Annotated in this window: 48 protein-coding genes; 15 read left to right on the top strand and 33 right to left on the bottom strand. The window is 67.5% G+C overall.

Annotation, left to right across the window (positions count from 1 at the left end; translation table 11 throughout):
• Positions 1-316 precede the first annotated feature (316 nt).
• Positions 317-1,549, bottom strand: a complete 1,233-nt coding sequence (locus tag C7I84_RS26540) for a 3-methyl-2-oxobutanoate dehydrogenase (2-methylpropanoyl-transferring) subunit alpha (protein ID WP_106775233.1) — start codon at positions 1,547-1,549, stop codon at positions 317-319.
• Between the two features lie 657 nt (positions 1,550-2,206).
• On the opposite strand from C7I84_RS26540, the gene C7I84_RS26530 reads away from it, so the two are divergent.
• On the top strand, positions 2,207-3,958 hold the full coding sequence (locus C7I84_RS26530) for an adenylate/guanylate cyclase domain-containing protein (protein ID WP_165816236.1): 1,752 nt from the start codon (positions 2,207-2,209) through the stop codon (positions 3,956-3,958).
• A gap of 292 nt (positions 3,959-4,250) precedes the next feature.
• Here the strand turns inward: C7I84_RS26530 and C7I84_RS26520 are convergent, their stop codons facing one another.
• The 8 genes from C7I84_RS26520 to C7I84_RS26485 all read right to left on the bottom strand — a co-directional run bounded on the left by C7I84_RS26520 (position 4,251) and on the right by C7I84_RS26485 (position 11,808).
• Positions 4,251-4,658, bottom strand: a complete 408-nt coding sequence (locus tag C7I84_RS26520; protein WP_106775230.1) for a F0F1 ATP synthase subunit epsilon — start codon at positions 4,656-4,658, stop codon at positions 4,251-4,253.
• A 100-nt stretch (positions 4,659-4,758) separates the two neighbouring features.
• Positions 4,759-6,336, bottom strand: coding sequence for a F0F1 ATP synthase subunit beta (atpD, locus tag C7I84_RS26515; RefSeq protein ID WP_165816235.1), 1,578 nt, complete (start codon positions 6,334-6,336; stop codon positions 4,759-4,761).
• A 60-nt stretch (positions 6,337-6,396) separates the two neighbouring features.
• Positions 6,397-7,275, bottom strand: a complete 879-nt coding sequence (locus C7I84_RS26510) for a F0F1 ATP synthase subunit gamma (RefSeq protein ID WP_106775229.1) — start codon at positions 7,273-7,275, stop codon at positions 6,397-6,399.
• 24 nt (positions 7,276-7,299) lie between these two features.
• Entirely contained in the window at positions 7,300-8,829 is a 1,530-nt protein-coding gene (gene atpA, locus C7I84_RS26505; RefSeq protein WP_106775228.1) for a F0F1 ATP synthase subunit alpha, read from the bottom strand.
• Complete coding sequence (locus C7I84_RS26500) at positions 8,829-9,389, bottom strand: F0F1 ATP synthase subunit delta (protein WP_106775227.1); 561 nt, start codon at positions 9,387-9,389, stop codon at positions 8,829-8,831. The genes atpA and C7I84_RS26500 overlap by 1 nt, the downstream gene beginning before the upstream one ends.
• Before the next feature lie 229 nt (positions 9,390-9,618).
• On the bottom strand, positions 9,619-10,014 hold the full coding sequence (locus C7I84_RS26495; protein ID WP_106775226.1) for an AGROH133_08824 family phage infection protein: 396 nt from the start codon (positions 10,012-10,014) through the stop codon (positions 9,619-9,621).
• Between the two features lie 147 nt (positions 10,015-10,161).
• Positions 10,162-10,767: a methyltransferase family protein gene (locus C7I84_RS26490; protein ID WP_106775225.1), complete on the bottom strand. Its 606-nt coding sequence runs from the start codon at positions 10,765-10,767 to the stop codon at positions 10,162-10,164.
• A 177-nt stretch (positions 10,768-10,944) separates the two neighbouring features.
• The gene (locus C7I84_RS26485) at positions 10,945-11,808 is read right to left on the bottom strand and encodes an SDR family NAD(P)-dependent oxidoreductase (RefSeq protein ID WP_165816234.1); all 864 of its coding nucleotides are present in this window, start codon (positions 11,806-11,808) and stop codon (positions 10,945-10,947) included.
• A 297-nt stretch (positions 11,809-12,105) separates the two neighbouring features.
• Here C7I84_RS26485 and C7I84_RS26480 point away from each other — a divergent pair, with 297 nt between their 5' ends.
• A complete protein-coding gene (locus C7I84_RS26480) occupies positions 12,106-13,023 on the top strand; it encodes a LysR family transcriptional regulator (protein ID WP_106775223.1) in 918 nt (305 codons plus the stop codon).
• 15 nt (positions 13,024-13,038) lie between these two features.
• On the opposite strand, the gene C7I84_RS26475 is transcribed toward C7I84_RS26480, so the two are convergent.
• Positions 13,039-14,667, bottom strand: a complete 1,629-nt coding sequence (locus C7I84_RS26475; RefSeq protein WP_280954237.1) for an MFS transporter — start codon at positions 14,665-14,667, stop codon at positions 13,039-13,041.
• Positions 14,668-14,887: 220 nt separating this feature from the next.
• Between C7I84_RS26475 and C7I84_RS26470 the strand changes: the two genes are divergently transcribed.
• Both C7I84_RS26470 and C7I84_RS26465 read left to right on the top strand, forming a co-directional pair.
• Positions 14,888-15,682 (top strand): 3-hydroxybutyrate dehydrogenase, encoded by a 795-nt coding sequence (locus C7I84_RS26470; RefSeq protein ID WP_106775221.1) that lies wholly within the window; start codon positions 14,888-14,890, stop codon positions 15,680-15,682.
• Between the two features lie 292 nt (positions 15,683-15,974).
• Positions 15,975-17,102, top strand: coding sequence for a patatin-like phospholipase family protein (locus C7I84_RS26465; protein ID WP_106775220.1), 1,128 nt, complete (start codon positions 15,975-15,977; stop codon positions 17,100-17,102).
• Between the two features lie 259 nt (positions 17,103-17,361).
• Here the strand turns inward: C7I84_RS26465 and C7I84_RS26460 are convergent, their stop codons facing one another.
• Positions 17,362-17,988 carry a TetR/AcrR family transcriptional regulator gene (locus C7I84_RS26460; RefSeq protein WP_106775219.1) on the bottom strand — a complete coding sequence of 209 codons (627 nt, stop codon included), beginning with the start codon at positions 17,986-17,988 and terminating at the stop codon, positions 17,362-17,364.
• 73 nt (positions 17,989-18,061) lie between these two features.
• On the opposite strand from C7I84_RS26460, the gene C7I84_RS26455 reads away from it, so the two are divergent.
• From C7I84_RS26455 to C7I84_RS26435, 5 genes are all read left to right on the top strand, one after another.
• The gene (locus C7I84_RS26455; protein ID WP_106775218.1) at positions 18,062-18,523 is read left to right on the top strand and encodes a (2Fe-2S)-binding protein; all 462 of its coding nucleotides are present in this window, start codon (positions 18,062-18,064) and stop codon (positions 18,521-18,523) included.
• Positions 18,524-18,525: 2 nt separating this feature from the next.
• A complete protein-coding gene (locus C7I84_RS26450) occupies positions 18,526-20,802 on the top strand; it encodes a xanthine dehydrogenase family protein molybdopterin-binding subunit (protein WP_106775217.1) in 2,277 nt (758 codons plus the stop codon).
• Positions 20,803-21,066: 264 nt separating this feature from the next.
• Positions 21,067-22,197 carry an efflux RND transporter periplasmic adaptor subunit gene (locus C7I84_RS26445; protein WP_106775238.1) on the top strand — a complete coding sequence of 377 codons (1,131 nt, stop codon included), beginning with the start codon at positions 21,067-21,069 and terminating at the stop codon, positions 22,195-22,197.
• 27 nt (positions 22,198-22,224) lie between these two features.
• Complete coding sequence (locus C7I84_RS26440; protein WP_106775216.1) at positions 22,225-25,389, top strand: efflux RND transporter permease subunit; 3,165 nt, start codon at positions 22,225-22,227, stop codon at positions 25,387-25,389.
• Between the two features lie 147 nt (positions 25,390-25,536).
• Positions 25,537-25,695: a DUF3309 family protein gene (locus tag C7I84_RS26435; RefSeq protein WP_106775215.1), complete on the top strand. Its 159-nt coding sequence runs from the start codon at positions 25,537-25,539 to the stop codon at positions 25,693-25,695.
• Between the two features lie 58 nt (positions 25,696-25,753).
• On the opposite strand, the gene C7I84_RS26430 is transcribed toward C7I84_RS26435, so the two are convergent.
• From C7I84_RS26430 to C7I84_RS26415, 4 genes are all read right to left on the bottom strand, one after another.
• Positions 25,754-26,929: an MFS transporter gene (locus tag C7I84_RS26430; RefSeq protein ID WP_106775214.1), complete on the bottom strand. Its 1,176-nt coding sequence runs from the start codon at positions 26,927-26,929 to the stop codon at positions 25,754-25,756.
• Between the two features lie 291 nt (positions 26,930-27,220).
• Entirely contained in the window at positions 27,221-28,600 is a 1,380-nt protein-coding gene (locus C7I84_RS26425) for an ammonium transporter (protein WP_106775213.1), read from the bottom strand.
• 29 nt (positions 28,601-28,629) lie between these two features.
• Positions 28,630-28,968, bottom strand: coding sequence for a P-II family nitrogen regulator (locus C7I84_RS26420; protein WP_106775212.1), 339 nt, complete (start codon positions 28,966-28,968; stop codon positions 28,630-28,632).
• A gap of 221 nt (positions 28,969-29,189) precedes the next feature.
• Positions 29,190-30,065: an acyl-CoA thioesterase gene (locus C7I84_RS26415; protein WP_106775211.1), complete on the bottom strand. Its 876-nt coding sequence runs from the start codon at positions 30,063-30,065 to the stop codon at positions 29,190-29,192.
• A 94-nt stretch (positions 30,066-30,159) separates the two neighbouring features.
• On the opposite strand from C7I84_RS26415, the gene C7I84_RS26410 reads away from it, so the two are divergent.
• Positions 30,160-31,401: a ubiquinone biosynthesis hydroxylase gene (locus C7I84_RS26410; RefSeq protein WP_106775210.1), complete on the top strand. Its 1,242-nt coding sequence runs from the start codon at positions 30,160-30,162 to the stop codon at positions 31,399-31,401.
• A gap of 12 nt (positions 31,402-31,413) precedes the next feature.
• Here the strand turns inward: C7I84_RS26410 and C7I84_RS26405 are convergent, their stop codons facing one another.
• Positions 31,414-33,591 carry a calcium-binding protein gene (locus tag C7I84_RS26405; protein ID WP_106775209.1) on the bottom strand — a complete coding sequence of 726 codons (2,178 nt, stop codon included), beginning with the start codon at positions 33,589-33,591 and terminating at the stop codon, positions 31,414-31,416.
• Positions 33,592-33,749: 158 nt separating this feature from the next.
• Between C7I84_RS26405 and C7I84_RS26400 the strand changes: the two genes are divergently transcribed.
• Positions 33,750-34,208: a YbaK/EbsC family protein gene (locus tag C7I84_RS26400; protein WP_106775237.1), complete on the top strand. Its 459-nt coding sequence runs from the start codon at positions 33,750-33,752 to the stop codon at positions 34,206-34,208.
• Positions 34,209-34,390: 182 nt separating this feature from the next.
• Here the strand turns inward: C7I84_RS26400 and C7I84_RS26395 are convergent, their stop codons facing one another.
• Together C7I84_RS26395 and C7I84_RS26390 are read right to left on the bottom strand one after the other, a co-directional pair.
• Positions 34,391-34,747: a YciI family protein gene (locus tag C7I84_RS26395; protein ID WP_106775208.1), complete on the bottom strand. Its 357-nt coding sequence runs from the start codon at positions 34,745-34,747 to the stop codon at positions 34,391-34,393.
• Positions 34,744-34,992 carry a hypothetical protein gene (locus tag C7I84_RS26390; protein ID WP_133170163.1) on the bottom strand — a complete coding sequence of 83 codons (249 nt, stop codon included), beginning with the start codon at positions 34,990-34,992 and terminating at the stop codon, positions 34,744-34,746. The genes C7I84_RS26395 and C7I84_RS26390 overlap by 4 nt, the downstream gene beginning before the upstream one ends.
• Before the next feature lie 247 nt (positions 34,993-35,239).
• Here C7I84_RS26390 and C7I84_RS26385 point away from each other — a divergent pair, with 247 nt between their 5' ends.
• Positions 35,240-35,665, top strand: a complete 426-nt coding sequence (locus tag C7I84_RS26385) for an OsmC family protein (protein ID WP_106775206.1) — start codon at positions 35,240-35,242, stop codon at positions 35,663-35,665.
• Positions 35,666-35,719: 54 nt separating this feature from the next.
• Here C7I84_RS26385 and C7I84_RS26380 read toward each other — a convergent pair whose 3' ends face one another.
• The 11 genes from C7I84_RS26380 to sdhC all read right to left on the bottom strand — a co-directional run bounded on the left by C7I84_RS26380 (position 35,720) and on the right by sdhC (position 44,141).
• Entirely contained in the window at positions 35,720-37,282 is a 1,563-nt protein-coding gene (locus C7I84_RS26380) for an MFS transporter (protein ID WP_106775205.1), read from the bottom strand.
• Positions 37,283-37,531: 249 nt separating this feature from the next.
• A complete protein-coding gene (locus C7I84_RS26375) occupies positions 37,532-38,173 on the bottom strand; it encodes a YceH family protein (protein WP_106775204.1) in 642 nt (213 codons plus the stop codon).
• A gap of 58 nt (positions 38,174-38,231) precedes the next feature.
• Entirely contained in the window at positions 38,232-38,822 is a 591-nt protein-coding gene (locus C7I84_RS26370; protein ID WP_106775203.1) for a hypothetical protein, read from the bottom strand.
• A 185-nt stretch (positions 38,823-39,007) separates the two neighbouring features.
• Positions 39,008-39,787, bottom strand: a complete 780-nt coding sequence (locus C7I84_RS26365) for a succinate dehydrogenase iron-sulfur subunit (protein ID WP_106775202.1) — start codon at positions 39,785-39,787, stop codon at positions 39,008-39,010.
• Positions 39,788-39,790: 3 nt separating this feature from the next.
• Positions 39,791-40,228: a type II toxin-antitoxin system VapC family toxin gene (locus C7I84_RS26360; protein WP_106775201.1), complete on the bottom strand. Its 438-nt coding sequence runs from the start codon at positions 40,226-40,228 to the stop codon at positions 39,791-39,793.
• Complete coding sequence (locus C7I84_RS26355; protein ID WP_106775200.1) at positions 40,225-40,467, bottom strand: hypothetical protein; 243 nt, start codon at positions 40,465-40,467, stop codon at positions 40,225-40,227. Before C7I84_RS26355 ends, C7I84_RS26360 begins: the two co-directional genes overlap by 4 nt.
• On the bottom strand, positions 40,464-40,637 hold the full coding sequence (locus C7I84_RS30220; protein WP_165816233.1) for a hypothetical protein: 174 nt from the start codon (positions 40,635-40,637) through the stop codon (positions 40,464-40,466). The genes C7I84_RS26355 and C7I84_RS30220 overlap by 4 nt, the downstream gene beginning before the upstream one ends.
• Complete coding sequence (locus C7I84_RS26350; protein ID WP_106775199.1) at positions 40,630-41,499, bottom strand: glycosyltransferase family 25 protein; 870 nt, start codon at positions 41,497-41,499, stop codon at positions 40,630-40,632. Before C7I84_RS26350 ends, C7I84_RS30220 begins: the two co-directional genes overlap by 8 nt.
• Before the next feature lie 6 nt (positions 41,500-41,505).
• Entirely contained in the window at positions 41,506-43,338 is a 1,833-nt protein-coding gene (gene sdhA / locus C7I84_RS26345) for a succinate dehydrogenase flavoprotein subunit (protein ID WP_106775198.1), read from the bottom strand.
• Between the two features lie 3 nt (positions 43,339-43,341).
• Entirely contained in the window at positions 43,342-43,725 is a 384-nt protein-coding gene (gene sdhD / locus C7I84_RS26340) for a succinate dehydrogenase, hydrophobic membrane anchor protein (RefSeq protein WP_106775236.1), read from the bottom strand.
• Positions 43,726-43,730: 5 nt separating this feature from the next.
• Complete coding sequence (sdhC, locus tag C7I84_RS26335) at positions 43,731-44,141, bottom strand: succinate dehydrogenase, cytochrome b556 subunit (protein WP_106775197.1); 411 nt, start codon at positions 44,139-44,141, stop codon at positions 43,731-43,733.
• Positions 44,142-44,465: 324 nt separating this feature from the next.
• Between sdhC and C7I84_RS26330 the strand changes: the two genes are divergently transcribed.
• The 3 genes from C7I84_RS26330 (at position 44,466) to C7I84_RS26320 (ending at position 47,126) form a co-directional block, all read left to right on the top strand.
• Positions 44,466-44,840, top strand: coding sequence for a hypothetical protein (locus C7I84_RS26330; protein ID WP_245428618.1), 375 nt, complete (start codon positions 44,466-44,468; stop codon positions 44,838-44,840).
• A 79-nt stretch (positions 44,841-44,919) separates the two neighbouring features.
• Positions 44,920-46,284, top strand: a complete 1,365-nt coding sequence (locus tag C7I84_RS26325; RefSeq protein ID WP_106775195.1) for a hypothetical protein — start codon at positions 44,920-44,922, stop codon at positions 46,282-46,284.
• Positions 46,281-47,126 (top strand): COG3904 family protein, encoded by an 846-nt coding sequence (locus C7I84_RS26320; protein WP_245428617.1) that lies wholly within the window; start codon positions 46,281-46,283, stop codon positions 47,124-47,126. Before C7I84_RS26325 ends, C7I84_RS26320 begins: the two co-directional genes overlap by 4 nt.
• Positions 47,127-47,133: 7 nt before the next feature.
• Here C7I84_RS26320 and C7I84_RS26315 read toward each other — a convergent pair whose 3' ends face one another.
• From C7I84_RS26315 to C7I84_RS26295, 4 genes are all read right to left on the bottom strand, one after another.
• Positions 47,134-48,327 (bottom strand): GGDEF domain-containing protein, encoded by a 1,194-nt coding sequence (locus C7I84_RS26315; protein ID WP_106775194.1) that lies wholly within the window; start codon positions 48,325-48,327, stop codon positions 47,134-47,136.
• Between the two features lie 150 nt (positions 48,328-48,477).
• Positions 48,478-49,689 carry a GGDEF domain-containing protein gene (locus C7I84_RS26310; protein ID WP_106775193.1) on the bottom strand — a complete coding sequence of 404 codons (1,212 nt, stop codon included), beginning with the start codon at positions 49,687-49,689 and terminating at the stop codon, positions 48,478-48,480.
• Positions 49,690-49,839: 150 nt separating this feature from the next.
• Complete coding sequence (leuC, locus tag C7I84_RS26305) at positions 49,840-51,249, bottom strand: 3-isopropylmalate dehydratase large subunit (protein ID WP_106775192.1); 1,410 nt, start codon at positions 51,247-51,249, stop codon at positions 49,840-49,842.
• Positions 51,250-51,498: 249 nt separating this feature from the next.
• Positions 51,499-52,098 (bottom strand): MgtC/SapB family protein, encoded by a 600-nt coding sequence (locus C7I84_RS26295; RefSeq protein WP_106775191.1) that lies wholly within the window; start codon positions 52,096-52,098, stop codon positions 51,499-51,501.
• Between the last annotated feature and the right edge of the window lie 326 nt (positions 52,099-52,424).

Here is a 52,424-nt window from a genome sequence, read left to right as displayed (position 1 = left end):
CGTCCATGGCGTCGCGGATCGCCTCGATCATGGTTTTGCGGGGCATCAGAAAGCCTCCGCGCGAGGTGAAGAGACTGTTGCCATGTGTCGAGAGACGGCGCCTCTTCGCACCCCCCTCTGTCCTGCCGGACATCTCCCCCGCAAGGGGGGAGATCGGCTGTCATCGACGGCTTCGCCAATTGCCAGCGTTGCAGAACAAGCGCCGACAGGCGCGGCCAGCCAATCTCCCCCCTTGCGGGGGAGATGTCCGGCAGGACAGAGGGGGGTGCGAAGAGGCGCTGCCCTGCCCACGATTCCGCAAATGCCGACCATGCCCCTAAACTCCCGCCTGCTGGCGCTGGCGCCTCAGATGCGGCGGCATCTCGGCGTAGACGCCCTCGAACATGTCGCGCACCGACGGCTTTCCGCCCGCATGCAGCGTGCCGTGGCTTTCCGCCTCCTTCTGCGCCGATATCACCGCGTCCAGAATCTCGGCCTCCGCCTGCTTGTGGCGCTCCTCCGACCAGGCGCCGAGCTTGATCAGATGCGCCTTCAATCTCAGCACCGGATCGCCGAGCGGCCAGACGGACGACTCCTCCTTCGGCCGGTAGGCGGAAGGGTCGTCGGAGGTCGAATGCGCGCCGACGCGGTAGGTGACGTATTCGACCAGCGTCGGCCCGAGATTTTTGCGCGCCCGCTCCGTTGCCCATTTGGCGACCGCGTGCACGGCGAGATAGTCGTTGCCGTCGACGCGCAGCGCCGGGATGCCGAAACCCAGGCCGCGCGCGGCAAAAGTGCCGGAGCCGCCCCGCGCAATGCCCTGGAAGGTCGAGATCGCCCACTGATTGTTGACGATGTTGAGCACCACCGGTGCGCGGTAGGTCGAGGCGAACACCAGCGCGGCATGGAAATCGCTCTCGGCGGTCGAGCCGTCGCCGACCCATCCCACCGCGATCTTCGTGTCGTTGCGGATGGCAGACGCCATCGCCCAGCCGACCGCCTGGATGAACTGCGTGGCGAGATTGCCGGAGATCGAGAAGAAGCCGAAATCCTTGGCCGAATACATGATCGGCAGCTGCCGGCCCTTCAGCGGATCGCGCTCGTTGGAATAGATCTGGTTCATCATCTCGACCATCGGGTAGCCGCCGGCGATCAGCAGGCCGGCCTGGCGGTAGGTCGGGAAGTTCATGTCGCCGGGCGAAAGCGCCTTGCGGAAGGCGCAGCTCACCGCCTCCTCGCCCATGTGCTGCATGTAGAACGAGGTCTTGCCCTGGCGCTGCGCCATCTGCATGCGCGCGTCGAAGGTGCGCAGCGTCATCATGTGGCGCAGGCCTTCCAGCAGCTCGGCATCGGTCAGCGTGCCCGCCCACGGGCCGACCGCCTCGCCCTCGCGGTTGAGCACCCGGATGATCGAATAGGCGAGCTCGCGGATGTCCTTCGGGTCGACGTCGACTGGCGGCAGCGGCACGGAACCGGCCTTGGGGATGGGCACGTTGGAGAAATCGGGCGTGCCGCCGGGCCGGACCTCCGGCTCGGGCACATGCAGGCTGAGCGGCGCGCCTTGCGTCATAAACACATCCTCCCGCTGCGAACAGGCCGTAAGCCGCAGCCTGCCCCCAAAACGCCCGCAATTGCAACGCACCTCGCGCAATTGCGATTGCGCCGGGCGAGCGAGCCGTTATCTCATCGGGAGCGTAGTCGATGGCGGCCGAAAGTTCTTTGCGATGATGAGCTTGCACGAGCAATTTGCGGTCGGCGACGGCTTTCGGGAGTTTAGGGAAGTTACGCGCGCGCGCTCCCTCCCCCTCGAGGGGAGGGTGGCCGCGAAGCGGCCGGGTGGGGTCGCGGGCAAAGTGCTCGGCAGCAAAGGAACGTCGAGCACTGCCGCGGCAACCCCTCCCCGTCTCACCAACTCCACTTCGTTTCGTTGGTTCGCCACCCCTGCCCTCATGGGCAGGGCTATCGCATATGAGTTTACCCCCACCCCTAACCCCTCCCCACAAGGGGGAGGGGGACCGGCTGGCCTCTCCGCTATGTACCAACCGTCAACGGTTTCGCATGGCACGGCGGCCTCAAAATCCCCCTCCCCCTTGTGGGGAGGGGTAAGGGGTGGGGGTACGAAGCAGCGAAGTTCATCGCCGTTTGCCATATGCGATTGCCCGGCCCTCAAGGGGGAGGGTCGGCCGGCGGCTCCGCCCCGCCACTCCGTTGGACCGGGAGCCTCCACGTGAGCGCCCCCGGCACCGCCTCCTCCACCCGCGAGCGAGCCTCCTCGCAGCGCGGCTTCCTGCGCACGCTGCGCCTGTGGAGCGGGCTGGTGCTGTTCTTCTACGCCACCATGCACTTTCTGAACCACGCCTTCGGCATCCGCTCGCTGGAGGCGATGGAACGGGCGGGCAAGGTGCTGCTCGATCCGTGGCAGAGCGTACCAGGCCTCGTCCTGCTCTACGGCGCGATGATCGTCCACGCGGGGCTCGGGCTCAGGGCGCTCTACCGCCGCCGGCACCTGCGCATCCCCGCGACCGACGCCGTGCAGATCGCGCTCGGCCTGGCGATCCCGCTGCTGCTGATGGCGCATGCCGCCGCCATCCGCACCGCCGAGATCGTCTACGGCGCGCAAATCGACTTCGACCGGGTGGTCTACCAGCTCTGGGTGGCCAGCGAGTTCGGCCTGCCCAGGCAGTTGCTGCTGATGCTGGTGGTGTGGGTGCATGGCTGCATCGGCGTGCGCGCCTGGCTGCGCAGCAAGAGCTGGTATCCGCGTGCCGTACCGCTGCTGGCGGCGCTCGCCACGCTGGTGCCGGCGCTGGCACTGCTGGGTTTCGTCAATGCCGGGCTCGACATGCGCGAGCTGGCGGCGGCCGGCGGGATGGCGCTGCCGCCAGGCGTCTCCGATCCCCCGGGCAGCCCGCAGGCCGCGGCGACGGCGGCGGTGAACCGCGCCGTGGACTGGATGACTGTCGCCTATGTCGCGCTGGTCGCCGGCGTATTCGCGGCACGCGCTATCCGCGACTGGCACGCCGCGCGGTTCCGGGCGGTGCGGCTCACCTATCCCGGCGGCCGCGTCGTAACCGTACCTGTCGGCTTCAGCGTGCTGGAGGCGAGCCGCTGGGCCGGCATTCCGCACGCTTCCGTCTGCGGCGGCCGCGGCCGCTGCTCGACCTGCCGCGTCGACGTGGTGGCCGGCGGCGACACGCTGTCGCCGCCGACGCCGGAGGAGGCCCGGCTCCTGTCGCGCATCGGCGCGCCGTCCTCGGTGCGGCTCGCCTGCCAGATCCGCCCGGAGAGCGACGTCGCCGTGGTGCCGCTGGTGCATTCGGCCGCACCCGCAAGACCGCGCGAGGGCGGCCTCGGCGGCGGCGCGGGAGGGCGCCGCGAGACCGAGGTGGCGGCACTGTTCGTCGACCTGCGCCAGTCGACGCAGCTCGCCGACGACCGCCTGCCCTACGACACGCTGTTCATCGTCGAGCGCTACATCAAGACCGTCGCCGCGGCGGTGCGCGACTGCGGCGGCCATGTCATCAACATCGCCGGCGACGGCGTGATGAGCGTGTTCGGCACCGACGGCCCCGCCCACAACGCCGCGCGCGACGCCTTCCGCGCCGCGCTGAAGCTGTGGGAAGACATCGACGCGCTCAGCGATGACCTGCGGATGGAGCTCAGCGAACCGCTGCGCGTCGGCATCGGCCTGCATGTCGGCGTCGCCGTGGTCGGCATCGAATGGGCCGGCGGGCTGGAGGGCACCCCCTTCCTCGGCGACACCGGCAACGTCGCGGCGCGCCTGGAGGCGCAGACCAAGCGGCTCGACGCCACGCTGGTGGCTTCGAAGGAGGCGGTGCTGCTGGTGGCCGACGACGGCGACCTGCCCGACTTCTCCGCCGTCATGCTGCCCGGCAAGCAGGAGCCGGTGGAGGCGGCGAGTTTCAGGGAGAGCGGGGAGTTGCGGGCGCTGCTCAAGGAGCGGGCGGCGGTTGGATAAGGTCCGCATTGGCGGGAGGTCATCTTCCAACTTGGAGCGTCGAGCTCTTTCGCACCCCCCTCTGTCCTGCCGGACATCTCCCCCGCAAGGGGGGAGATTGGCCGGCCGCTTTGCTTTCGCCAATCTCCAACGCCGCAGAATGCGGGCGGACAGCGAAGCTGCCAATCTCCCCCCTTGCGGGGGAGATGTCCGGCAGGACAGAGGGGGGTGCGAAAGAGCGCGACGCGACCTGGCGACAACAAAAAAGCGGAGCAAATTGCCCCGCTTTTGAGATGATCCGTCAGCCGACGGCTTACGCCGGCAGGATCGCCCCCTCCAGCGTGGTGAGCTGCTGCAGGAATTCTTCAGCCTTGGTACGCGAGGCGTGGTCCTTGGCGTCGGCAAGGTCCTCGCGCGCCTCCTGGATGCGGCGGGCGATGTCGGCCTTGTCGATGTCCTTCACCGGCACCGCCGATTCCGCAAGCAGCGTGCAGCCGGAGGGCAGGATGTCGGCGAAGCCGCCGAACACGACGTAGCGCTCCGGCGAACCGGAGACCGGGTTCACGGTAACCACGCCGGGCTTGATGGTCGACATCACCGGCGCGTGGTTGGCCATGACGGTCATCTCGCCTTCGGTGCCCGGGATGACGACGGATTCGACGTCCTCCGAAACCAGAAGGCGTTCGGGGGAAACGAGTTCGAATTTGAATGCTTCAGCCATGGCAAATTAGCGAATAGCGAATAGCGAATAGCGAATAAAGTTCGCACTCGGCTGCCGCTTAGATCTCTATTCGCTACTCCCTATTCGCTATTCGCTCAGATCACGCCGCTTCCGCCGCCAGCCGCTGCGCCTTCTCGACCGCCTCCTCGATGGAGCCGACCATGTAGAAGGCGGCTTCCGGCAGGTGGTCGTATTCGCCGTTCACCAGGCCCTTGAAGCCCTTGATGGTGTCGGCGAGGTCGACCAGCTTGCCCGGCGCGCCGGTGAACACCTCGGCCACGAAGAAGGGCTGCGACAGGAAGCGCTCGATCTTGCGGGCGCGCGCCACCGTCAGCTTGTCCTCTTCCGACAGCTCGTCCATGCCCAGGATGGCGATGATGTCCTGCAGCGACTTGTAGCGCTGCAAGGTCTGCTGCACCTGGCGGGCGACCTGGTAGTGCTCCTCGCCGACGACCATCGGGTCGAGCATGCGCGAGGTCGAGTCGAGCGGGTCGACCGCCGGGTAGATGCCCTTCTCGGCGATGGCGCGGTTGAGCACGGTCGTCGCGTCGAGGTGGGCGAAGGAGGTCGCCGGCGCCGGGTCGGTCAGGTCGTCGGCGGGCACGTAGATGGCCTGCACCGAGGTGATCGAGCCGGTCGTGGTGGTGGTGATGCGCTCCTGCAGGGCGCCCATGTCGGTGGCGAGCGTCGGCTGGTAGCCCACGGCCGAAGGAATGCGGCCGAGCAGCGCCGACACTTCCGAACCCGCCTGGGTGAAGCGGAAGATGTTGTCGACGAAGAACAGCACGTCCTGGCCCTGGTCGCGGAAGTACTCGGCGACGGTGAGGCCGGTCAGGCCGACGCGGGCACGCGCACCCGGCGGCTCGTTCATCTGGCCGTAGACCAGCGCTGCCTTCGAGCCCTCGCCGCCGCCCTTCTTGTTGACGCCGGACTCGATGAACTCGTGATAGAGGTCGTTGCCCTCGCGGGTGCGCTCACCGACGCCGGCGAACACCGAGAAGCCGCCATGAGCCTTGGCGACGTTGTTGATCAGTTCCTGGATCAGCACGGTCTTGCCGACGCCGGCGCCGCCGAACAGGCCGATCTTGCCGCCCTTGGCGTAGGGCGCCAGCAGGTCGAGCACCTTGATGCCGGTGATCAGGATCTGTGCCTCGGTCGACTGGTCGACATATTCCGGGGCCGGCTGGTGGATGGCGCGGAATTCGGTCGCCTTGACCGGGCCGGCCTCGTCGACCGGCTCGCCGATGACGTTGATGATGCGGCCGAGCATTTCCGGGCCGACCGGCACCGAGATCGGGCCGCCGGTGTCGGCGACGGGCTGGCCGCGCACCAGGCCTTCGGTCGAATCCATGGCGATGCAGCGCACCGTGTTCTCGCCGAGATGCTGGGCGACCTCGAGCACGAGGCGGTTGCCGACATTGTCGGTCTCCAGCGCGTTCAGGATCGCCGGCAGGCTGTCCTCGAACTGCACGTCGACGACGGCGCCGATGACCTGACGCACCTTGCCGGTCGCGCCGTTTGCGGCCGTCACCGGCGTCCTCGCCTTCACCGGCGCGGCCGGAGCGGCCTTCGCCGGAGCCTTGGTCGCCGCGGCCTTGGCCGGGGCCGCCTTCGCTGCGGCAGCCTTTGCCGGGGCCTTGGCCGCGGCCGGTGCCTTGGGGGTCGCTGCTTTCGCCATTTTCGTTACCCTTTTCGTTCGATTGTGTCGCGTCGGCCCGCCGTCACGCGGCGGCCGCGGCTAGAGCGCCTCGGCGCCCGAGATGATCTCGATGAGTTCCTTGGTGATCTGCGCCTGGCGCTGACGGTTGTAGGTGATCGACAATTTGTTGATCATGTCGCCGGCATTGCGCGTGGCACTGTCCATCGCGCTCATCTTGGCGCCCATCTCGCCGGCCGCGTTCTCCAGCAGCGCGCGAAAAATCTGCACCGCGATGTTGCGCGGGATCAGGTCGGAGAGGATCTCGCCCGGCTCTGGCTCGTATTCGTAGACAGCGCCGGCATCGCCCTCGCCATTGCCGCTGGCCACGGCGGCGGGGATGAGCTGCTGCGCTGTCGGGATCTGCGAGATCACTGACTTGAACTGCGAATAGAACAGCGTCGCGACGTCGAACTGGCCTTCGTCGAAGAGCTGGATCACCTTGCGGGCGATGGCGTCGGCATTGCCGAAGCCCAGCGTCTTGACCTCGCGCAGGTCGACGCGATCGATGATCAGATTGCCGTAGTCGCGGCGCAGGATGTCGAAACCCTTCTTGCCGACGCAGATGATCTTCACCTGCTTGCCGGCCGCCAGCAGCTTGCGGATGTGGTCGCGGGCGAAACGCGCGATCTGGCTGTTGAAGCCGCCGCACAGGCCGCGCTCGGCCGTGCAGACGACGAGCAGGTGCACGTCGTCCTTGCCGGTGCCGGTCATCAGCGCCGGCGCATCGCCGCCGCCGCCCACCGCCTGGGTGATGTTGGCCAGCACCGCCGCCATGCGCTGCGAATAGGGCCGGGCCGCCTCCGCCGCTTCCTGGGCGCGGCGCAGCTTCGCCGCGGCGACCATCTGCATCGCCTTGGTGATCTTCTGCGTCGCCTTAACCGAGGCGATGCGGTTGCGTAGGTCCTTTAGCGAAGGCATGTCGCCCGTCCGTCCCCGTCAGTCTCAGGCGAAGGTCTTGGCGAAGGCGTCGATCTGCGCCTTCAGCCTGCCGCGCAGGTCATCCGACAGCGCCTTCTCCTTGCGGATGGCGTCGAGCACGTCCTTGCCGTCCGAGCGCATGTGGGCGAGCAGGCCCTGCTCGAACTTGCCGACCTGGGCGACCGCGAGCTTGTCGAGATAGCCATTGACGCCGGCGAAGATCACCGCGACCTGCTCTTCCGTCTTCAGCGGCGAGAACTGCGGCTGCTTCAGGAGCTCGGTCAGGCGGGCGCCGCGGTTGAGCAGGCGCTGCGTGGCGGCGTCGAGGTCGGAGCCGAATTGCGCGAACGCGGCCATCTCGCGATACTGCGCGAGCTCGCCCTTGATCGAGCCGGCGACCTGCTTCATCGCCTTGACCTGGGCGGCCGAGCCGACGCGCGACACCGACAGGCCGACGTTCACGGCGGGGCGGATGCCCTGGAAGAACAGATTGGTCTCGAGGAAGATCTGGCCGTCGGTGATCGAGATGACGTTGGTCGGGATGTAGGCCGAGACGTCGTTGGCCTGCGTCTCGATGACCGGCAGCGCGGTCAGCGAGCCGTTGCCTTCCTCGTCGTTGAGCTTGGCGGCGCGCTCCAGCAGGCGCGAGTGCAGGTAGAACACGTCGCCCGGATAGGCTTCGCGGCCCGGCGGGCGGCGCAGCAGCAGCGACATCTGGCGGTAGGCCACGGCCTGCTTCGAAAGATCGTCATAACCGATCAGCGCATGCTGGCCGTTGTCGCGGAAATACTCGCCCATGGTGCAAGCGGTGAACGGCGCCAGGAACTGCATCGGCGCCGGGTCCGAAGCGGTGGCGGCGACGATGATCGAATATTCAAGGGCACCGCGCTCTTCCAGCACCTTCACGAACTGCGCGACGGTCGAGCGCTTCTGGCCGATGGCGACGTAGACGCAGTAGAGCTTCTCGCTCTCGGGGCCGCTCTGGTGGACCGCCTTCTGGTTCAGGATGGTGTCGAGGATGATGGCGGTCTTGCCGGTCTGGCGGTCGCCGATCACCAGCTCGCGCTGGCCGCGGCCGACCGGGATGAGCGCGTCGATGGCCTTGAGGCCGGTCGACATCGGCTCGTGCACCGACTTTCTGGGGATGATGCCGGGCGCCTTGACGTCGACGCGGCGGCGCTCGGTCGCCTTGATCGGACCCTTGCCGTCGATCGGGTTGCCGAGCGCGTCGACGACGCGGCCGAGCAGCGCCGGACCGACCGGCGCGTCGACGATGGCGCCGGTGCGCTTGACGGTGTCGCCTTCCTTGATGTCGCGGTCGGCGCCGAAGATGACGACGCCGACATTGTCGGCTTCGAGGTTGAGCGCCATGCCGCGGATGCCGCCAGGGAACTCGACCATCTCGCCGGCCTGGACGTTGTCGAGACCGTAGACGCGGGCGATGCCGTCGCCGACCGACAGAACCTGACCGACCTCGGAGACCTCGGCCTCCTTGCCGAAATTCTTGATCTGGTCCTTAAGGATTGCGGAAATTTCCGCGGCGCGGATGTCCATCAGCCGACCTCTTTCAGTGCAAGCTTGAGCGAATTGAGTTTTGTTCTGAGCGACGTGTCGATCTGGCGCGAGCCGAGCCTGACGACGAGACCGCCGAGCAGCGACGGATCGACCGTCACGGAAATGGCGACGTCCTTGCCGGCCACGCCCTTGAGCGCCGCCTTGAGTTCCGTCTGCTGCGCCGCCGTGAGCGCATGCGCCGAGGTGACCTCGGCGGCGACCTCGCCGCGCGCCTCGGCGGCGATGCGGCGGAACGCCTTGATCATCGACGGCACCGCGAACAGGCGGCGGTTTTTGGCGACGACCTTGAGGAAGTTGCCGACGAGGCCGGTGATGCCCGCCTTGGCGAGGATCGCCGAGATCGCCTTGAACTGGTCGTCGGCCGAGAACACCGGGCTCTTGATCAGCCGATCGAGATCCTCGCTGCCGGCCAGCAGCGCCTCGAAGCGGCCGAGATCGGCCTCCACCTTGTCGACGGACTTCGCCTCGGCGGCGAGATCATGCAAGGAAGCGGCGTAGCGTTCGGCAACCCCTGAGACTGGCGAGCTGGACTTTGCCACGGGCGGTCTTTTCTCTTGGTCTGAAAGGCCGCGGGATTATCGGCGCGAGTCTGGGCGACTCTGGCTAAACCTTTGGCCTTGCTGCAATTTTGTCGTCGGCTGGTCTGCGCAGGACGCGTCCCCCCGGTCGACAGCCGCCCGCCGTCTAGCATACGCCTACGATGACCGCAACACGTTGCCGGACAAGCTTTTGAACAGATTGTCGCAGCCGCGGAAAAGCGCCGGCGATTCAGGACACCAGGCCGAAGGCGAAGGCGAGCGGCAGCACCGCCAGCACCGCTTCGACGATGAGCGAGACCCAGTTGTAGAGCGTATTGCCGCGGTCCGACAGCATCGACACGATGCGGCCGAAGGCGGTGAACAGCCAGGACAGGCCGAGCGTCATGTAGACGAAGGGCTGGGCGAGCAGCAGCGCGCAAAGGCCGACGCCGAGATAGAAGCCGGCCATGGTGGCGCGCGACTGCGACACCGCCTCCGGATGGGCCTCGGTGGTCTGCAGGCGCAGGATGCGCAGGGCGATGCGCGGCGCGAAGAACATCAGCAGGCCGAACAGCACGGTGACCGCGGCGCTCGTCCACGCCAGCCACTCGCCGTTGGTCGTCGGCCACGGAAATCCCAGCTCCATCCCGTCCCCTCGCGGCTGCATCTGATTCCGCGCGGATAGTAGTTGCGCGGGTCGCAAAGGGAAACGGGGTGTCGGCCAATTATCAGCGGTCCGGAGGTCAGCCGCACGATGATTGTTCAGCAACGGCTCTGCCTCGGGTGCGATGTTTCAGAGCAGATGGAACAGGATAGGCACGAGGCCTGCATCCTTCAGGTACTCGATCGCCTCGATGGCCGGAAAGGCGAGGAGAAAGAGCAGTCCGTCGAGGAAGGTGCGCCTGAGCGCAACCGGCGAGAAGGCGACTTCCCCGGCTTCGCGATAGATCGAGGGCTTGGGCCAGAACAGCGGCGTCTCCCGTACATACTCGCGGTATCGGTCACCGAACAGCGCTTCGAGATGCCGCGCCTCCCTGCCGGCAGTCGCGACGAGCACCAGATAGACGGCGAGGCCAAGGACCAGCGTCAGCACCAGCGACCCGACGAACACCCCGATGCCGATCGCGCCGATCGTGGAAAAGAAGTAGAGCGGGTTGCGGGTCATCGAGTAGGGGCCGGTCGTCACCAGCTCCCGGTTCTTCTTCGAGCCGATGTAGAGGATGCTCCACATCCGGCCGGCGATGCAGATGAGAACGAGTGCCACACCGATCTGCTCGAGCGTATCGTTGCCGTCGCCGGAGAACGCGGGATGCATGGTGGCGAGAGGCGCGGCAAGCAGCAGGACTCCCGCCTGAAGAATCCTGATGCGTAATCTCTGGTTGGCGGGCTGGTACTGCATGCGGGCATCCGATCAGGTGATGATTTTCGCTGATCAGCCGGCTTTGGAGCTTTTTTGCGGCGCAGCAATCGCCTTGCTGGAACGCGAACGCATTTCGCAGGACCGGAACGGAGAAGCGTGGCCATCGCAGCGGCGGCAATGGCAAATCCGCGGCCCCGATCCGCCGCTCCGGAAACGCTAAGGCAAATCGCCGCCGTCTATGCCGATGACGTGGCCGCTGACGTAGGAGCTGGCGTCGCTGGCCAGGAACAGCACGAGCGACGCGACCTCCGCCGGGGTGCCGACGCGGCCGGCGGGATAGGGCGCGATGAGCTGCTCGGTGGTGACGTTCCAGTCCCGGCGGACCCGTTCCAGCATCGGCGTCTCGATGGCGCCCGGCGCGATTGCGTTGATGCGGACGTCCTTTCCATACTCCTGCGCCGCCGAGCGCGTCATGTGGATCACCGCGGCCTTGGAGGCGCCATAGGCCAAAATGTTCGGCAGGGCATGCCGCCCGCCGATCGAGGCCATGTTGATCATCGAGCCCTTCGAGCGGACGAGATGCGGCAGTTCGTACTTCATCGACAGGAAGACGCCACGCAGGTTGGTCGCGATCTGGTCGTCGAAGCCGTCGACGGCGGTGTCCTCGATGCGGGCCGGCGGCAGGTCGATGCCGGCATTGTTGAAGGCGATGTCGAGGCGGCCGAAACGTGCGACGGCGTCGCCGACGAACCGCTCCGTCTGCGCCGCGTCGCGCACGTCCGATCTGAGGTAGACGACGTCGCCGCCGGCGGCCCGCACCTCCGCTTCCACCTTGGCGCCGAGCGCCTCGCGCCGACCGTTGAAGGCGACTTTTGCACCGGCCGCAGCTAGGGCCGCGACGGTGGCGGCGCCGATGCCGGAGGTGGCGCCCGTGACGATGGCGACCTTGCCGGCGAGGGCGCCGGCCGGTTGCGCAGCCGCCGTCGCAGTGCCCGCCGCCGCGCCGGCCGCCACGAGGCCGGCCAGGACACCACGGCGCGGGATCGATATCGCTTTGTCCGACGAAACCAGCATGGTCATCTTTCCTTCTCCCTTGAGACGCAAGGGCAATCGCATATGAGCTTACCCCCACCCCCAACCCCTCCCCACAAGGGGGAGGGGGACTGGCCGGCATCACCGCAAGGCGTCAATCCTCGACGGTTTCGCGCGGCATGGCGGCCGCAAAGTTCCCCTCCCCCCTGTAGGGAGGGGTTAGGGGTGGGGGTAAACTCACATGCGATTGCCCTGCTTGAAGCACCATGACGGTAGCCGGCCGCCGCGACGGGAAAAACCGGCTCTGGCTTTTCGAACCTTTAAGTCTGGCTTTAAAATGCTGCCATGAGCGCCACCGATCCCTTTGCCGGTCTCTCCTCGTTTCTGGCCGTCGCGCGGGAGGGCAGCTTTTCCGCAGCGGCGATCCGGCTCGGCGTCTCGCCGGCGGCAGTCAGCCAGGCGGTGAAGGTTTTGGAGGCACGCCTCGGCACGCCGCTTTTCCTGCGCACGACCCGGCATGTCGGCCTCTCGGAAGCCGGAGCCGCGCTGCTGGCGCGGGTCGGACCGGCGGCAACCGAGATCGCCGCCGCGATCAGCGACACGGTCGACATGGCTGGGGAGCCCGCCGGACTGTTGCGCATCACGGTGCCGCGCATCGCCGTGCCGCTCGTCGTCGAGCCGGTCGTGCCCGCTCTGCGCCGCAGTCACCCGAGGGTTGCCATCGAGGTCTCGGTCGACGACGCGGCCGTCGATCTCCCCGCACGCGGCTTCGACGCCGGCATCCGCATCGGCGAACTGGTGGACGAGGACATGATCGCCGTCAGGCTGAGCCGCGACATCGCCTGGTCGGTCGTCGCCAGCCCCGATTATCTTGCCACGCACGGACATCCCCACGTGCCGGAGGACCTGGTCCGCCACGAGGCGATCCGCTATCGCTTCCCGACCTCCGGGACGGTGTACCGGTGGGAGTTCGAGCGCGACGGCCGGGCCCAGTCCTTCGATCCGCCCGGCGGCATCATCGTCAATGACGGGGCGCTGCTCGCCTCCTTCGCCCGCGCCGGCCTCGGACTGGCCTATGCGGCTGACATCACCGTGGAAGCCGAGCTGCGCGACGGCCGCCTGGTCCGGGTGCTCGAGCGGTTTTCACCGACGTCTCCCGGCCTGTTCCTGTATTTTCCCAGCCGCGCCCAGACACAGCCGAAGCTGCGCGCCTTCATCGACGTGGCGCTCGAGGTGCTGCGCCGGACCGGCGTCCGGCGGTGAAGCCGCACCTTGCCTTTATCCCAGATCCACAGGCGTCCGGGTCTGCAGGCCGGGCTCCGTCCAGTCGGTCGGACGCACCACCATGCGGTGCACCCTCGGCGGCTCCGTGCCGCTGTGCAGCGCCTGGATGCGGTCGGCGACGCCGGCGTCGGCCTGGGTGCGCCGCTGGTTGTGGCGGACGTAATCGGTCCAGGTCGGCACATGGTAGGATTCGATCCACACCTCCGGCTTCTCAGTGTCGCGCAGCAGCTCCCACTGGCGGGCGCCGTCGCGCCGGCGGATGCGGCGGCGCTCATGCATGGCTTCGAGGAAGGCGCGCGTGTCCTCCTCGCGGATGATGTATTCGATCAGCACCGCCACCGGGCCGCTGCGGCCGCGCAGGTCGAGCGCGACATGCGGCATCTGCCAGCGGCCGAGCGGGTCGAGATTGTCCGGCGTCTTGGCCGGCAGCGCCAGCCAAAGCCCGATCGCCGCGCCGCCCAGCATCAGCACGGCCGCCGACAGCAGCGCCGCGTCGATGCCGTAGCGGTCGGCGACCACGCCCCAGATCCAGCTTCCCAGCGCCATGCCGCCGAAGGTGGCGGTCTGGTAGAGCGCCAGCGCCCGCCCGAGCACCCAGCGCGGCGTCGACAATTGCACCGTGACGTTGAACATGGCGAGCGCCAGCACCCAGCAGACGCCGCCGATCGCCATGCCGAGACCCGCAATCCAGGCGTTGGGGCTGAGCGCAACGGTCGCCGCGCAGACGGCGAAGCCGATGAAGGCGGCGCGCGCCACCGTCTCGTTCGACCATCTTTCGCGCGCCCGGCCGCCGAGGAAGGCGCCACCGATGGCGCCGATGCCGTAGCAGCCGAGCATCAGGCCGTAGAGCAGCGGCCCGCCGCCCGGCAGGTCGCGCGAGGCGAGCGGCAGCAGCGACAGCACGACGATCGCCGTGAAGCCGAAAGCGAAGCCGCGCAGCAGCACCTTTTCGATATGCGGAGACATGGCGACGTAGCGCAGCCCCGCCGTCATCGCCGAGCCGAGCGTTTCGGGCGGCAGCGTCGACACCGCGACCGCCGGCTTCCAGCGGCCGATGGCGAAGAGCAGCGGCAGATAGCTGAGGGCATTGACGGCGAACGCGGCGGCCGCGCCGAAGCTCGCCACGATGATGCCGCCGATCGCCGGCCCGACGCTGCGCGACAGGTTGAAGTTGACGCTGTTGAGCGCCACCGCCGACGGCAGCACGCTGCGCGGCACCATCTCGCCGACGGAGGCCTGCCAGGACGGGTTGTAGAGCGCCGTGCCGCAGCCGATCAGGAAGGTGAAGCCGAGCAGCAGCCACGGCGTGATCACCCCGGCATAGGTGCAGGCCGCCAGCCCCAGCGACACGACCAGCATGAACACCTGCCCGATCAGCATGACGCGGCGGCGGTCGAAATTGTCGGCGATGGCGCCCGACGCCAGCGAGAAGATCATGATCGGCAGCGAGGTCGAGGCCTGCACCAGCGCCACCATGTCGGCCGAGCCGGAGATGGAGGTCATCAGCCAGGCCGCGCCGACCGCCTGGATGAGGCCACCGAGATTGGAGGCCAGGCTCGCCGCCCACACGCCACGGAAGACCGGATAGCCCATGGGCGCCAGGGACGATGGTCGCTCGGTCACCGGCAGCTTTCCTCCTCGTGGATGACGGCGCGTTGGCGTGTCATGATGTCATAGCGTCTTCAGGCTAGGCGTGGAACCCGCTGGCCCAGAACGTCGGGCGATCCTAACCGTTGCGCCCTTGACCGCCGGGCAAGCAGATGGCGCAGCACGCCGCACTGGCAATTTTTGTGCGGCGCAATATGTGTTGCAGTGCAGTATCCCGGACAGAAGGACCGCTTCCATGCCTGCCGCCCAGACCCCTCCCCGGACCGCCGTCGTCACCGGCTCGACCTCCGGCATCGGCCTCGCCATCGCAAGACAGTTCGCCGCCGAGGGCTGCAACCTGGTGCTGAACTCCTTCAGCGACAGCCCCGGGGACCACGCGATCGCCGACGGCCTCGCCAGGGAGCACGGCGTCAAGGCGATCTACGTGCAGGCCGACATGTCGAAGCCCGAGCAGTGCCGGGCGCTGGTGGCGCAGGCGGCCGAGGCGTTCGGCACGGTCGACATCCTCGTCAACAATGCCGGCGTCCAGCATGTGGCGCCGGTCGAGGAGTTCCCGATCGCCAAATGGGACCAGATCATCGCCATCAACCTGTCGTCGGCCTTCCACACCGCGGCCGCGGCGATCCCGCTGATGAAGAAGGCCGGCCACGGCCGCATCGTCAACATCGCCTCGGCGCACGGGCTGGTCGCCTCGCCGTTCAAGTCGGCCTATGTGTCGGCCAAGCACGGCATCATGGGCCTGACCAAGACCATCGCGCTGGAGGTGGCGCGCGACGGCATCACCTGCAACGCGGTGTGTCCCGGCTATGTGCTGACCCCGCTGGTCGAGGCGCAGATCCCGGACCAGATGAAGGCCCACAACATGGACCGCGAGACCGTCATCCGCGAGGTCATGCTCGACAAGCAGCCGACCAAGGAGTTCGTCACGGTCGAGCAGATCGCCGCCACCGTGTCGTTCCTGTGCTCGCCGGCGGCCGCGCAGGTCAACGGCACGCACATCTCAGTCGACGGCGGCTGGACGGCGGCGTGAGGCCCCTTCTCCTTTCACGGCAGGGCAATCGCATATGGAAGTTCTGGAAGCGTCGGCCGGCGGGTTACCCCCACCCCTAACCCCTCCCCCTCGAGGGGGAGGGGAACTTTGCGGCCGCCATTGCCGAGCGAAATCGTCATCGATTCATGGCTGTCTCAACTGCGGCAAGATCCCCCTCCCCCTTGAGGGGAGGGGTTAGGGGTGGGGGTAACTCCATAGGCGATTGCCCAGCCGTTCACGGGGGGAAAAAACGCTCCGCGCCGCCGCGCCAGCTGGTGAACAAGGATGCAGCATGACCGCCAACGGCAAAACCCCGGCGAAGAAGCCGATCAACGTCGCGCTGCAGGGCGGCGGCTCGCACGGCGCCTTCAGCTGGGGCGTGCTCGATCGGCTCCTGGAGGACGGCCGGCTCTCCTTCGACGCCGTCTCCGGCACCAGCGCCGGCGCCATGAACGCCGTGGCGCTGGTCGACGGCTGGATGCGCGGCGGACCGGAAGGTGCGCGCGAAAAACTGCACGACTTCTGGAAGGCGGTGGCGCGCAACGGCCGCTTCAGCCCGATCCAGCGCACGCCCTGGGACATGCTGCTCGGCAACTGGTCGGTGGAGAACTCGCCGGGCTACTACTGGTACGACATGATGAGCCGGGCGTTCTCGCCCTATCTGGTCAATCCGCTCGACATCAACCCGCTGCGCGACGTCGTCGAGGCCGAGATCGATTTCGACAGGGTGCGCGCCTGCCGGGCGATCAAGGTTTTCGTCTCGGCCACCAATGTCGAGACCGGCCAGATCCGCGTCTTCAATCCCGACGAGATCACCGCCGACGCGGTGATGGCCTCGGCCTGCCTGCCGCAGCTCTTCCGCGCCGTCGAGATCGACGGCGTGCCCTACTGGGACGGCGGCTATGGCGGCAACCCGGCGATCTTCCCGTTCTTCTACGCCAACAGGACCGAGGACGTGCTGCTGGTGCAGATCAACCCTGTCGTGCGCGAGGGCACGCCGCGCAGCGCCAACGAGATCCAGAACCGCATCGACGAGATCACCTTCAACGCCGGGCTGCTGCGCGAATTCCGGGCGATCGCCTTCGTCAAGGAACTGATCGCCGCCGGGCGGCTGCCCAAGGATGAGTACCGCGACATCCGCCTGCACCGCATCGACGCCGACGAGGCGTTCAGGGAACTGTCCGCCTCCTCGAAGGTCAGCGCCGAATGGGCCTTCCTCGAATATCTGCGCGACCTCGGCCGCAACGCCGCCGGCGATTGGCTGGAGGAGCATTTCGACGCGGTCGGCGAGCGCCCGACCGTCGACCTCGAGGCTTTCCTCGTGCTGCGCCCGCCCGTCGACCGCAAGCCGGGTCCGGGCAGCCGCGTGCGCGCCTTCCTCGCCAACCGCCCGAAGCCGGGCCCGGCGCGGCGGCGTTAGCGCAGGACTGGAACCGTCGATCCCGCCCCTCACCCTTACCGGTAGGGCAATCGCATCTGAGTTTACCCCCACCCCTAACCCCTCCCCACAAGGGGGAGGGGGACTGGCTGGCATCACCGCAAGGCGTCAGTCCTCGACGGTTTCACGCGGCATGGCAGCCGCAAGTCCCCCTCCCCCTTGTGGGGAGGGGTTAGGGGTGGGGGTACGAGGCGGCGAAAGTCCTCGTCGAGGGGCAGCGCAAGCGATGCAAAGATGCGCCTTACCCCTGAAGCGCCGCCTCGACGATCCGCACCAGGCCGCGCAGGGCCTTGCGCTGCTGCTCGGGCGCGGTGAGGCGCGACTTCATGCCCTCGATGCCGTCGAGCAGGAACTGCGCCAGCATCTCGGCGGACAGGTCGCGCGCCGACAGGTCGACGCCGCTGCGCCGCACCTCCTGTTCGATCGCGTCGCGCATGATGCCGGCAAGGTCGCGCTTCCACGACAGCAGCAGGTCGGCGGCCAGGTTGCTCTTGGCGTCGAGGATGTCGGCGCCGTGCGGCGAGGCGGCGATCTCGGAGAACACCGAGATCATGCACGCGTCGATCGCGGCAAAGATGCGCTCGCCGAGGCTGCCCTCGGCCTCGAGCGCCAGGCGCGCCTTCTCGAACGACTCTTGCACCAGCTTCGCGGCGAGCGCACGGTAGATGTCGGCCTTGTTCTTGAAGAGGAGATAGAGCGCCGGCCGCGACATCTCCGCCGCCTGGGCGATGTCGTCCATGGTGGCGCGCGAGAAGCCGTAGGCGAGGAACACCTTCATCGCCGCTTCGAGGATGCGGGTTCGCTTGCCCTCGTCGGCGGAAGCGCCGGTGGAGGTTGCAATCTCGGCTTGGCGAGGCTGTCTTGACATTTGGACGAATTTTGTCAGATTGTTCTCAGGAGTCAATTCCGCCTGTCATACAGGCCGGCACGAGGATTTGCCAATGCGCCTGATCGTCGATGGAAAACCGATGGAGATCGACGCCGATCCCGACATGCCGCTCTTGTGGGCGCTGCGCGACATCGCCGGCAAGACCGGGCCGAAATTCGGCTGCGGCATCGCCATGTGCGGCGCCTGCACCGTGCATGTCGGCGGCGTCGCCGTGCGCTCCTGCTCGCTGCCGCTCGGCGATGTCGACGGCGAGGTGCTGACCATCGAGGGGCTGGCGCAAGGCGGCAAGCTGCACCCGGTGCAGCAGGCCTGGCTGGAGGAGCAGGTGGCGCAGTGCGGCTACTGCCAGGCCGGCCAGATCATGAGCGCGGTCGCCCTGCTCGACCAGGTCGCCGAGCCGAGCGATGCCGACATCGACGAGGCGATGGCCGGCAATCTGTGCCGCTGCGGCACCTATCCGAGGATCCGCGCCGCCATCAAGAAGGCGGCCGCCCTCAAGACGGCGGGGATCTGAGGATGAGCCGTCTCGGAAAGATCACCCGCCGCGCCCTCCTGTTCGGCGCCGCCGCCGTCGCCGGCGGCGCCGCCTTCGGCTACTGGTACGTCGCGACGCCCTATTCCAACCCGCTGGAAGGCGACCTTGCCGACGGCGAGGCGACCTTCAATCCCTACGTCAAGATCGCGGCCGACAACACCATCACCGTGATCGCACCCCGCGCCGAAATGGGCCAGGGCATCTCGACGACGCTTGCCGCGCTGGTGGCGGAGGAGCTCGACGTGCCGCTGGAGGCGCTGACGGTCGAGCACGGGCCGGCCTCCTGGGCCTATTACAATGCCGCCATGCTGGAGGAAGGCGGCGCGTCCGCCTTCTACGACGAGAGCACGACCGCCGAGATCATGCGCTCCGTCATGGGCCGCGTCAGCAAGGTCTTCGGCCTGCAGGGCACGGGCGGGTCGTCCTCCACCCGCGACGGCTTCGTCAAGATGCGGCAGGCCGGCGCCGCCGCCCGGTCGATGCTGGTCGCGGCCGCCGCGGCGCGGCTGAAGGTGCCGGCCGGCGACCTGAAGACGTCCGCCGGCAGCATCGTGCACGAGGCGTCGGGCCGGTCGCTGACCTATGGCGAAGTGGCGCTCGACGCGGCGAAACTGTCGCCACCGGCCGATCCGCCGCTCAAGGACAGGTCGGCCTGGACGCTGCTCGGCAAGCCGCAGCAGCGCGTCGACATGCTGGCGAAGGTCACCGGCGCCCCGATCTTCGGCATCGACGTGACGCTGCCGGACATGCTGTTCGGCACAGTCAAGCTCAGCCCGCGTTTCTGGGCGGCTCCGACCAAGGTGGATCTCGCGGCGGCCGGGAAAATGCCGGGCGTCGTCAAGATCGTGCCGCTGGCGACGAACTACGGCCACGGCTTTGGCATCATCGCCCAAAACACCTGGGCGGCGTTCAAGGCGGCCGAGGCCATCGAGGCCGAGTGGGACGCGCCCGAATATCCGCCGGACAGCGCGGCGATCGCCAAGGTGCTGAGCGACGGCCTCGCCTCGCCCGACGGTTTCGTCATGCGCGACGACGGCAATGTCGACACCGCCTTCGCCGACGCGCCGCGCGAGAAAGTCGTCGAGGCCGATTATTCCGTGCCCTACCTCGCCCATGCAGCCATGGAGCCGATGAACGCAACGGCGCGCTTCAAGGACGGCGTGCTGGACCTATGGGCCGGCAACCAGGGGCCGACCATCACCCGCCGGCTGTGCGCCGATGCGCTCGGCATCGAGCCGGACAAGGTCACCGTGCACACGCCGTCGCTCGGCGGCGGTTTCGGCCGGCGCATCGAGGTCGACTTTTCCCTCTGCGCGGCGCTGATGGCCAGGGAGGCAGACGGCCGCCCGGTCAAGGTCGTGTGGACGCGCGAGCAGGACATGCGCCACGACGCCTACCGGCCGGCCGCGGCGGGACGGCTCCAGGCGCGGCTGGGCGACGACGGACTGCCGGTCGCGCTCGACATGAAGATTTCCGCGCCCTCGATCATGGCCAGCACCGTGCGGCGGCTGTTCCCCTCCATGTCGGCGCCCGGGTCCGACAGGACCATCGTCGACGGCGCCTGCAACCAGCCCTACACGATCCCGAGCTACCGGGTGACCGGCATCGCGGCACCGGTCACGGTGCCGGTCGGCTCATGGCGCTCGGTCGGCTGCTCGTTCAACGGGTTTTTCCACGAGGGTTTTCTCGACGAGATAGCGGTCGCCGGCAAGACCGACCCGGTCGAGCTGCGCAGGCGGCTGATGGCCGACTTCCCCGCCGCCGTGAAGGTGGTGGAGAAGGCCGCCGAGATGTCCGGCTGGGGCACGCCACCGCCCGCCGGCAAGGCGAAAGGCTTCGCTTTCACGCTGTCCTTCGGCAGCTGGGTCGCCGAGGTCGTGCAGGTCGCCGACACGCCGGACGGCATCCGCATCGAAAACGTCTGGATCGCCGCCGATGTCGGCACCGCGCTCGATCCCGGCATCATCGAGGCCCAGCTAGTGTCCGGCGCCATCTACGGCCTGTCCGCGGCGATGGGCCAGGAGATCACCTTTGCCGACGGCATGGTCGAACAGTCGAACTTCCATGACTTCGACGCCATGCGCATGCCGCAATGCCCGCGCTTCGAGGTCGCCATCCTGGAGAATTTCCACAGGATGGGCGGCGTCGGCGAGATCGGCACGCCGCCGGCCGCGCCGGCGCTCGCCAACGCCGTGTTCGCGCTGACGGGAAAGCGCATCCGGGCCCTGCCGCTGGCCAAGGAAGTGACCTTTGCGTGAGCCATGCAATAATATTGCTGACGGCTGCTGCCATGATGCAACCTTGCGGCAATGCGCTGCGCAGAGGGTGCTCATGGGCGCAAGGTTGAATTCTGCAGGCTCGTCTTGATCGGTTGATAAAAAATTCTCACTTTTGGGTGAGAGCTAGATGTTGTACGTGTCCGGCGCTTTCCCGGTGGCCTCCGACCGGGCGTGTAAGTGCGGCCATGCGTACCCATATGCGGTGCTGCGACTGCGGGGCTGGATCGGCAAACGGAAGCTATGATGTCGAAGTTTAGATTCCACAAGCTGGCGGCGGTCGTCGTGCTGATCGCCTTCGCCGCATGGATGGGAACCGGCAAGTTCTCGTCGGTCGGCAGCGCCGCCGAGGAAGCCGAAGCGAAGCAGGCCGCGGCCGAAGAGCCCGCCGCGCCGCTGCGCACGGTCGCCGTGCTGACGCCGCCGCGCGTCCAGCATGCCCGCGCCATCCGCGTCTCGGGACGCACGGACGCCGAGAAGCGCGTCATCCTCGCCACCCGCGTCATGGGCGTCATCGAGCAGCTGCCGGTGAAGCAGGGCGAGCGCGTCGAGCGCGGCGAGCTGGTGATGCGGCTCGGAGCCGCGGACAAGGAGGCGCAGATCCGCATGGCCGAGAGCGTGGTGACGCAGCGCCAGGCCGAGGCCGACGCCGCCGAGCGGCTGGTCAAGGGCGGCAACGCGCCCAAGCTGCAGGCCGACCAGGCGCGCGCGGCACTTGCCACAGCCAAGTCGCAGCTCGAAAACGCCAAGGCCGAGCTTGCCAATTACGAGATCTACGCGCCCTTCAACGGCCTCATCGACCGCGTGCCCGTGCAACGTGGCAGCGCCATCCTCGCCGGAGCGGAAGTGGCGACGCTGATCAACCTCGACCCGCTGCTCGCCATCGGCGAGGTCAGCGAGCGCGACCTGAAATACATCCGCGTCGGCAGCACGGCGGATATCCGGCTGGTCGACGGGACCACCGTCGACGGCACGCTGCGCTACATCAGCCGCGACGCGACCTCGGCCACGCGCACTTTCCGCATCGAGGTGGCGATCCCCAACGAGGACAAGACGCTGCCGGCCGGCATGACCGCCGAGATCGTATTGCGCGGGGAGCCGACGGACGCGGTGGTATTGCCCCGCTCGGTGGTGACGCTCTCCGATGCCGGCGACATCGGCATCCGCGCCGTCGATGGGCAGGACAAGGTCGTGTTCTTCCCGATCGACATCGTCGACGACACGCCGAACGGCCTCATTCTCGCGGGCATCCCGGCCGACGCCCGCGTCATCGTCGCAGGCCAGGACCTCGTCGCCGAAGGCGTGCAGGTCAAGGCGGTGCAGGCCGACGAGGCGACCATCAAGAGACTGGCCGGCGCCGACGCCGACATCAACTAGCGCCGGGACGGCAGGGACGAGAACGTCATGGACATCGTCAAGCTTGCCATACGCAATGCGCGGCTGACCCTTTCGGTGCTGCTGTTCCTGGTGATCGCCGGGGCGCTGGCCTACCAGTCGGTGCCGAAGGAGGCCGAGCCGGACGTTGCCATACCCATCATGTATGTCAGCCTGGTCTACCAGGGCATCTCGCCGGAGGACGCCGAGCGCCTGCTGCTGCGGCCGGTCGAATCGCAGCTGAAGAGCCTCAAGGGGCTCAAGGAGATGAAGTCCAACGCCTACCAGGGCGGCGCCAACGTCATCGTCGAGTTCGATCCGTCGGTCGACCTTGGCGATGCGCTGATCGACACGCGCAACAAGGTGCAGGACGCCAAGCGCGATTTGCCGACCGGCGTCGAGGAGCCGACCGTCAACGAGGTCAACCTCTCCGAATTCCCGGTGGTGTTCGTCACGCTGTCCGGCGACATCCCCGAACGCCTGCTGACCGCGGCCGCAAAGACCCTGCGCGACCGCATCGAGGAGGTGCCGGGCGTGCTGGAGGGCGAGATCCAGGGCTCGCGCGACGAGCTGGTCGAAGCCATCATCGATCCGATGCGCCTCTCCTCCTACGGGCTGCAGCTCGACCAGCTCATCCAGGGCATCGGACAGTCCAACAGCCTGGTCGCGGCCGGCGCCATCGAGGGTTCGGAAGGCAAATATGCCGTCAAGGTGCCGGCGCTGATCGAGACGCCGCAGGACGTCGCCAACCTTCCGGTCGTCGCCGGGCAGGACGCGGTGGTGCGCGTGCGCGACGTCGCCACCGTACGCTCGACCTTCGAGGACGCCGAGACCATCGCCCGCATCGACGGCAAGAGCGCCATCACCATCGCCGTGAAGAAGCGCATCGGCGCCAATGTGGTCGAGACCATCGAGGGCTCCAAGAAGGTCGCCGAGGAATTCGTGGCCCAGAGCCAGAAGACGCTGCCCGACCTCAAGGTGTCCTACACCCAGGACAAGTCGGTCTTCGTCAACCAGCTGCTCAACGACCTGCAGAACCACGTGCTGATCGCGGTCATCCTGGTCTTCGTCGTCATCCTCTACGCGCTGTCCGGACGCGCCTCGATGCTGATCGGGCTGGCCATCCCGTCGTCCTTCCTGATGGGCATCCTGCTGCTCGCGCTGATGGGCTACACGATCAACATGATCGTGCTGTTCAGCCTGATCCTGGCGGTCGGCATGCTGGTCGACGACGCCATCATCGTCACCGAATATGCCGAGCGGCGCATGTCGGAAGGCATGCACAGGGCGCAGGCCTTCGAGGAGGCGGCCAAGCGCATGGCGGGCCCGGTGATCGCCGCGACGCTGACGCGCATCGCCGCCTTCTCGCCGCTGCTGTTTTGGCCCGGCGTCGTCGGCGACTTCATGAAATACCTGCCGATCACGCTGATCGTCACGCTGGCCGCGTCGATGGCCTATGCGCTGATCTTCGCGCCGGCGATCGGCGCCATGATCGGCAAGGCGCCGCTGCACGAGGAGCACGAACGCCGCGACGGCGTCTACATGGCGGTGGTCAAGACCGCCGTGCACTGGCCGATCACGGCGCTCGTGCTGACCGTCCTGCTGCTCGGCGGCGGCATGTACGCGTATGGGCTGTACGGCAAGGGCGTCGAGTTCTTCCCGCAGGTGGAGCCCGATTACGGCCTGCTCTACGTGCATGCGCGCGGCAACCTCTCGCTCGAGGAGATGGACGCGGCGACCCGCGTCGCCGAGCAGCGCATGCTGGGCTGGCCGGGCATCAAGTCGGTGCTGACCAAGGTCGGCAAGACGCGCGGCGGCGAGGACATCCCCGAGGACGTGGTCGGCGTCATCAACTACGAGTTCATCGACTGGCGCGAGCGCAAGTCGGCGCACCAGATTCTGGACGATTTGCGCGTTGCCATGGCCGGCATCCCCGGCGTCGACGTCGAGGTGCGCGTGCCGGATGCGGGCCCGCCGACCGGGAAGGCGATCCAGGTGCAGCTCTCGGCGACCGACCCGACGGGCTTGAACGACTATGCAAGGCAGGTCGCCGCCGCGGTCAGGAACGTGCCCGGCGTCATCGACCTGTCCGACGGCCTGCCGCCGCCCGGCGTCGACTGGGCGCTGCAGATCGACCGCTCCAAGGCGGCGCAGTACGGCGTCTCGCCGGTGGCGGTCGGCACGGTGGTGCAACTCGTCACCACCGGCCTGAAGCTGACCGACTACCGGCCGCCGGGGGCGGACGACGCCGTCGACATCCGCCTGCGCCTGCCCGAGGATCGCCGCACCCTGTCGGCGCTGGACGATTTGCGCATCGAGACCGCGCAGGGCTCGGTGCCGATCTCCAACTTCGTCACCCGCAAGCCGGAGCTCACCGTCGGCATCCTCAACCGCATCGACGGCAAGCGCACCATCACCATCCAGGCCAATGTCGCCAGCGGTTTCCAGGTGGCGGAGGTGCAGGCGGCGGTGAGCAAGGTGGTCGGCGACATGGCCAAGCCCGGCGTCGACTGGAAGCTGGCCGGCTCCAACGAGGACAGCGCCGAGGCCGGCGCCTTCCTCATCAATGCCTTCGGCGCGGCGATGTTCCTGATCTTCATCGTGCTCCTGGCGCAGTTCAACAAGTTCACCAGCGTCGTGCTGGTGCTGACCTGCGTGGTGATGGCGATCGTCGGCGCGCTGCTCGGCATGCTGCTCACCGGCCAGACTTTCGTCATCGTCATGTCCGGCATCGGCTTCATCGCGCTTGCCGGCGTCGTGGTGAACAACAACATCGTGCTGATCGACACCTATGACCGGCTGCGCGAGGAAGGCTGGGAGAAGGAGGAGGCGGTGCTGCAGACCTGCCGCGAGCGTGCCCGGCCCGTCGTGCTGACGGCCGCCTCGGCCATCCTCGGCGTGCTGCCGATCGCCTTCGGCCTCGGCCTCGAGATCTTCCACCAGGAGACGACGATCAACGCGCCGTCGACGCAATGGTGGATCGCGCTGTCGTCGGCGATCGTCTTCGGCCTGTCTTTCGCCACGGTGCTGACGCTGATCGTCACCCCGTCGATGCTGATGGTGTTCACGCGCAGCAAGGACAGCAAGGTCTACGCGTTCTTCCGGCGGCTGTTCGGCCGTGACCGGAAGGCCGCGAAGGCTGCGGAGCAGACACCCGTGCCGGCCGCCACCGCCTTTCCCAAGGCGGCCGAATAGCGGCCGCGGCGAGCAAGCCCGAGCGGGCCGGCCGCGTGCCGGCTCGTCGAATTCCTGGTTGTCGATGTTTCCTGCGCCGACCTGCGGTGGAACCCGCGGGTCGGCAAAGCATTGTCATAGCATTCAGCCGTTTAGCGGAGGGCAGCAATGACCCTGACGACCATCCTGATCATCATCCTCATCCTGATCCTGCTGGGTGCCATTCCGACATGGCCGTATTCCCGTTCCTGGGGCTACGGGCCCTCGGGAATCGTCGGCGTCATCCTGGTGATCCTGCTGATCCTGGTTCTGATGGGACGAGTATGAGAAAAGAGCGAATAGGGAATAGCGAATAGCGAAAAATCCCTGCACTATTCCCTATTCGCTATTCGCTCTTTCCATGATCGAAATCCGCCGTGCGGACGAGATTGCCCATCAGGCACACCACCACCAGCAGGCCCGACAGCACCACGAAGATCGGCGAGAAGCCGGTGCGCTCGGCCACGAAGCCGATCGCCGACGGCGCCAGCAGGATGCCGGAATAGCCCATCGTGGTGACGATGCTCATGCCGGTCGACGACGCCATGCCCGGCTGGTTGCCGCCGGCCGAGAAGATGATCGGCACGACGTTGGCGATGCCGATGCCGGCGACCGCGAAGGCGGCGATGACCAGCCAGGGCGGCGTGGCGAGGCCGGCGACCAGCATGCCGGCGGCGGCGATCAGGCTGGAGACGCGCAGCGTGGCCACCGCGCCGAAGCGGTTGCGCACGCCGTCGCCGAGGAAGCGCATCAACGCCATGGCGCCGGCGAACAGGCCGAAGGCGAAGCCGGCGGTGGCGAGGTCGGTGCCCCGTTCCTTCTGCAGATAGAGCGCCCCCCAGTCCAGCACCGCCCCCTCCGGGATCATGGAGAACAGCGCCATCAGTCCGATCAGATAGACGGTCGGCGACTTCGGCAGCACGAACTTGCGGTGATGGTGCTCGGCATGCGGCTTGTCGGCGATCACGCTGCGCGCCGCCACGGCGAGGATGGCGATGGCCACGACCGTCACCCCGATCGCATGCGTCACATGGCCGTAGCTCTGGATGATCAGGCCGCCGGCGCCGCCGCCGAAGAAGCCGCCGAGGCTCCAGAAGGCGTGCGACGACGACATGATGGCGCGCGACATGTGGCGCTCGACCACCACCGCATTGGCGTTCATGGCGACGTCCATGCCGCCGATCAGCCCGCCGAACAGGAACAGCGCCACCGCCGCCAGCGCCACGTTGGGCGCAAGCGCCACGGCGAGCAGGCTGAACGCCGCCACGATGGCGAAGCCCAGCAAGACCTTGCGCGAGCCGTGCCGTGCCATCAGGTAGCCCGACCACGGCATGGCGGTGACCGCGCCGAGCCCGAACAGCAGGATGAGCAGGCCGAGCGTGAACTCGCTGATGCCGAGGCGTTCCAGGAACACCGGAATCTGCGGCGCCCAGCTTCCGGTCAGGAAGCCGTTCATCAGGAACATGCCTGCCACCGCCCAGCGGGCGCGCCGGCCGGTCCGGGTGGTGTTGGAAGCGTCCATGCCGCGCCTTTCCGCCAATTGAAAGTCGCCGGAAATTAAATCGATTCAAGATCAAGTCAAGCAGCCGGCTCCGGACTGCGCGGAAGAAAGCGTTGGGCCACGCATCGGCTGTGGAAAGGAGCGAGACGGCAACCGCGGAGCGGGCCTGCCCGGGCAACGACTGCCTCCGCGAGGCGCGCGGGTCATCCCGATGCCAAAAAAAAAAGACCCGGCCGGAGCCGGGTCAAAGGCAGGCGGCGACATGCCGCCCGACGGGAGGATGCGGCGCGGCCGGAGCCGCGCCTGATTGGCTTACGAGTGGTAGGCGACCTCGCCATGCGAGGTGAGGTCGAGGCCCTGGCGCTCGGCTTCTTCGGCCGGGCGCAGGCCGACGATGGCGTCGACCACCTTGTAGAGGATCGCCGAGATGACGCCGCACCAGACGATGGTGACCACCACGGCCAGGATCTGCGTCCACACCTGGCCGCCCATGCTGACGCCCTCGGCATAGCCGATGCCGCCCAGCGAGGAGGAGGCGAAGATGCCCGTGCCGATGGCGCCGACGATGCCGCCGATGCCGTGGATGCCGAACACGTCGAGCGAGTCGTCGTAGCCGAGCTTGATCTTCACCACCGCCACGAAATAGTAGCAGATGGCGCTGGCGATGGCGCCGAGCACGATGGCGCCGACCGGGCCGACAATGCCGGCGGCCGGGGTGACCGCCACCAGGCCGGCGATCATGCCCGACACCGCGCCGAGCATCGAGGCCTTGCCGCGGGCGAGGCTTTCGATCACCACCCACGCCAGGATCGCGCCGGCGGTCGCGGTGAACGTGTTGATCATCGCCAGAGCGGCGCCGGCATTGGCCTCGAGGTTGGAGCCGGCGTTGAAGCCGAACCAGCCGACCCACAGCATGGAGGCGCCGACCATGGTCAGCGTCATCGAATGCGGCGCCATGTTGTCCTTGCCGTAGCCGGCGCGCTTGCCGATGATCAGCGAGCCGACCAGCGCGGCGATGCCGGCATTGATGTGGACGACGGTGCCGCCGGCGAAGTCGAGAGCGCCCCAGTTGAAGATCAGGCCGCTGGCGTCCCACACCATGTGGGCGATCGGGAAGTAGACGAACGACACCCACAGGATGGTGAACAGCACGACCGCCGAGAACTTGATGCGCTCGGCGAAGGCGCCGATGATCAGCGCCGGCGTGATGCAGGCGAAGGTCATCTGGAAGACGATGAAGACGTATTCAGGCAAGACGACGCCGTCGGTGAAGGTGGCGGCGGTCGTCTCCAGGTTGACGCCGGACAGGAACAGCTTGCCGAGTCCGCCCCAGTACGGGCTGGTGCCGCCGCCGAAGGCGAAGGAATAGCCCCACACCACCCACACGATGATCACCACTGCGCAGATGGTGGTGCACTGCATCAGCACCGACAGCATGTTCTTGGCGCGCACCAGGCCGCCGTAGAACAGGCCGAGGCCGGGCAGCAGCATGAACAGCACGAGCAGGCTCGATACCAGCATCCACGCCACGTCGCCCTTGTCCGTGACGGCGGCCGGCGCGGCCGCGGCTGCATCGGCGGCCGCGGGCGCCGCCTCCTGGGCGAAGGCGGCAAGCGTGCCGAGAGCCCCGAGCGCGACCGCGCTCGCCAGGGCCGTGCGCGCCACCGGCGCGATTCTTTTCAAGAGGTCCATTGATGTCTCCATAAAACTGGTGGCGTGCTTCACAGTGCGTCGGTGTCGGTCTCGCCGGTGCGGATACGCACGGCCTGGTCGATCGAGTAGACGAAGACCTTGCCGTCGCCGATCTGGCCGGTCTTGGCGGCCGAGGTGATGGCTTCTACGGCCTTGTCGACCATGTCGGAGCCGACCGCGACCTCGATCTTGATCTTCGGCAGGAAGCTCACCGCGTATTCGGCGCCGCGATAGATTTCCGTATGTCCCTTTTGACGCCCGTAGCCTTTGACTTCGGTGACGGTCAGGCCCTGGATCCCGACGGCGGTGAGCGCCTCGCGCACCTCGTCGAGCTTGAATGGCTTGATGATTGCCATCACGATTTTCATAAGGTTTCACCCTCTGCTTGCGGGACCCCCGCGTTGCGTGCCTCGGCCGGTTGCCCCGCGGACAGCCGTTGAGTGCAAAGGGCAATTCAAGCTCCGTGCCAATTGCGCGAGCACAGGGTTAACACATTGGAAATACTGGAAAACACCACCCGGGCCGAGGCGGGAACGGGATTGCGGCAGCATTGTGTCTGCCTAAAAACTATTCAAATTTTGAATTTTGCCTAGATTTTAGACGGCATTCGCAGGCGGATGAGGCCTTCCTGTGCCACCGAAGCAATCAGCATGCCGTCCGGAGAGTAGAGCGCGCCGCGCGTGAAGCCGCGCGATCCGCCCGCCGACGGGCTGTCCTGCGTATAGAGCAGCCAGCCGTCCAGCCGCACGTCGCGATGGAACCACATGGCATGGTCGAGGCTGGCTGCCTGGATGTCGCGGTCGAACACGGCGCGGCCATGCGCGAATGTCGAGGTGTCGAGCAGCGTCATGTCGGAGAGATAGGCGAGCACCACCGCCCGCAGCGCCCGGTTGTCCGGCACCGGACCGGTGGTGCGGATCCACACATGCTGCACCGGGGCCAGCTTCTCGCGGCTGGTGTAGTGCTCGAGGATGACCGGGCGGATGTCGAGCGGCCGCTCGCGCGACCAGTAGCGGCGGATGCCCTCGGGCACCGCCTCGCCGAAGTCGCGCAGGATCTCGGCCGGCGTCATCAGCGTCTCGGGCGCCGGTACGTCGGCGGGCATGGCGATCTGGTGGTCGAGGCCCTCTTCGGCAAGCTGGAACGAGGCTTCGAGCGAGAAGATGGCATGGCCATGCTGGATCGCCACGACGCGCCGCGTGGTGAAGGAGCCGCCGTCGCGGATGCGGTCGACCTCGTAGACCACCGGCGCGGACGTGTCGCCCGGCCGCATGAAATAGCCGTGCAGCGAGTGGACATGCCTTTCGGGCGTGACAGTGCGCTGCGCCGCCACCAGGGCCTGGGCGATGGTCTGGCCGCCGAACACGCGCTGCCAGCTCTCCTTGGGGCTGCGACCACGATAGAGATTGTGTTCGATCTCCTCCAGGTCGAGAATGGAGAGGAGCTCCTGCATGGCGGCCGACATCGGACGGTCTCCGGAACGGAATAATGACAGTCGGGTTGCAACAACAAACGGCGGGCAAGTCAAGCAGGGCGGCGATCGGGAAAGGACCACGGCTATGCGCAACGACAAGGCGGACGAAGGCCCGGCACTGGACGTGCTGGTGGCGGGCGCGGGTTATGTCGGGCTGGCAGTCGCCGTCTCCATCCGGCAGGCGCGGCCCAATCTCAAGGTGGCAGTGGTCGACGCCGCCCCCGAAGGCGCATGGCAGCGCGACGGCCGGGCCTCCGCCGTCGCGGCCGCGGCCTGCCGCATGCTGGGCCATCTCGGCTGCTGGGGCGAGATCGCGCCGCATGCCCAGCCGATCACCGACATGATCGTCACCGATTCGCGCAGCAGCGATCCGGTGCGGCCGGTGTTCCTCACCTTCGGCGGCGAAGTCGGCCCCGGCGAGCCTTTTGCCCACATGGTCGCCAACAAGGTACTGAACGGCAGCCTGCGCCGCCGCGCCGCCGAGCTCGGCATCGACCTGATCGAAGGCGTCGCCGTACAGGCATTCGAGACCGGCATCGGCCGGACGCTGGTGCATCTCGCCGACGGCGTCACCCTGCGCACGGCCCTGCTGGTCGCCGCCGACGGCGTGCGCTCGCGCCTGCGCGACATGGCCGGCATCAAGACCGTGCACTGGGACTACGGCCAGTCCGGCATCGTCTGCACCGTCGCGCATGAGCGCCCGCATGGCGGCCGCGCCGAGGAGCATTTTCTGCCGGCCGGTCCCTTCGCCATCCTGCCGCTGATGGGCAACCGCTCCTCCATCGTCTGGACCGAACGCACCGCCGACGCCGAGCGGCTGGTGGCTTCCGACAAGTTGGTCTTCGAGATCGAGCTGGAGCAGCGTTTCGGCCTGAAGCTCGGCGAGATCAAGGTGGAGGACAAGCCGCGCGCCTGGCCGCTCGGCCTCACCCTGGCGCGCGACTTCGTCAAACCGCGTTTCGCGCTCGCCGGCGACGCCGCCCACGGCATCCACCCGATCGCCGGCCAGGGCCTCAACCTCGGCTTCAAGGACGCCGCCGCGCTGGCCGAGACCGTGGTCGAGGCAGACCGCCTCGGCCAGGACATCGGCGGCCTCGACGTGCTGCAGCGTTACGAGCGCTGGCGGCGCTTCGACACGGTGCAGATGGGCGTCACCACCGACGTGCTCAACCGCCTGTTCTCCAACGACTTCGCGCCGCTCAGGGCGCTGCGCGACGTCGGGCTTGGCATGGTCGACCGCATGCCGCGGCTGAAGGACTATTTCATCCGCCAGGCCTCCGGCCTGACCGGCGACACGCCGCGGCTGCTCAAGGGCGAGGCGATCTGAGCGGGGTCCCCGTCAGACGACGAGGAAATCGCCGACGGTGATGGGGAGGCCCGGCGACACCCCGGCGAACTCGACCGCAAGCCCAAGGCCGTTGCCGTCCGCATCGAACAGCAATCGGCCGTTGACCGAATCATGGATGATGCGGTGGTCCGCCGTCGTCGCGGCCGTGCCCTCGAAAAAGGCGGCCGCCGAAAGCGCGCCGAGCGACAGGCCCGTGAACACCCCGTTGTCGAGATGTACGAGGTCCTCTCCGCTGACGAAATCGGCAAGCACGTCGACATTGCCTGGCCCGAGCGGCGTGTCGAAGACGAAGACGTCGGCGCCGGCGAGCCCGAACAGCGTGTCGTTGCCGCCGCCACCATTGATCACGTTGGCGCCGGCATTGCCGTAGACGCTCTGCCCGAACGCGTTGCCCGTCAGGTTGATCGGCGAAAGCCCTGCAAAATTCGTGGTGCGCAGGCTCTCGATCTCGGCGCCCGCGGTCAGGACGTAGCTCGTCCGGACGGCGACGATATCGAGCGCGCCCTCGTTGACCGCCTCGACGATGACGTCGGCGGCGGAATTGACGATGTAGACGTCGTTGCCTTCGTGCCCGACCATGCGGTCGCCGCCGCCACCGCCGTCGATCCAGTTCCTGCCGGCATTGCCGTGGATGACCTGGGAGACGGCGTTGCCCGTCAGGTCGATGGCTGTCAGTCCACCGACATTGGTGGTGGTGAGCTTCTCGATCTGGGCGCCGGCCGAGAGACGGTAATGTGTTCCCGTCGCGACCCAGTCGTTGGATCCGTTTCCCGGCCCTTCGACGACCACGTCCGACGCCTCGTAGACGTAATAAAGATCGTTGCCGGCGCCGCCTTCCATCCGATCGACGCCGCGGCCGCCATGCAGCACGTCGTTTCCGGCCCCGCCATGCAGCGTGTCGTTGCCGCCGAGCCCGCTTACCGTCGCCCCCTCGACACGCGCCGTGAGCACGTCGTCGCCGGCGGTTCCGGCGATCGGGCTGTCGCGCGCATCCCAGATGGTGGTGAAGACGTCGGTATCCCCGCCGCCCTCGTCCCTGACGAACGAGATGAGCAGGCGGCCGTCGCCAAGCACCGTGATCTGCGGCGACGACAAGGTGCCGGCCACATTTGCCACGATGAATTCGCTGCCGTTGGCAGAGGCGTCGTCGTCGAACCGCTGTCCGCGGATCGCCCCGGTTTCGGTCTCGTGCCAGACGACCACGAAGCCGCCGTCCGGCATTGCGACGATGGCAGGCTCCGTCACGCCCCCGGCCGTGGTGGCGAAGGCCGGACTGTCCGTCTCCGCGACCGGGCTCCCGCCGGCATCGTAGACCTTGATCAGGATTCCAGGCCCGCCCTCCTCAACGTTCTCCCTCTGGAAGGCGACGGCGAAGCCGCCGCCGGCCAGCGCCGCCACCTTTGCCGGGCCGAATTCGTCCGCGTTGTCGGAATCGATCAGGACGTCGGTGACGAGGGCTCCTGCGGCCGTGCGTATCTGCGCGCGGACCTGGGTCGCCCCGCCGGCGGTCTCGACCTCGTAGACCACAACGAAATTGCCGTTCTCCAGCGTGGTCGTCTCCGGATCGCGGCCGACGCCGGCCGTGCCCTCGACGGTGAAGGCAGGTCCGATGACGCCGGCCGAGACGATGTGGCCGACGATGTGCTCGTCGACGCCGTCCGACTGCTGGTAGACGACGGCATAGCCGCCGGAGACGGCGGTGATCGAGGGCTTCGTGTCGTCGACGAACTTCGGGCCGCCGGGAGACTGGCGGAAATCGTCATCCGATACCTTGACGCCGTCGGCATCGAAGATCTCGACGATGATGTTCTCTCCATCCTCGAACAGCGGATCGCCGAAGCTCTTCATGGCCACCGCGAAACCGCCTCCCGGCAACGCGACGATGTCCGGCTGGCTCTGGTCGTAGTCGAAATAGACCTGGTTGACGACGAACTCGCTGCCGACCTTCGTGCCGGTTGCGTCGAAGACCTGGCCGACGATATCCTTGGGGCCGAGACCGACGCCGAAGGTGTTGGTGTCGTCCTCCCAGACGACGACGAAGCGTCCGCCCCCGATGGCCGCGACCTGCGCATTGCCCTGGCCCGACAGCAAGCCCGCGAATGGATCGTCGATCGTGTCGGTGGTATTCGCCTGAGTAGCGCCGCTCCAAAGCGTCGGTGTATCCGGCATGGCAAGTCCCCCCAAGACAACAGCCGCCGGCTTCGGCAGCATCCCCCAGGTCCGGAGACTATTTCAACTTAGGGCAGATGGACAAGCCACGGGCGCAGGTCAGCCCCACTGGAACAGGCGATTGCCTGACGGCGCCGCTGTTTCTATTGTCCGCCGCCATGAGCCTCGAATCCGTCCGCGCCTTCTTCGCCGAAAAAGCTCCCGACATCGCCGTCATCGTCACCGAGAAAAGCTCGGCGACGGTGCAGCTGGCGGCGGAGGCGCATGGCGTCGAGCCGGCGCAGATCGCCAAGACCATCTGCCTGCGCGTCGGCGACCGGGTCATGCTGGTGGTCGCCGGGGGCATGGCCCGGCTCGACAACCGCAAGTTCAAGGATGTTTTCGGGGGCAAGCCGCGCATGCTGGAGGCCGCCGAGGTGACACAGCTCACCAGCCATCCGGTCGGCGGCGTCTGCCCCTTCGGCCTGCCGGCACCGCTGCCGGTCTATTGCGACGCATCGCTGAGGCGCTTCGACGAGGTGGTGCCCGCCGCCGGCGCCACCAACGCCGCCGTAAAGCTGTCGCCGCGGCGCCTGGCCGAGCTGACCGGCGCCGAATGGGTGGATGTGTGCCAGTAGGAGAGGCTCGGGGGCGGAACCGTTTGCCTGATCTGCCCGACAACCCGAAGCGCGTTCGCCGGGACCTGCGGTCGAGACGGCGTAAGCGCAGGGGACAGTTTACTTTTTTCGGCCCGCGCAACGTCTGAACCGCCGCGGCCTTTCCGCCGAAAGAAAGTAAACTGTCCCCGGCATCTACGCCGTCACGAGCCCGGAATCCTGTAGATTTCACGCACCTCGATCGTGCCGAGTTCCGCAAGCGGTACTTCGCCGGCGATCTCCAGTGCCTCGTCGAGATCCCTGGCCTCGATCATCAGGAAACCGAGCAACTGCTCCTTGGTCTCGGCGAACGGGCCGTCGGTGACCAAAACCTTGCCCTTGCGGCGGCGCACGGATTTCGAGGTCTTCACCGATTGCAGCGCCTGCGCCACGATCAGATGGCCGCTGGCCTCCAGCGCGCGGTCGTGGGCCAGCGAGGAGGCATCCACCTGGGCCAGCCCCTCCTGCGTCAGGTCGCGGAGCTTCTGCTCTTCGCCGTAGACGAGACAGACATATTTCATGGCCGGTCTCCTTCCTGCTCGATTGTCATGGTGTCCGCGATGCGGCCTGGCGCGGCATCGTGGCCGGTCGTCGCGGCGATGTGAAGCCCCGTGACGACCGCGGCGATCACGCCGAGCGCCAGCAGCAGCCGGCCGCCGCCGTCCAGCGCCGCCGATAGCAGGTTGAGGGCATCCGGCGCCGGATCGTCGGCGCGGCGTCGGCGGCGCGGGTCGGGAAACAGGACCAGAAAGGCGAGCATCTGCACGGCAACCTCCATCGAAAACTGGCATTTCGATCCGAGGACGAGCCGGATTTCGCCGAACCGACATTTTTTCACGCGCAATTTTCAGAATTTTTGAGGTCTTCCCGGACGATTTTCCGCTCTTTTTTCGCGGGCGGAGAGCCCCGCCAAGCCGTTCGGCCAAAAGACTGTCATGGCGCTGACCGCCGGCCGCGCTATAGTCGGACGAGGCCGCCGCGGCGGCTCGCCAACCTGAGCAAGGGAGACCATCATGGACCGTCACGCCACCGCCGTCTGGAAGGGCACGCTGAAGGAAGGTTCCGGCACGATCGACGCACAGAGCGGCGCGCTGCAGGGCCTGCCCTATTCCTTCAAGGGCCGCTTCGAGGACGAGAGCGGCAAATCCGGCACCAATCCGGAGGAGCTGATCGCCGCCGCCCATGCCGGCTGCTTCGCCATGCAGCTGTCGCATTTCCTCGCCGAGAACGGCACGCCGGCCGAAAAGCTCGACGCCAAGGCGGTGGTGACGCTGGTGCCGGGCACCGGCATCACCGGCAGCGCCATCACGCTGGTCGGCACCGTGCCGGGGCTCGACGAAGCGAAGTTCAAGGAACTGGCCGAGAAGGCGAAGGGCGAATGCCCGGTGTCGCGCGCCCTCGGCTCGATCAAGGTGTCGCTCGACGCCAGGCTCGCCTGAGCCTGCCGACCGATCCTTGGCAGCAGCGGCCCGCCCAGGCGGCGGGCTGCGTTGTCACGCCGCCCGCTCCAGCGCCGCCTCCTCCGGCTTCCCGGCCCGCCCGCCGGGCCCGGCCTTGCGGAAGATGAGCATCATCACCAGCGCCGCCACGATGGTGAGCAGGGCGGAGATGGCGACGATCAGCTCGAAGCCGCTGACGAAGGCCTCGCGCGCCGCCGCAAGCAGCGTGCCCTCGATGCCGTCCGGCAGCTGCGGGGCGACGGCGACCGCCCCGCCCAGCGTGTCGCGGGCCGCCCGCGCCGCCTCCTCCGGCACCACGTCGGGGACGGCGCCGACCATCATGCCGCGATAGATCGCCATGCCGACGCTGCCGAGCACGGCGATGCCGAGCACGCCGCCGAATTCCGCGCCCGTCTCCGACAGCGCCCCGGCCGCCCCGGCGCGCTCGGGCGGGGCGGCGCCGACGATGAGGTCGGTGGTGAGCGTGAACACCTGGCCGAGGCCGAGCGACATGACGACGGTCGCCGCCACGATGACCGCGAGGCCATGGCTGCCGCCCACCTGGGTGAGCAGCAGGAAGGAGACGGCCGCCAGCATCAGCCCGCCGGCGATGACCTTCGGCGCCGGAATGCGGCTCACCACGCAGGCCGTCGTCATCGAGCTGACGACGAAGCCGAGCGACGACGGCAGCGTCCACAGCCCGGCCTCCAGCGGCGACAGGCCGAGCACCAGCTGCAGGTACTGGGCGATGAACACGAAGGGGCCGAAGGCGACGAAGCAGGCGATGATGTTGACGCCGAGCGCGGCGCTGAAGGTGCGCGAGCGGAACAGGCTGAGGTCGAGCAGCGGATCGGCGAGCCGCCGCTGCCGCACGACGAAAACCGCGCCGATCGCCAGCCCGGCGAGGATCGACGCGACCGAAATCCAGGCGACGCCGTCGGAGGCGATGTGCTTCAGCCCATAGACCATGGCGAGCACGGCCAGCAGCGACAGCGCGGCGCTGGCGATGTCGAGCCGCCCGGCCTGCGGATCGCGATATTCCGGCAGCAGGATCGGCCCGACGATCAGGAGCAGGACCATCACCGGCACGGCGAGCAGGAACACAGAGCCCCACCAGAAATATTCCAGCAGCACGCCGCCGAGCAGCGGCCCCATGCCCGCCCCGACCGAATAGCTGGTCGCCCACACGCTGATGGCAAACGTCCGCTCGGCCGGGTCGTGGAACATGTTGCGGATGAGCGACAGCGTCGACGGCGCCAGCGTCGCCCCGGCGATGCCGAGCAGAGCGCGCGCCGCGATCAGCATCTCCGCGGAGGTGGAGAAGGCGGCGATCACCGAGGCGATGCCGAACAGCACCGCGCCGGCCAGCAGCACCTTGCGGCGGCCGATGCGGTCGCCCAGCGTGCCCATGGTGATCAGCGAGCCGGCGATCAGGAAGCCGTAGATGTCAACGATCCACAGGAGCTGCACCGCGCTCGGCTTCAGGTCGGCGACGAGATGCGGCACCGCCAGATTGAGCACGGTGAGGTCCATCGTGTAGAGCAGGCACGGCAGCGCCAGCGCCACCAGCCCGATCCACTCGCGACGCGTCGCCTTGGCTGGAACTACGGTGGCCATGATTGTCTCCGATGGTTGGCTGCGGCTGCCGGCGCCCGCACGCTGAAGACGTTCGCCGCCGGCGCGTGCCGACAGCGCTCATACGTTTTCTAGAAGCTCAGCTACGGTTTAGGTCAAGTCGACGGCGCGAGCTCTCCTGACAGAGGGGGTCGGGAGCGTGGAGACCGGCGGTTACGCGCCTTGAACGACGAAGCCCACCTATGGTGTCGCGGCAGGCCGCAACCGCAGCGGCCTAAGGAGAGCAGCCTTCTACGCGCCGCCGCGCAGCGCCTGGAGTTGCGCGGCCAGCTCGGCCACCTTCTCCTCGAGCGCGCGCACGCGCTCTTCAAGCTCGGGCGAGCCTACGGACGAAACCCGCAGCGGTTCCGGCGCCGCGCTCGCCTGGACATCGCCCGACAGCAGGTGGGCAAAGCGCTCCTCGCGCTGGCCCGGGGCGCGTCCGAGCTCCTTGATCAGCGGCGGCCGCCGGCCGATCAACAGGTCGAGGTCGTCGCGCAGGTTTTCGACGGACTGGTAGCGCGCCATGCGCTCGGTCCGCGCCAGGAGTTCGTGCGCGGTCTGCGGGCCGCGCAGCATCAACAGGCCGATGATCGCCGTCTGCGCCGTGGTCAGCGAGAAGCGCTGCGCCATCTGGTGCTCGTAGCGCTCGACGCGCGACGCGAATATCTGGCGGACCAGCCCCTTCTGCTCCAGCTGCTTGAGCGCCCGGTGCACCTCGACCTGCTCCAGGGCCATGACGGGATCGCGCGCCGTCTTCTGGTTGGCGGCGGCGTGGGCGGCGTTGAGCGTCAGCGGATAGATGTCCGGCGTCAGCTCCTTCTTCTCGATCAGGCAGCCGAGCACGCGCGCCTCGGCGGGGGTCAGGATCGGCAGGTCACTGGTGGTGTTCATGCCGGCGTTTCTCGCAAAATGCCGGGCGGGCGGCAAGGGGAGAGGATTTCGTCAGAAATCAGAGTGGTGCGAAGCGCTCCAGCACGCGCTCCGCATGCAGGCGGACCGCGGGATCGGCCGAGGCGGCAAGGTTCATGATCAGCCGGCGATAGTCGGTTACGTGAAACGCCACGTAATCGTCGGCGACGGCGGCTGCGAAGCGATCGCGCTCGTGGCGGTGGGAAACGATCTTCTCAGCGGTTATCGGGCGGCCGTCCGGCCGGGCTTCCGGTTCGGCGTGGAGATAAACAAGAATCGCGCGCTTGCGGCGTTTTCGCGCTTGTGTCGCCAGGCCAAGCGCATGCTTGACCAGCTGCACGGCATCTAACGAAGCGTACAAGCCGCCTGCGCTCATCAAAAGATCGCGCTGAGCCAGGAATCGCTCCATGTCCGTACCCCAGACCGGCCGGAGATAGGCGGACGAGAACCCTGCGCGCTTGCCGCTTCGAAATGGCTCGTAGCGTTTCGATTCGATTGCCACGATCGCATCGGCGGTCTCGACGACCGCATCCAGCCAAGGATGCAGACCTCCGCGCCATGGGAAACGAAGGCATTGTTCGAGGCGCAGTGTGGCAGGCCCCGCGACCTCCAGGCCGAGCGCCTCCAGCAAGGGTTCGGCCCGGTCGAGGAAGAAGCCGAGCGCATTGGCTGCAAGGGCCGCGGAGGACTCCGGGTGCAGGAATTTGCCGTCAAGCTCCCGGCCAGGCGCCAGGCGATAGAATTCGAGGATGCGGGCGCGATCGAGATGCGGCAGCAGCCCGCCGGCGCCTGCGTTCGGACCGGGCGCCTCTCCGCTCAGACCCGCCGCTCCACCATCATCTTCTTGATCTCGGCGATGGCCTTGGCCGGATTCAGGCCCTTCGGGCAGGTCTGGGTGCAGTTCATGATGGTGTGGCAGCGGTAGAGGCGGAACGGGTCCTCCAAGTTGTCGAGCCGCTCGCCCTTGGCCTCGTCACGCGAATCGATCAGCCAGCGATAGGCCTGCAGCAGCACCGCCGGCCCGAGATAGCGCTCGCCGTTCCACCAGTAGCTCGGGCACGAGGTCTGGCAGCAGAAGCACAGGATGCACTCGTAGAGGCCGTCGAGCTTCTGCCGGTCCTCGTGGCTCTGCCGCCACTCCTTGGCCGGCTCCGGCGACACCGTCTTGAGATAGGGGTCGATCGAGGCGAGCTGGGCGTAAGCCACCGTCAGGTCCGGCACCAGGTCCTTGACCACCGGCATGTGCGGCAGCGGGTAGACCTTCACCGCCCCGGAGATGTCGTCCATGCCCTTGGTGCAGGCGAGCGTGTTGCCGCCGTCGATGTTCATGGCGCAGGAGCCGCAGATGCCCTCGCGGCAGGAGCGGCGCAGCGTCAGCGTCGGGTCGACCTTGTTCTTGATCCACAGCAGCGCGTCCAGCACCATCGGGCCGCAATCGTCGAGATCGACGAAATAGGTATCGACGCGCGGGTTCTCGTCGTCGTCCGGCGACCAGCGGTAGATGCGGTACTCGCGCAGATTGGTCGCGCCCTCCGGCTTCGGCCAGGTCTTGCCGGGATTGATCTTCGAGTTCTTGGGGAGGGTGAGTTCAACCATGGATCAGTGCTCTCTCGGCAGAGGAGAATCCGCGAGCGGCCGCAGCAATTGTTCATACCGCGTGGTGGCCACCTTGGCGATGAATCGGTCGTCCGCGGTCAACAGGCATCCCTCCGGCAAACTTGCCGCCAGGACCAGGAACATGCAGTCGTAGACGGAATGTCCCAACTCGCGAGCCATACGGAGCGAGTCCAGCACCAGATCGGACGCAGGAGACAGGTGCTTGAAAAACAAGGGCAATTGGCGCAACGATTCTTCCGCCTGCTCGGAGCCGATTTCGCCGCTGCGTTGCCTGCGCCAGAGCACGTTGGCCGCCTCTGCGATTGCAAAATCAGGTGCCGCAAGATCACGCTCCGGGTGCAAAAACTGTCGGGCAAGATCGTGCCCAGGCTCGTTGATGAACCACTTCACGATGACCGATGTGTCGACCACGATAATCATTCGTCGCGATCTCGATCCTCGCGGACGAGAGCCGTGCTGTCCGTCCGCACACGGTCTTTTGGCGTCATGGCCGCGATACGATCGGCAATGGCGAGACGGTCGACGCGCACTTCCTCGGCGAGCGCCGACCTTATGATTTCCAGAGCTTCCGCCTCGACGCTGCGTTTATGCACGTCGGCCAGACGGGACAGCCTGGAGACAAGCGTTTCATCCTCGATGCGAATGTTGATTGCATTCATGACGATTGCTCCTCGAAATCGCTCTCGTCGCCAGTCCCGGCCACCAATATTTGGCGACGATCGGCCATCTTGGAAAGGGTAGACGTCGTAATCGCCGTCTGCCTGCCACCCTTGAAGCCGAGCTTGTCGGGCGCGACCCGGTCGAGGGATGCAAGCATGAGCTTAACCATGACCGGCCCCTTTCAGCGCGTCGTAAGTGGCGAATATGGAAGGGGTCGGCGCCACGGTGCTCATCAGCGCCGTTCCCTTCATGGCAAGCTTGGTCAGCCCGACCTTTAGCTGGTTCGCAGCCCGGCGGGCGCGCATGAGCGGATGCCGCAGCGCCAGCGCGAGCTTCTCCGCCAGCTTCAGATGCGGCCGCCTGATGGTGCTGACGGCCTCCTCGACGGCGCGGCCGCTATCCTCGAGGAAGTCCAGCGGCATGCCGAGCGCCGGATCGGCCTGCAGGTAGCGGATGCCGCGGCGTCCCCACAGGAAGGCATCGGCCAGCGCCGCCTTGCGCGGCAGCTTCTCCAGCAACCTGGCCGCCGCGAGAGGCGTGACCAGATAGGCGGCCGAACCGGCCACCGCCGCATACAGGACGTGCAGGCCCTGCTCGCCCAGCATTTCCACCGGCTCCTGGGAGATGAAGCGGGGTCTGCCGCGGGTCTCCAGATTGACGACCACGGCGCCGGCCAGCACGCCTGCCTCCCTCAGGAAGGCAGCCGTTTCCTGCGCCAGCACGAGATCGTCCTCGATCACGACGACATTCCGCCCGAGCTCGACGACGCGCCGCCAGCACGCTGCATGGCTGAGCAGGCAGCCGACCTCGGAACGGCTCAGCGGGCGATGCCACCGGTAGGCATGGCGCTCATACTCCGCCTGCGCCAGCAGGGCGCCGTCGACCGCCGCCACGCGCTCGAACGCCAGGCCGAGCCGGGCCGCCTGGGATTTCTGGAACGCCAGGCGGCCGGGCGAGCGGTCGAGGTTGATCACGAGGACCGGACACTGCCCCGCCTCGCGGTCGACCGTGGCTGGATCGGGCTCGCTCATCTCGCCTCAATACACCCGCGCCTTGGGCGCGATCTTGGCCGGGTCGATGCCGCCTTCCGCCACCGGCAGCAGCGTCTCGGTATGCACCGGCCGGTAGCCGAGCGTCACCGTGCCGTCGGGCGCGAGCCACGACAGCGTGTGCTTGCGCCAGTTGACGTCGTCGCGCGCCGAAAAATCCTCGCGGGCATGAGCGCCGCGGCTCTCCTTGCGCGCTTCGGCGCCGTAGACCGTGACGATGGCGTTCGCCATCAGGTTCTCCAGCTCCAGCGTCTCGACCAGGTCGGAGTTCCAGATCATCGAGCGGTCGGACACTTTTATGTCCTCGAGTTCGTTCCACACCGCCGAGATGCGCCTGCAGCCCTGCTCCAGCGTCTCCTGGGTGCGGAAGACGGCGGCGTCCTCCTGCATCGCGCGCTGCATCTTCTCGCGCAGATAGGCGGTCGGCGCCTTGCCGTCGGCATGCCGCAGACGGTCGAAGCGATGCATGATCCTGTCGACCGCCGCCTCGTTGACCGGCGGGATCGGCGCATTGCGGTCGATCACCTGGCCGGCGCGGATCGCCGCGGCGCGGCCGAACACCACCAGATCGATGAGCGAGTTGGAGCCGAGCCGGTTGGCGCCGTGCACGGAGGCGCAGCCCGCCTCGCCCACCGCCATCAGGCCGGGCGACACGCGGTCCGGATCGTCGGCGGTCGGGTTGAGCACCTCGCCCCAGTAGTTGGTCGGGATGCCGCCCATGTTGTAGTGCACCGTCGGCAGCACCGGGATCGGCTCGCGGGTGACGTCGACGCCGGCGAAGATCTTCGCGCTCTCCGAGATGCCCGGAAGCCGCTCGTGCAGCACGGCCGGATCGAGATGGTCGAGATGCAGGAAGATGTGGTCCTTGTTCTTGCCGACGCCCCGCCCTTCGCGAATCTCCAGCGTCATGCAGCGCGAGACCACGTCGCGGCTGGCCAGGTCCTTGGCCGACGGCGCGTAGCGCTCCATGAAGCGCTCGCCCTCGGAATTGACGAGATAGCCGCCCTCGCCGCGCGCGCCCTCGGTGATCAGGCAGCCGGCGCCGTAGATGCCGGTCGGATGGAACTGCACGAACTCCATGTCCTGCAGAGGCAGCCCCGCCCGCGCCACCATGCCGCCGCCGTCGCCGGTGCAGGTATGCGCCGAGGTCGCCGAGAAATAGGCGCGGCCGTAGCCGCCGGTCGCCAGCACCGTCATCTTGGCCGAGAAGCGGTGGATGGTGCCGTCGTCGAGGTTCCAGGCGACGACGCCGGTGCAGGTGCCGTCCGGCTCCATGATCAGGTCGATGGCGAAATACTCGATGAAGAACTGCGCATTGTTCTTCAGCGACTGGCCATAGAGCGTATGCAGGATGGCGTGGCCGGTGCGGTCGGCCGCCGCGCAGGTGCGCTGCACCGGCGGGCCGTCGCCGAACTGGGTCATATGGCCGCCGAACGGCCGCTGGTAAATTTTCCCCTCCTCGGTGCGCGAGAACGGGACGCCGTAATGCTCGAGCTCGTAGACGGCGGCCGGCGCCTGCTGGACCATGTATTCCATGGCGTCGACGTCGCCGAGCCAGTCCGACCCCTTGACGGTGTCGTACATGTGCCACTGCCAATTGTCCGGCCCCATATTGGCCAGCGAGGCGGCGATGCCGCCCTGCGCCGCCACCGTGTGCGAGCGCGTCGGGAACACCTTTGTGATGCAGGCGGTGCGCAGGCCCTGCTCGGCCATGCCGAGCGTGGCGCGCAGGCCGGCGCCGCCGGCACCGACGACGACGACGTCGAACTTGTGGTCGACGAAGGTGTAGCCCTTGCCGGCGGCGGAAGATGAATTGGCCACGGATCAGCCCCCGAATGCCAGTTTGAGCAGCGCGAACAGCGACGCGATGCCGACCGCGAAGGAGAAGAAGGTGTTGAGGATCAGCAGCGCCAGCTTGCTGCCTTCGCCGTGCACATAATCCTCGATGATGATCTGCATGCCGAGCCGCATGTGGTCGAGGCTCGCGACGATGAACGCGGCGGCGGCCAGCGCGACCAGCGGCTGCGACAGCGAGGCCCGCACCTCGGCATAGCCGGCGCCGCGCAGCGACAGCACCCAGCCGACCATGAACAGCGCCAGCGGCACCAGCGCGATCGCCGAAAGCCGTATCCGCCAGAAATGGCCGGTGCCCTCCTTGGCGGAGCCGAGGCCCCGGACCCTGTTCAGCGGCGTTCTCATATCGGCCATGTCGATCACCCGATCAGGAAATAGGCGAGCCAGACGAGCACGGTGAGCAGCACCGAGCCCGCCAGCGTCGCCCAGGCAAGCATCGAGGCGGTGTGCTTCTCCAGCCCCGCGCCGGTGTCCCAGATGAAGTGGCGCACGCCGCCAAGCAGATGGTGGAACAGCGCCCAGGTGTAACCGAACAGCACCAGCAGCCCGAACCAGGAGCCGACGATGCCGTGCACGATTGCGAACTGCCGCTCCGAGGTGGCGAGCGCGATCAGCCACCAGGCGACCAGCAGCGTGCCGACATAGAGCGCGCCGCCGGTCACCCGGTGCAGGATCGACATCGTCATGGTGATCTGCCAGCGGTAGACGGTGAGATGCGGCGACAGCGGCCGCGCGCGCGGCGCCTGGCGGGTGGCTGGTGCTGGGCTCATGGCTTCCCCGTATTCGTCGCCGATCCAATCGCGGCAACGGCAGGGACCGTCGCAGGCGCGACCGAGGCAGTGCGTACTTAATGCGTTTTTTGCAGTGCGTCAAAGCCAAAAAACCCTTTTCCTGCATTGCTTTAGTCATAGAGAATGAGCAATCGGGGGTTCAATCGGTTAAGCTGACGCTGCGTCCGCTTATCCGCCTCGCGCGCCGACGTTAACCATGTTCATCGATAGGCGGGCGGCGACGCCGCCGACCTCTTAACAAAGGTTAAGAAAGCGTTAACTCTGCGAATCGAGGAGGACTGTCCTCGAACCAGGGAGAGCATGATGCGTCTCGGATATAAGCTGGCCGGAGCCGCGATGAGCGCGGCGCTGGCGCTTGCGGTGGTCGCGCCCGCCCCCGCGTGGGAGCGCGACAGGGTCTATGCCGACAGTTTCGGCAATCTGGTGATCGAGAGCGCCGCCGGCTATAAGCGCATCCTCGTCGGCGAAGGCCACGAGGCCGAGCGGCTGGCCAGCTATGTCGGCGCGGGTCAGCCCGAGGTCGCATATGCCGACGAGGATGGCGCCTATTCCGACGATGTGAACAACGGCGCCGCACTGGCCGGATGCTACCGCCCGCCGGTGCTGGTGAAGGGCCGCAGCTACATGTACGGCTTCGACCAGGGCGAGATCCCGCTGCAGGGAGGGCCCTGCCGCTGAGGCGGCGCGTCGGCCCTCTTTCGGTCATCTTTGTCCGGCCAAGCTCCGCACGCAGGCGTTTAGGAACGGTTAACCATCGATGAGCCACGCAGCCCAGTCCCGCCGGCTGAAGGACCATATCGCCGGCCTCGAAACCATGACGCGCTTCGTGCTCGCCACCCTGGCGCTGGCGAGCGGCGTCTACACCTATCTCGGCGTGCGCAGCCTGCTCGACGGCTCCGCCACCGTGGTCTTCTTCGCCGCGGTGATCTACTCGGCCTCCGTGTCGGTCGCCATGTACGGCTTCTGGACCTATCTCATCCGCTTCCTGCCGGAGATGCGCGACGGCGGCTCGCGCCTGGCGCTGCTCGCCATCATGGGCGTCGGCTCGGCGATGATCATCGCCATGTCGTCCTGGCTCAATGCCGCAGCGCTTGCCGGCTCGGCGGCGGTCGAGCAGCACCTGGCGCTGACGCTCGAGGACTACACCGCCGACCTCGACCAGGCGCACGGCAACGCGCTGGGCACGCTGTCGCTGCTGCCCGACATCCAGCGCGCCGGCGAGCGCTTCGCCCGGCTGGCCGCCGACGAGCAGAATTCCGGCGCGCTTACCGGCACCTCCGGCTCGGGCAGCGTCGTGCAGCTGCTCAGCCAGATGTCGGCGCAGATGAAGGAGCTGGAGACGACCATCCAGGCGTCGCGCGAGCCGATCCAGAACGCCTTCGAGCAGGGCCAGAAACATCTCGCCACGATGCGCGGCCTGGTGTCGGCGCCGGGCGCGATCGAGCAGCGCTCCGACAAGTTCGCTGCCGAATCGGTGGCGTTGTCCGGCGTCATCGCCTCGCTCGAGCAGACCTCCATCGCCGCCTCTGTCAGCCGCGCCGCCGCCGACCTGTCGGTCGGCTTCATCGCGCCGGTCGCCGACGGCACGTCGCCGGATCTTGCCGGCAGGCAGGACCAGGTGATGGCGACCATCCGCGGCTCGGTGGCCGCGCAGTCCAAGGCGCTGTCGGACGCGGCCGCCGAGATCCTCAACCAGCCGAAGGTGCCGGAGCGGCGCTACGTGCCGCTGACCTCGGCGGAAGCGGTGCTGCGCTATGCCGGCGACTTCATCCCGAGCTGGGCCGGCGCCATCTCGATCGACCTGCTGCCGGCCGTGCTGGTCGGCATCATGATGGTGGTGCACGGCGTCATGCGCCGCGGCGAGGACGACATGGAGGAAGCCGACCGGATCACCGCCGGCGACATGCTGCGCTCGCTGAGATACAACGACCTGTTGCAGGCCCGCGCCCGCCCGGTCGAGGTGGAGACGCCGACGCCGGAACCTGCTCCGGTCCACCCGCCTGTGGCGGAACCGGCGGCCGCGGACGTCCAGCCGCGGCCGGACGTGGCGGCAAGGCCGATCGCCGCCGAGAACGTGACGCCGCTGTCGTCGCTCTCCGAACGCAAGCGGGTCGACCCATGACGATGCCGGTCGAACGTGCGCAAAACCGTCTGCCCGACGATGCGGTACCGCGGCCGAACCCGATCGTCCGCTATCTCTCCCGCTTCGACGACGGCGAGGTGTTGCGCTGGGCGTTTCGCGGCCTGCTGATCGGTACCATCAGCGTGCTGGCGCTCGACCTGCACGACCTTGCAGAGCGCAACGGCTGGTCCTTCGCCGAGAGCGCCGAGCCTTCCATGGCGGAACCGGTGCTGCCGCCAGCGGTCGAGGTCGGCATCCCGGCGCCGGCGACCGACCCGCGTCCGTTCGTGACCGCCGATCCGGGCCGTCTCGGCGAACCGATGGCCTTCACGCTGCAGGCCGGCGGCCGGCTGGAGGCGCAAGGCAGCATCGTCGCCGGCACGGCCGACCGCTTCGCCGCCGAGATCGCGGCGCGCGGCGAATATGTGAAGACGGTGTCGCTCAATTCGCCGGGCGGCGCGCTCGAGGACGCCATGGCGATGGCGCGGCTGGTGCGCGAGCGGGGGCTGGATACCGAGGTCGCCGACGGCGCGCTCTGCGCCTCCTCCTGCCCGCTGGTGCTGGCGGGTGGCGAGCACCGCGCGGCGGGAAGCAAGGCGGCGATCGGCGTCCACCAGTTCTACGCGGCGACCGCGTCGGCGGCCGAACCGGCGCAGGTCATGGCCGACGCCCAGATGACCACAGCGCGCATCTCGCGCCACCTCGCGGCAATGGGCGTCGATCCCGCGCTCTGGCTGCACGCGCTCGATACGCCGCCGCGCGCCCTCTATTATTTCTCGCCTGAGGAGATGACGGGCTACCGGCTGGTCACGGAAGCACGGAAAATCGCAAAGAAGAAGTAGCGGTCGGTCAGCCGGTCTGCAGGCCGCGGGTCGGTTCGATCGTCGCCAGCCGCGCCACGCGCACGCAGTCGCGGCCGGCCTTCTTGGCCGCGTAGAGCGCTTCGTCGGCCCTTGCCATCAGCGACGACAAGCCTTCGGAGGGCAGCAGTTCGGCGACGCCGAAGCTGGCGGTGACCCGCGCGGCGGCCGGCAGGCCGCCGATCGGCAAGGCGGAAAAGGCGCTGCGCGCGCCTTCCGCCAGCAGGCGCGCCGCGACCAGATTGGCGCCCGGCAGGACGATGGCGAATTCCTCGCCGCCCAGCCGCGCGGCGATGTGCCCCGTTCCCGTCGCGCTCTGCAGGAAGCTGGCGAAAGCCTGGATGGCGCGGTCGCCGCTGGCGTGGCCGTAGGTGTCGTTGACCACCTTGAAGTGGTCGAGGTCGGCAATCACCAGCGCGACGGGCATGCCCTGGCGGCTCGCGTGCTCCAGCGAGAGCGCCGCAAGCCGTTCGAAGCCGCGGCGGTTGAGCAGGCCCGAAAGCGTGTCCATCTCCGATTTGGCGGTGACTTCAGCCAGGATGTCGCGGACCAGGATGATCAAGGCGAGCAAAGCGACGCCGATGCCGAAGATGGCGCCGAGGCTCTGCGAGATCATGGCGTAGTCGGTCTTGAGATAGTCGCCGACGCTCGCGCCGGTGCCGCCGGCAAGCTGCATGAGGAGCGGCTTGGCGAGAAAGTGCAGCGCGCTGGCCGCCAGCGCGACCTCGAGCACCCTGTCCAGCCAGGCGCGCGCGGACGATCGATGGATGATCCAGACGCCGATCGCCTGCATGACGAAATAGGGTGCCTGATAGACGAACATGCGCAGGATCGAGCCGCGCGGCATGCCCTGGATGGCGGCACAGGCCACGACCGACAGCAGGAACACCACGGCCATCAGCCGCCATGGGACGGCGATCCTGTATTTGTGCGCCAGCCCGACATTGAACAGGGCAAAGCTGGCCAGCGCCACCGAGAAGGAGAGAACCGCCACGATGCTGCCGCCGGCAAGCATGAAGATGGCGAACTCGATGCCGAAATAAAGCGCGCCAAGCATGTAGCCGAAGGCGAACCAGCGTGGCGCCGCCGGGTGTGTATCGTAGAGCGCGACGGCAAGGAACGACGCGGCGAACAGGCCCGCCACGACGAAGTTGATCGCAAGAATGAAGCCCGCTCCGCTCATCCTATCTAAGCCAGATGCTGTCCCGCCATTGCCTCCGCATAAAGGCACGATCGGCGTAACAGGACGTAAACGGGCGACGAGGCGTGGCATCCCCGAAACCACGGTGGTTGCCGGTCGTTCGCGGCCCAGGCGCGCCGAATGCGACGCCGCTCATCCCGCTCGCCCCACTGGGGATTGAAATGTCTCCGGGGTGGTGAATTCGGGATGCAGGTAGGCGACCCGGACCCTGTCGCGGCCCGCCCGCTTGGCCTGCAGCAGCGCGGCGTCGGCGCGCTCGAGCAGCATGTCGAAACTCTCGTCGCCGGCCCGCGCGGTGACGCCGAAGCTGCAGGTGATGCGACCCAGGCCCGGCTTTACTCCGTCCAGCGCTCCGCCGGACAGGGCGGCACGAAGGCCCTCCGCCAGCAGGCGGGCCGCGGCGAGGTCGCAATAGGGCATCAGGATGGCGAACTCCTCGCCGCCCGTGCGTGCCACGGCGGCCCGTCCGGCCCCGGCCTGCTTCAGCAACTCGGCGAAGGCGACGATGACCGCATCGCCGGTGGCGTGGCCATGGGTGTCGTTGACGGCCTTGAAGCGGTCCAGGTCGGCGAGCACCAGTCCGAGCGGCACCCCGCCGGACCTTGCCGGCTCGAAGAACGGTTTCGCCTTCTCCGCCAGGCCGCGGCGGTTCAGCAGTCCCGACAGCGCATCGGTCCGCGATTCCGTCCGAAGCTCCTGCATGATGTCGATGGCGACGGCGGTAAGCAGCGTCAGCGCGATCGCCAGCGACGACACGATTACCGACAGGCTGGTGGTCAGCCAATAGGCCGAAGTGGTGAAGGAGACCTGCCCGACCGTGCCGGGATCGAACAGCGCCACCGCGGCGGGGCGGAGGAAGAAATCGAGCGCCCGCAGCCCCGCCAGCCACAGCAGCAGCCGGTCGATCGGCGCGGGGTTGACCGCCTGGCGCAGTCTCAACACTCCGGCCACGCACATGACCCCCAGGGCGCCGTTGACGGCAAAGACACGAATGACGAAGTCGGGTTCGACGAGGAGGAACCAGGCGAAGACGGCCATCCCGGCAACGGAAGACGCGAGCAGCGAAACGTACGGTACCCGCAACCCCTGCCGGGCGACGACGGCGCCGATGAACAGAATCACCGCGACGAAGAACAGGACGTTGGAGACGAGCTTTGACAGCTCGAATCCCAGGCCCATCTGAAAGCCCTGCAAGACGAAGCCGAAGGCGATGAGCCCGTAGCTGACGGAAAACTGCAGCACGTAGCGACGCTCGCGCCGCACCAGCCACAGCACGAGGAACGCGGTCGACAGGACTGCCGACAGCGCCGGGTTGATCAGAGAGATGAAAAGTCCCTGGTCCAACGCCGCTCCGATGAGGATTCCGCAAGGGAAGACCTTAGAAGAGAGCGGCAAAGAAGAGGTTAAGCCGTCGCTTCGCCTACCCTAGGGTTGTGGAAAGCGGGTCGGGTTGGACAGGAGAGGCGGCGCCTCCTCGGGCGCCGCCTCCCAGGATCACCGCCAATCGCGGATGTCGACGAAGCGGCCGGCGATGGCCGCCGCCGCCGCCATCGCCGGCGAAACCAGGTGGGTGCGGCCCTTGAAGCCCTGGCGGCCCTCGAAATTGCGGTTCGAGGTGGAGGCGCAGCGCTCGTGCGGCTTCAGCCGGTCGTCGTTCATGGCAAGGCACATGGAGCAGCCCGGCTCGCGCCAGTCGAAGCCGGCTTCCTTGAAGATCTTGTCGAGGCCTTCGGCTTCCGCCTGCTCCTTCACCAGGCCCGAGCCTGGCACGATCATGGCGTTGACCGTGGGCGCGACCTTCCTGCCGTCGACCACCTTGGCGACGGCGCGCAGATCCTCGATGCGGCCGTTGGTGCAGGAGCCGATGAAGACCCGGTCGAGCGGAATGTCGGTGATCTTCGTGCCCGGCGTCAGGCCCATATAGTCGAGCGCGCGCTTCTTGGAGTTGCGCTTGTTCTCGTCCGCGATCTCGTCCGGGTTCGGCACCACGCCGAGCACCGAGGCGACATCCTCCGGCGAGGAGCCCCAGGTGACGATCGGCGGCAGCTTCGCCGCGTCGAGCACTACCACCTTGTCGAAATGCGCGCCCTCGTCGGTGTGCAGCGTCTTCCAGTAGGCCAGCGCCTGGTCCCAGGCCGCGCCCTTGGGCGCGCGGGGCTTGCCTTCGACGTAGGCGAAGGTCGTCTCGTCCGGCGCGATCAGGCCGGCGCGGGCGCCGCCCTCGATCGACATGTTGCAGATGGTCATGCGGCCTTCCATCGACAGCGCGCGGATTGCCTCGCCGGCATATTCGATGACATAGCCGGTGCCGCCGGCCGTGCCGATCTCGCCGATGATGGCGAGTATGATGTCCTTGGCGGTGACGCCCTCCGGCAGCTGGCCGTCGACGCGCACCAGCATGTTCTTGGCCTTCTTCTGGATCAGCGTCTGGGTGGCGAGCACATGCTCGACCTCCGACGTGCCGATGCCGTGCGCCAGCGCACCGAAGGCGCCATGCGTGGACGTATGGCTGTCGCCGCACACGATGGTCATGCCGGGCAGCGTGAAACCCTGCTCGGGACCGACGATGTGGACGATGCCCTGGCGGACGTCGTTCTCGGAATAATATTCGACGCCGAAATCGGCGGCGTTCTTCGCCAGCGCCTCGACCTGGATGCGGCTTTCCTCGTTCTTGATGCCGTGCTTGCGGTCGGGCGAGGTCGGCACGTTGTGGTCGACGACGGCGAGCGTCTTCTCGGGATGTCGCACCGTGCGCCCGGTCATGCGCAGGCCCTCGAAGGCCTGCGGGCTGGTGACCTCGTGCACGAGGTGGCGGTCGATGTAGAGCAGGCAGGTGCCGTCGTCCTGGCGGTCGACCACATGGTCGTCGAAGATCTTGTCGTAGAGGGTGCGCGGTGCGCTCATTTGCGTAAATCCGTCGATCTGGGAAAAGCTATGGAGGGCCGGCCGCGGCCGGAGACGTCTCGGTGTCAGCCGAGTCGGGCAAGCAGCGCGCCCGAGATGCGCGCGAAGAACCGTGCCGGCAGGCGCTTCTTGTCCTGCAGCACGAAGCCCTTGTAGCTCGGATCCCCGAACAGCTCTTCCATGCCGCCGCTCATATCAAGCTTTTGGGCCGGCGGCAATTGCGGCGCGCGGGCGGCTGTCGGGCGTCTGCTAATCCTTCCGCCGGTCGTGCGGCTGGACGCGGCTGGGGTCGTCGCGCTTGTTCTCGACGGCGCGCGCCGGCTTCTTGCCGTCCTCCTCCGGCCGCTCGAAGTCCTCGCCCTGGTTCAGGTCCATGCTGCGCTCGAAAGCATAGAGAAGCACGAGCACCGCAAGTGCCAGCAGCGTCGAGAACAGCGCGACCTGCCAGAGCCCGAGGCCGCAGGCGACGCCGATAGCGCCGGCCAGCCACATGCCGGCGCCGGTCGTCAGCCCGTGCACCTCGCCGCGCGTAAAGATGACCACACCGGCCGCCAGGAAGGCGACCCCGGCGGTTACCGCCTCGACCACGCGGATCGGGTCGACCTTGACCGCATCGCCCAGCGTGTCGGTGGTGAACATCGGCGCATGGATGATCTCGATGGTCAGGATGGCGAAGGTCGCCGCCGCGACGCAGACGAGGATGTGCGTGCGCAAGCCCGCCGGCCGGTTGCGCCATTCGCGCTCGAAGCCGATCGCTGCACCGAAGCCGGCTGCGAGCAGCAGCCGCGCCATGATCACGGTGAAGGGCGTGTAGGTGGGATGGCCGAATTCCTCGACGAGCTGTTCCATGAAACCCCCAGGTCCGGTGCGCGATAACGCCGGCGGTGGCAGGGGGTTCCGATGGACGGCTGAGCCGCATGAGCTTCAAGATCGGAAGGGGGCGCACATGACACAAGACTGGCTGCCCGGCGACGCGCGATCGAACCTACCGCAAAGAATAGGACAACACATACGGAATCACCCCCACCCCTAACCCCTCCCCTCAAGGGCAGGGCTGTCCGGGGAAAGTTATTGGTGAATCGAAATGCCGCAGGCGCATGCCCCGAGAGACGGGGATTTTCCGTCTACCTTCTGGTTGTCGAGACTCAGAAAGGGACGGGGCATGCGCTTTGCAT

Source organism: Kumtagia ephedrae, from assembly GCF_003012745.1.
Classification (GTDB): Bacteria; Pseudomonadota; Alphaproteobacteria; order Rhizobiales; family Rhizobiaceae; genus Kumtagia; species Kumtagia ephedrae.
The sequence above is the reverse complement of the archived record's forward strand: the minus strand, read 5'-3'. Positions and strand labels throughout refer to the sequence as shown.

Bases quoted from the DNA above. Each gene is read 5' to 3' on its own strand.
- C7I84_RS26400 (WP_106775237.1), top strand. From the start codon at position 33,750: ATGAGCCTCGAATCCGTCCGCGCCTTCTTCGCCGAAAAAGCTCCCGAC.
- C7I84_RS26375 (WP_106775204.1), bottom strand. From the start codon at position 38,173: ATGAACACCACCAGTGACCTGCCGATCCTGACCCCCGCCGAGGCGCGC.
- C7I84_RS26520 (WP_106775230.1), bottom strand. From the start codon at position 4,658: ATGGCTGAAGCATTCAAATTCGAACTCGTTTCCCCCGAACGCCTTCTG.
- C7I84_RS26325 (WP_106775195.1), top strand. From the start codon at position 44,920: ATGAGCCACGCAGCCCAGTCCCGCCGGCTGAAGGACCATATCGCCGGC.
- C7I84_RS26465 (WP_106775220.1), top strand. From the start codon at position 15,975: ATGACCGCCAACGGCAAAACCCCGGCGAAGAAGCCGATCAACGTCGCG.
- C7I84_RS26295 (WP_106775191.1), bottom strand. From the start codon at position 52,098: ATGGAACAGCTCGTCGAGGAATTCGGCCATCCCACCTACACGCCCTTC.
- C7I84_RS26455 (WP_106775218.1), top strand. From the start codon at position 18,062: ATGCGCCTGATCGTCGATGGAAAACCGATGGAGATCGACGCCGATCCC.
- C7I84_RS26355 (WP_106775200.1), bottom strand. From the start codon at position 40,467: ATGAATGCAATCAACATTCGCATCGAGGATGAAACGCTTGTCTCCAGG.
- C7I84_RS26495 (WP_106775226.1), bottom strand. From the start codon at position 10,014: ATGGAGCTGGGATTTCCGTGGCCGACGACCAACGGCGAGTGGCTGGCG.
- C7I84_RS26445 (WP_106775238.1), top strand. From the start codon at position 21,067: ATGTCGAAGTTTAGATTCCACAAGCTGGCGGCGGTCGTCGTGCTGATC.
- C7I84_RS26490 (WP_106775225.1), bottom strand. From the start codon at position 10,767: ATGCAGTACCAGCCCGCCAACCAGAGATTACGCATCAGGATTCTTCAG.
- sdhD (WP_106775236.1), bottom strand. From the start codon at position 43,725: ATGGCCGATATGAGAACGCCGCTGAACAGGGTCCGGGGCCTCGGCTCC.
- C7I84_RS26395 (WP_106775208.1), bottom strand. From the start codon at position 34,747: ATGAAATATGTCTGTCTCGTCTACGGCGAAGAGCAGAAGCTCCGCGAC.
- C7I84_RS26320 (WP_245428617.1), top strand. From the start codon at position 46,281: ATGACGATGCCGGTCGAACGTGCGCAAAACCGTCTGCCCGACGATGCG.
- C7I84_RS26415 (WP_106775211.1), bottom strand. From the start codon at position 30,065: ATGTCGGCCGCCATGCAGGAGCTCCTCTCCATTCTCGACCTGGAGGAG.
- C7I84_RS26360 (WP_106775201.1), bottom strand. From the start codon at position 40,228: ATGATTATCGTGGTCGACACATCGGTCATCGTGAAGTGGTTCATCAAC.
- C7I84_RS26440 (WP_106775216.1), top strand. From the start codon at position 22,225: ATGGACATCGTCAAGCTTGCCATACGCAATGCGCGGCTGACCCTTTCG.
- C7I84_RS26405 (WP_106775209.1), bottom strand. From the start codon at position 33,591: ATGCCGGATACACCGACGCTTTGGAGCGGCGCTACTCAGGCGAATACC.
- C7I84_RS26410 (WP_106775210.1), top strand. From the start codon at position 30,160: ATGCGCAACGACAAGGCGGACGAAGGCCCGGCACTGGACGTGCTGGTG.
- atpD (WP_165816235.1), bottom strand. From the start codon at position 6,336: ATGGCGAAAGCAGCGACCCCCAAGGCACCGGCCGCGGCCAAGGCCCCG.
- sdhC (WP_106775197.1), bottom strand. From the start codon at position 44,141: ATGAGCCCAGCACCAGCCACCCGCCAGGCGCCGCGCGCGCGGCCGCTG.
- C7I84_RS26480 (WP_106775223.1), top strand. From the start codon at position 12,106: ATGAGCGCCACCGATCCCTTTGCCGGTCTCTCCTCGTTTCTGGCCGTC.
- C7I84_RS26470 (WP_106775221.1), top strand. From the start codon at position 14,888: ATGCCTGCCGCCCAGACCCCTCCCCGGACCGCCGTCGTCACCGGCTCG.
- C7I84_RS26510 (WP_106775229.1), bottom strand. From the start codon at position 7,275: ATGCCTTCGCTAAAGGACCTACGCAACCGCATCGCCTCGGTTAAGGCG.
- C7I84_RS26385 (WP_106775206.1), top strand. From the start codon at position 35,240: ATGGACCGTCACGCCACCGCCGTCTGGAAGGGCACGCTGAAGGAAGGT.
- C7I84_RS26365 (WP_106775202.1), bottom strand. From the start codon at position 39,787: ATGGTTGAACTCACCCTCCCCAAGAACTCGAAGATCAATCCCGGCAAG.
- C7I84_RS26425 (WP_106775213.1), bottom strand. From the start codon at position 28,600: ATGGACCTCTTGAAAAGAATCGCGCCGGTGGCGCGCACGGCCCTGGCG.
- leuC (WP_106775192.1), bottom strand. From the start codon at position 51,249: ATGAGCGCACCGCGCACCCTCTACGACAAGATCTTCGACGACCATGTG.
- C7I84_RS26315 (WP_106775194.1), bottom strand. From the start codon at position 48,327: ATGAGCGGAGCGGGCTTCATTCTTGCGATCAACTTCGTCGTGGCGGGC.
- C7I84_RS26350 (WP_106775199.1), bottom strand. From the start codon at position 41,499: ATGAGCGAGCCCGATCCAGCCACGGTCGACCGCGAGGCGGGGCAGTGT.
- C7I84_RS26430 (WP_106775214.1), bottom strand. From the start codon at position 26,929: ATGGACGCTTCCAACACCACCCGGACCGGCCGGCGCGCCCGCTGGGCG.
- C7I84_RS26450 (WP_106775217.1), top strand. From the start codon at position 18,526: ATGAGCCGTCTCGGAAAGATCACCCGCCGCGCCCTCCTGTTCGGCGCC.
- C7I84_RS26485 (WP_165816234.1), bottom strand. From the start codon at position 11,808: ATGACCATGCTGGTTTCGTCGGACAAAGCGATATCGATCCCGCGCCGT.
- C7I84_RS26435 (WP_106775215.1), top strand. From the start codon at position 25,537: ATGACCCTGACGACCATCCTGATCATCATCCTCATCCTGATCCTGCTG.
- C7I84_RS26330 (WP_245428618.1), top strand. From the start codon at position 44,466: ATGCGTCTCGGATATAAGCTGGCCGGAGCCGCGATGAGCGCGGCGCTG.
- C7I84_RS26540 (WP_106775233.1), bottom strand. From the start codon at position 1,549: ATGACGCAAGGCGCGCCGCTCAGCCTGCATGTGCCCGAGCCGGAGGTC.
- C7I84_RS26460 (WP_106775219.1), bottom strand. From the start codon at position 17,988: ATGTCAAGACAGCCTCGCCAAGCCGAGATTGCAACCTCCACCGGCGCT.
- C7I84_RS26380 (WP_106775205.1), bottom strand. From the start codon at position 37,282: ATGGCCACCGTAGTTCCAGCCAAGGCGACGCGTCGCGAGTGGATCGGG.
- C7I84_RS26420 (WP_106775212.1), bottom strand. From the start codon at position 28,968: ATGAAAATCGTGATGGCAATCATCAAGCCATTCAAGCTCGACGAGGTG.
- C7I84_RS30220 (WP_165816233.1), bottom strand. From the start codon at position 40,637: ATGGTTAAGCTCATGCTTGCATCCCTCGACCGGGTCGCGCCCGACAAG.
- atpA (WP_106775228.1), bottom strand. From the start codon at position 8,829: ATGGACATCCGCGCCGCGGAAATTTCCGCAATCCTTAAGGACCAGATC.